The organism is Marmoricola sp. RAF53, from assembly GCF_052114005.1.
Classification (GTDB): Bacteria; Actinomycetota; Actinomycetes; order Propionibacteriales; family Nocardioidaceae; genus Marmoricola.
Window position 1 is genome coordinate 1 of the sequence record NZ_JBFRDX010000018.1, and the last position, 55037, is coordinate 55037.

Here is a 55037-nt window from a genome sequence, read left to right on the forward strand (position 1 = left end):
CCACCACCGCCTCAAAACCCACGCCGGCTGGCACTACGACATCCAGAGACCCGGGACCTACCGCTGGCGATCACCAGCCGGCTACACCTACCTCCGCGACCAGACCGGCACCCGACAACTCACCCCGAGACCCGTCGACCCACCCGGCTGACGAAACCTCAGCCCAGGACGCGCAGCTGGTAGAAGCCGTGCGTGCGGGCCACCACCTCACCGGCCTCGTCGGTGACCTCGGTGAGGAGCTCGAAGTTCGACTTGCCGTTCGCGGCCGTCTCGGCCTGCACGCGCGCCCGATCCTCCTCGGAGAGGGTCGTCCGCGCGGTGGCGGCGGTCATCGCCGGGCGGGTGAAGTCGATCTCGAGCCGCTTGACCAGGGGGACGGCGCCGGGGACGTCGAAGAAGCCGCCGATGATCCCGCCGAGCATCTCCGCGACCGAGAACAGCGAGCCGGCGTACGCGACGCCGAAGTGGTTCACGTTCGGTGCCGTCGGGATCCTCGCGGCGGCGCGACCGGGCTCGGCCTCCAGGACCTCGAGGCCCATCGCGCCCAGGATCGGGACGACGGCGTGGACGTGCGCGGTCTGCTCGCTCAGATCGGTCATGCCGGAAAGATAGCGGGCCTCAGCCCTCGATCCGGTTGCCGTCCTCGTCCCAGTGCGACGCCACCTTCTTGCTCGGCTGCACCCGCGGCGGCTCCCCCGGCATCTTCGGGTAGTCGGGCGGGTAGTTCAGCTCCACGGCGCCCTGCTCCTCCCACGCCGCCAGCAGCGGCTCCAGGGAGTTCGCCACGTCGTCGATCGCGGCCCACGGATCGCCGTCGGCCATCCGCTCCGGGACCGTGAACAGGTTGTACGCCTTGGGGTCGGTGACGCCGGCGAGCTCGTCCCAGGTCATGGGCGTCGAGACGGGCGCGCCCGGGATCGGCCGCAGCGAGTACGCCGACGCGATGGTGCGGTCGCGGGAGTTCTGGTTGAAGTCGACGAAGATCCGCTCGCCGCGCTCCTCCTTCCACCACGCGGTGGTCACGCCGTCGTCGCGCTTCTCCAGCTCTCGGCCGAACGCGATCGCGGCGTGCCGTACGTCGGCGAACTCCCAGCGCGGCTCGATCCGCACGTAGATGTGCACGCCGCGGTTCCCGGAGGTCTTGGGGAAGCCGACCATGCCGAGGTCTGCGAGCAGCTCGCGCGCCACCCCCGCCACCCGGACCGCATCGGTGAAGGTGGTCCCCGGTTGCGGGTCAAGGTCGATGCGGAGCTCGTCGGGCCGGTCGACGTCGCCGCGTCGTACCGGCCACGGGTGGAAGGTCAGCGTCCCCATCTGGGCGCACCACACGGGCACGGCGATCTCGGTCGGGCAGACCTCCCGGGCCGTCCGCCCCGACGGGAAGGTGACCTCGCAGTCCTCCAGGTAGTCGGGGGCGCCCATCGGGACCCGCTTCTGGTAGAACGCGTCGGCCTTCTCCCCCGGCCGCCCGGTGCCGAGCTTGATCCCCGGCTGGACGCCCTTGGGCCAGCGCTCCAGCGCCGTCGGCCGCTCGCGCAGCGCGCGCATCAGACCGTCGCCGACGGAGGCGAAGTACTCCGCGACCATCAGCTTGGTGACCTCGGGCGTCGTCTCGGTCGCCGGGTAGATGACCCGGTCCGGGCTGGAGACCCGGACGGCACGGTCACCGGCGACGACTTCGGCTGCGGGAGTGGCCATGCGTCGACCCTAGAGGAGCCCGCGGACGTCCCGGGTGCGTGACGCCGGCGTCACCGTTCCGTCACCACTCCGGAGCCGTTCCGCTGGTGTCGCTCAGTAGGCTGGCCCACATGGGTTACCAGGTCGAGAAGTCCGACGCCGAGTGGCGTGAGCAGCTCTCCCCCGCCGAGTTCCAGGTGCTCCGGCAGGCCGGCACGGAGCGCGCGTTCACCGGCGAGTACACCGACACCAAGACCGTCGGCGTTTACAAGTGCCGCGCCTGCCAGGCCGAGCTGTTCCGCTCCGACACCAAGTTCGACTCGCACTGCGGCTGGCCGTCGTTCTACGCCCCGCTCGCCGGCGACACCGTCGAGTACATCGAGGACCGCTCGATGGGCACCGTCCGCACCGAGGTCCGCTGCGCCAACTGCGGCTCCCACCTCGGCCACGTCTTCGAGGGCGAGGGCTACGGAACGCCGACCGACCAGCGCTTCTGCATCAACTCGATCAGCCTGACGCTGGAGCCGACCGAGGGCTGAGGGTCCGTCAGTCGCGTGTTGCGGTGCGGTCGTGGACCGCGACCCGGCAGTTGCGGACGAAGCCCCGGCGGTCCAGGAAGTCCCACTTGTAACCGGGGAAGGACCCGGAGTCACGCGTCTCCTCGAAGAGCCGCTGGCACGCCTCGTCCGCCGTGTCCCCCTCCCGGACCACGAGGCCGCTGCCGAGCTCGCGACCCAGGTTCTCGAGATCGGGACTGGTCCACAGCCACGCGGCTCCCCCCGCCACGGCGAAGCCACCGACGAGCAGCGTGCACAAGGCGAGGAACACCTGGTCGCGACGACGCACAACTCAGCCCTTCACCGGCGCGAGAGCAGAGCTGACCTCGACGAGGCCCGGCCCGAACCTCCGGTCGGCCCAGGCCTGGAGGGTGCCGTCGTCGTGGACGACGTACACCTCGACGGCGTCGAAGCCCGACGAGACGGACAGCATGCCGGGCACCCGGTCGAGCGCGTCGGCGATCCGGCGCAGCTCGGCGTCGGTGTGTTCGGCCCTGCTGACGCACATCGGGCCGCCCCAGATCGCGCGGAGCGTCCGCTCCGCGCCCGCCAGGTCGCGGGTTACCCGGACGTTGAGGATCATCCGGCGCGGGTCGTCCACGGCCGCCTCGGGGCCGGTGCCCGCGGGGTCGTCGAGCAGGGCCCGGTCGATCCAGGCGTCCGCGTAGCCCGGCAGGGTGCCGGCGCGCTCGAAGAACGCTGACTCGGTCTCCTCGGTCGTCGTGGCCGGATCGACCACCTTCCAGCCGCCCTCGGGGACCGGACAGGGTGAGGAGAGGTCGCGGGTGTCGTCCTGAGGCGGCGGACCGTCGTAGCTCGCGAACGGCACGACCTCGGTGACAGCGAACCGGGTCCCGTCGAAGCGGCCGGTCACCGCATAGCCGCCCCAACGGACACCGTTGGCCTGCGCGAAGGTGCCCCGGTGGTCGGCCCAGTCGAACCCGGTCAGAGCCACGCCTCCGCACGGCGGCGACGGGTACGACAACCCGATACCGCCGAGGCAGAGCTCCGGGTCCTTGCCGGCGCCGGCGAACACGGTCGCCGTTCCGATGGTCCGGACCAGGCCGTCCGCCGCCGGTACCGCGGTCGGCATCCCGCTCGGGGCCGCCGAGGACGACGCCGCGGACGACGCCGCGCTCGGTCCGGCGCGCAACGGCGAGGACTCGTCCCCGCAGCCGGCGACCAGCGCGCCGGCCAGGACGAAGACTGCCGCTACGGGCAGGAGGCGTCGGGTCCACATGGTGCTGCGACGCTAGCGACGCCGCACCGGTTCCGCAGCGGAAACCGCCCGGTCAGGGCAGCGCGTTGATGAGCACGCCGGGCTCGAGGCGGCGCCCGGTGTAGAACGGCACCTCCTCGCGCACGTGCCGCCGGGTCTCCGAGCCGCGCAGGTGCCGCATCAGGTCGACGATCCGGTAGAGCTCGGCGGCCTCGAAGGCCAGCATCCACTCGTAGTCGCCGAGGGCGAACGACGAGACCGTGTTGGCGCGCACGTCCGGGTAGTCGCGGGCCATCTTGCCGTGCTCGGCGAGCAGGCGGCGACGCTCGCCGTCCTCGAGCAGGTACCACTCGTAGGAGCGGACGAAGGGGTAGACGCAGACGTAGGGCTGCGCCTCCTCGTCGGCGAGGAAGGCCGGCACGTGGCTCTTGTTGAACTCGGCCGGGCGGTGCAGCGCCATCTGCGACCAGACGCCGTCGAGACGGCGGCCGAAGGCGGTCGAGCGGAACCGCTGGTACGCCGCCTGCAGGTCGTCGGCCTCTTCGGCGTGCCACCAGATCATCAGGTCGGCGTCGGCGCGCAGGCCGGCGACGTCGTACACGCCGCGGACGACCACGTCCTCGGCGTCGAGCTCCTTGAAGAGCGCCTCGACCTCGGCGACCTCGGCGGCGCGGTCGGCGCCGGCGTACAGGTCACGGAGCCTGAAGACCGACCACATGGTGTAGCGCACCATCTCGTTGATCTCGCGGGCCTTCTTCACGTTGGTCGCCATGGGCCCATTCTCGCAAAGCGCCGGTCAACCGCGTGTCGGCGGGTCCAGGTCCGCGAGCAGCGAGGAGACGGCCGTGTGCGCGGAGGCGATGCAGGCGGGGATCCCGAGCCCGTCGTACGCCGCCCCGCAGACCTCCAGACCGGGCACGCGGGCCACGTCGGCACGGACGGTCGCGATCCGGTCGAGGTGCCCGACGGCGTACTGCGGCAGCCCCCCGCCCCAGCGCTGCACGTGGCTGTCGATCGGACGGACCGCCAGCCCGATCGCGTCGGCGAGGTCGTCGAGCGCGATCTCGACGAGCTCCTCGTCGGTGCGCTGGAGCTGGTGCTCCTCGCGGTGCCGTCCGAGCGAGCAGCGCATCACCAGGACGTCGCCGGCGGCGCCGCCGGCGCCTGCTTGGCGGACCCACTCCCACTTCGAGAACGAGAAGGTGGCCGCCTTGACAGCCTTGCGCTCCACCGGCGGCACCAGGAACCCGGAGCCGGTCACCTCGGGGAAGTCGCGGGCGGCGAAGGCCATCGTCACCAGGGCGACCGAGGCGTACTCGATCCGGGCGAGCTCGAGCGCGGCGGTCGGCGCGACGTCGCTGAGCAGCCGGGCGGTCGCCCGCGCCGGCGTGGCCACCACGACGGCGTCGCAGTGCAGCAGCCGGGACTCCCGGGTCGGGCCGACCACCAGCGTCCAGCCGCCCTCGGGCCGCCGCACGAGGTCGCGCACGGTCGCGCCGGTCTCGATGCGGGCGCCGCTCGTGGCCGCGACCGCGTCGGGCAGCCGGCCGATCCCGCCGCGGATCCCGGCGAACACCGGCACGTCGCTCACCGGTCCGGAGATCGCCCGCGCCGCGGCCTTGCTCAGCGACCGGTCCCGGTCGAGCAGCGCGACGACCTGCGGCACCGCCGCCCGGGCGGAGATCTCGCGGGCGTGGCCGGCGTACACGCCGCCGAGGAGCGGCTCGACCAGGCGGTCGACCACCTCGCGACCGAAGCGTTCCTCGACCAGTCCGCCGATGCTGGTGTCGCGCCCCTCCAGCGAGGTCGCCGGCAGCACGGCGTCCATCGCGGCCCGGGCCAGCCCGGGCTTCGAGATCACCCCGGAGTCGGCGAGCGCGCGCAGGTCGGTCGGAATGCCCATCAGGGTGCGCGGCATCGGAGCCAGCGCGCCCCGGGTCCACAGCGATGCGCTGCTCGTCGCGGGGTGCACGATCGCGTCGCCGAGCCCGCTGGTCCGCGCCAGCGCGACCCCCTCGGGGCGCCGGTTGAGCATCGACTCGGCACCGACGTCGACCAGGACGCCGCCGACCTCGGCCCGGAGCAGCTTCCCGCCGATCTCGGCCGACGCCTCCAGCACCAGCACGTCGGCGTCCGGTCGCTCCTCCCGCAGCCGCGCCGCGGCCGCCAGGCCCGCGATGCCCCCGCCGATCACGACGACCGAGGGACCCGAGCCGGGCGCAGGAGGGGTGGGCACGGCCCCAGGTTACGGCGCGACGGATCCGAGCCGACGCCGGCTGCGTCCCACCGCCATGACGCCGACACCAGCACGGGCTCTCGCCGCCCTCCCCGCCGTTGCCCTCCTGCTGCTCCTCGCCGGCTGCGGCGGCGGCAGCTCCGACGACGCCGCCCCGGCGTCCGCCGACTCCGGTTCCACCGCGTCCAAGGCCGCCGAAGCCCCGGCGGCAGCGGGCGCGGGCTACGCCAGCGACACCGGTGACGCCGCCGGAAGCGGCTCCGCGTCCCGCACCTACGAGACCCGTGCGGTGATCTCGAAGGGCAGCATCCAGCTCCGCTCCACCGACGTGGACGCCACCCGCGACGACCTCGCCGTCCTGCTCGCCGGCTGGGGCGGGACGGTGGAGAACGAGCAGTCCTCGACCGACAAGCACGGGCACACCGACCACCAGAGCCTGCAGCTGCGGGTCCCGGTCAAGTACTTCGACACCGCCATGAAGAGCATCTCCGGGCTCGGCACGCTGGTCGACCGCAGCCGCACCTCCGAGGACGTGACGACCCAGGTGATCGACACCCGGGTCCGGATCCAGGCGCAGAAGGCGAGCATCGCCCGGGTGCAGGCGCTGCTCGCCGAGGCCACCTCGATCAACCAGGTGATCGCGATCGAGAGCCAGCTCACCCAGCGCCAGTCCGAGCTGGACTCCCTGGAGCAGCAGCAGGCCTACCTCGCCGACCAGACCGCGATGTCGACCATCGGCCTCACCATCGCCCGGACCGGTACGAAGGCCGCACCGGTCGAGGCCGAGGGCGGGTTCCTCGCCGGGCTGGAGGCCGGCTGGGAACGGCTCGGCGCGAGCACCACCGCGGTGCTCACCGCGGTCGGTGCGCTGCTCCCGTTCGCCGCCGTGGCCGCCCTCGTCGCGGCCCCGTTCTGGTGGACCCGGCGGCGTCGCGCCGCGGGTGCGTGATCAGCGGGCGCTGACCTCGTGCACGTGGTCGGTGAGCCGGGCCAGCTGGTCCGGGTCGGTCGACGGGATCACGCCGTGGCCCAGGTTGAAGATGTGCCCGCGGGCCTCCCGCCCGGCCGCCAGCACCTCGTCGGCGCGGGAGAGCATCACCTCGGTCGGTGCGAAGACCAGGGTCGGGTCGAGGTTGCCCTGGACGCCGCGCACCCGGTCGGGCCCGCCGATGCGGCGTACGCCCTCGGCCATCGGCACCCGCCAGTCCACGCCGACGACCTCCGCGCCGGCCTCGCCCATCAGGTCGAGGATCTCGCCGGTGCCGACGCCGAAGTGGATCCGCGGCACCCCGGTCTCGCCGATCGAGGACAGCACCGAGCGCGAGTACGGCAGCACGCTGCGCCCGTAGTCGGCCCGGGTGACCGCGCCGGCCCAGGAGTCGAAGAGCTGGACGGCACTCGCGCCCGCGGCCACCTGGACGTGCAGGTAGGCGGCGGAGATCCCGGCGATCTTGCGCATCAGCGCGTCCCAGACGTCCGGGGCGCCGAACATGAGGGCCTTGGTCTTCGCGTGCTCCTTCGACGGCCCGCCCTCGACCAGGTACGACGCCACCGTGAACGGCGCGCCGGCGAAGCCGATCAGCGGGGTCGCGCCGAGCTCGCCGACCAGCTGGGTGACCGCCTCGGTGATGTAGGGGACGTGGTCGGGCGTCAGGTCCGGGATCGCCTCGACGTCGGCCAGCGTGCGGACCGGGTTCGCGACCACGGGGCCGACACCGGCGACGATGTCGAGGTCGACGCCGATCGCCTTGAGCGGCAGCACGATGTCGGAGAAGAAGATGGCCGCGTCGACGCCGTACCGGCGCACCGGCTGCAGGGTGATCTCGGTGATCAGGTCGGCCCGCATGCAGGAGTCCAGCATGCTGATCCCCTCGCGGATCTTGAGGTACTCGGGCAGCGACCGACCGGCCTGGCGCATGAACCAGACGGGCGTGTGCGGCACCGGCTCACCGCGGGCGGCACGGAGGAAAGCGGAGTCGTGAGCGGCAGACATGGGACGATCTTCGCAGGTCAGGCGGCGAGTCGGGGCGGCGGGATCCGGAGATCCGCTCTAGCCTGAGGTCATGTCCGCACCTCGCGAACGCCACATCGAACCGACGCCGCAGCCGGCCGAGTTCGAGCGCGCCGTGCGCCAGCTGCGGGAGGCGAAGTTCCGTCCGGAGGTGTTCGCCGAGGAGATGCCGGCGCCGCAGCGGATCGCGCCGTACGCCTCGGCCCTGTCCGCGGACGTCACCGTCGACGGCGAGGACGTCGGCACGGGACGGATCGTGCTGCTCCACGACCCCGCCGGCAACGACACCTGGGACGGTACCTTCCGGTGCGTGGCCTACGCCCGCGCCGACATCGACCCCGAGCTGGTCACCGACCCGTTGCTCGCCGAGGTCGGCTGGACCTGGCTGACCGAGGCGCTCGACGCGCACGGCGCGGAGTACGGCGCCCCCTCGGGCACCGTCACCAGCGTGGCCTCGGAGAGCTTCGGCGGGATGGCCGAGGAGCCGGCCACCGCGCAGATCGAGATCCGGGCGTCCTGGACGCCGCACGGCGAGCTCACCCCGCACGTCGAGGCCTGGGGCGAGCTGCTCTGCACCGCCGCCGGCCTCCCGCCCGTCCCGGAGGGGGTCGCGACCATGCCGAGCCGGCGCGGTCAGCGCGGCGAGTGATGGCGGAGGAGACCACGGCCGAGTCCTCGGCGGGAGCGGCCGACGCCGCGTCCGCCCCCGAAGCACCTCCGGCACCCCTGCTGACCCTGCGTGACGGGCTGCCGCCGATCGTCGAGACCCCGGAGGCGCTCGCGGCGGTGATCGAGAAGGTCGCGGCCGGGACCGGCCCGATCGGGCTCGACGCGGAGCGTGCCTCCGGCTACCGGTACTCGGCCCGGGCCTACCTCATCCAGCTGCGCCGCGAGGGCGCCGGCACCGCGCTGATCGACCCGATCGCGTTCGACGACCTCACCGAGCTCAACGAGGCGTTCGGCGGCGCCGAGTGGATCCTGCACGCGGCCAGCCAGGACATCCCGTGCCTGCGCGAGGTCGGCCTGGTGCCGACGGCGCTCTTCGACACCGAGCTCGCGGCGCGGCTGCTCGGCTACCCCCGGGTCGGCCTGGCCACCCTGGTCGAGACGATCGTCGGCAAGTCGATGCGCAAGGAGCACTCGGCGGCCGACTGGTCCAAGCGCCCGCTGCCCACGCCGTGGCTCGAGTACGCCGCCCTCGACGTCGAGGTCCTGACCGAGCTCCGCGACGTCCTCGGCGCCGAGCTCGAGGCCAGCGGGAAGGCCGAGTGGGCCCGGCAGGAGTTCGAGCACCTGCTCAGCTTCGAGCCTCCGGCCCGGCAGGACCCGTGGCGGCGTACCTCCGGGATCCACAAGGCCAAGGGCCGACGTGCCCTCGCCGCGGTCCGCGAGCTCTGGCTGGTGCGCGACGAGCTGGCCGCCGAGCAGGACACGACGCCGGGCCGGCTGATCCCGGACGCGGCCGTCATCGCCGCCGCGAACGCGCTGCCGACCAACGGCAAGCTGCTGCTCGACACTCCCGGCTTCCACGGCCGCGGGGCCCGCCGGTTCCTGGACACCTGGCTGGACGCGTTGAAGCGGGCCCGGGCGCTCCCGGAGAACGAGCTGCCCCCGGTGGCGAACCGGTCCGACGGTCCCCCGCAGGTGCGTTCCTGGGCCGACCGCGACCCGGTCGCCGCCGCCCGGCTCGTCGCCGCGCGCAAGGCGGTCACCGCGCTGTCGGAGGAGCGGAACGTGCCTGTCGAGAACCTGCTCACCCCCGACTACCTGCGTCGTGAGCTGTGGACGCCGCCGCAGGTCCCGGACGCCGAGCTCGAGGCCGCCGTCGGCGCCGAGCTGCGCGCCTTCGGTGCCCGCGAGTGGCAGATCGACCTGATGGCGCCGATCATCGCCGAGGCGATCCGCAACCCCGCCGTGGACGAGGCGGACGAGGCGGCCGAGGAGCCGGCCGGCGCGTGAGCTCAGCCCGCTGACGGGCTGGCGCTCGGGCTGGTGCTCGGGCTGGGACTGGGCGTCGGAATGGGCGTGAACAACGGGACCGACGCGGCGTCGATGGCCTTCAGCCGCCCCTCCAGCGGATCGATCACCGGGTCGTAGAAGAGCCCGGCGAGGAGCGGCGCGGTGTGCGCCGCGACCGACGGCCAGGTCTCCACGGTCGGGAACTGCCGGATGGTGCGGACCGCGTTGACGAAGACCGAGGCGCTGACCGGCTCCTCAGCCGGCTGCAGGAAGGCGTCGGAGTTAGCGACGTCGACGTTCGTCGGGACGACGTACCCGGTGCTGGCCAGCACCGACATCGCGTCCGTGGAGACGGCGTAGGCGAGGAAGTCCGCGGTCGCCTCCTTGTGCTCGGAGGTCTTGCTCAGGCACAGGCCGCGGCTGTCGCCGCTGGTGGCCTTCGCCTTGATCCGCGGCATCGGGAGGACGTCGAAGTGCAGGTCCTGCTGGGTGCGCAGCTGCGGGGTCAGGTCGCGGTAGCCGAACATCACCGCGAGCTGGCCGGCCTTGAAGCGCTGCAGCGCCGACCGCCGGGCGATCTGCTGGGCGGTGAAGGTGGTCTGCGGGTCGCGGACGACCTCGAGCAGCTGCTCCATCGCCGAGGAGCTGGCCCCCGAGGAGAGCGTGAGGGTGGTGGGCTCGTCCTGGTCGTCGACCACCTCGCCGCCGCCGGACCAGACGAACGGCGCGACCTGGTTGAGGTCGGGCGAGACGTAGAGACCGCGGACCCGGCCGAGCGAGGCCTGCTGCGCGGCCGCCGCGAGGTCGTCGAGCTTCCAGCCGGACTCGGCGTCGACGGGGGCCTGGCCCTCCGGACGGAGCGTGGCCAGGTCGACCAGGTCGGTGTTCACGTAGGCGACGAGCGGGGAGACGTCGACCGGCATGCACTGGAGCGCGTTGTCGGAGCTGTACGCCTCCAGCGCGTTGCGCTGGAAGCCGTCCCCGAAGTCCACCTGACGCTCGCCGAGGAGCTCGTCGAGGCTCTGCACGGCGTCGTCCTCGACCAGGCGCGGCACTTCCTGCTGGTCCGCCAGGAAGGCGTCCGGCGCGTTGCCGGCCTGGATCTGCTGCGCGAGCGCCGCCTCCGCCGTGGCCCGGTTGTCGTAGGGCCGGACGTTGACGACGATGTCCTTGTGCCCGGCCGTGAAGTCGGCCGCGATCTTCGCGTAGGCGCTGATCACCGGCGGCGGGCCGTAGACCGCCAGCGTGATCAGGGCGGGGCCCTGCGGGGTCGGTGTCGCCGACGGCTCGGCCTTCGCGTCGTTGCCCGAGCACGCCGCGGTGAGCGCCAACGCCCCCACGGTCGCCCCGATCGCCAGCACCCGGCTCCGGCCGATCACAGCAGACTCCCTCCTGCCGTGGGGCGGCCCCGCGGCACGATCACCCTAGCGGGCACCCCCGCACGCCCCGACCGGCTCCCGCAGAGCGATCCGGCGAGCCTGCCGGGCGTCCTCGGAGGAGGTCCCTAGGCTCGGTTCATGCGTGCCTTCCCCCGCTCCGCGATGCTGCTGGCTGCCTGCTCCCTGGCCCTCGTGGCCGGCTGCGGTCCCGACGACGAACCGACCGGCGGAGCCGTCCAGGACCCCACCGCCACCGCGTCGACCGGGACGACCGTCGACCCGGGTGACCCCGGTGAGGACGGGACCGCCGAGCCCACCCCCGGCGACTCTCCGAGCACCCCGGGCGGCACCCCGGCGACCGCGGCACCGGCGAGCCTCGCCGACAGCCTGCTCGCCACCGGCCAGGTGCCCGGCCTGAACGCGTCCTGGAAGTGGCAGGACGGCGAGACCGGTCCCGCCGGCACCGACCCGTTCGGCGTCTGCGCGAAGGCCGACCTGGCGAGCATCGGCGCCACCGAGGTGGTCGACCGCAGCTTCTTCCCACCGGTCGACACCGACGACCACGCCGGCCAGCAGGTGGCCGAGTTCCCCGACACCGCCACCGCGGCCCGCGCCGCCAAGGTGCTGGCCAGCTGGCACGACCAGTGCCGCAGCCGCGTCACCGGGGCCACCGGCGTCAAGGTCGGTCCGGTGACGAGCGTGCCCACGAGCGCCGGCCGGGGCAGCTGGTACCTGGTCAGCTGGACGCCGAAGGGCGCCGAGGAGGGCCGGTACCACGCCTTCGGCACCGTGGTCGACGGGAAGCGGATCACCGTCCTGTCGATCGACAACGGCGGCCAGGACCACAACTACGCACCCGGCAAGGAACCGATGACCGGCATGGTCCGCGCCGCGGCCGCGAAGCTGGGCCGACCCGCGTAGTTTGGCCCGTATGACCGAACGGCACCACCACCGTCCGTCGATGCCCGGCGCCGGGCACTTCGAGGCCATCGAGGCGACCCGGGACGCCGATCCGGCCCTCGTCACCGAGGCCGCCGAGCGGGCCGCACTCGCCCTGGTCCGCGGCGCCCGCGACCAGGCCGACGCCGCGCTGGTCTCCCGGGTCGTGCACCTCGCCGACACGGAGGGCATCGAGACGCTGGCCCAGCTCTGGTCCGGCGCCGGCCCGCAGACGTTGGCCGGCACGCTCTGGCGGCTCTACCTGCTGCGGAGCTGGGTGCACGCCGACCCGGAGACCGCGGCCCGCGAGTTCGACCGCGGCCGCCGGCTCGCCCCGGTCGCCGAGGCGATCTCGGGGGTCGAGGAGCCGCCCGGGCCGGACGAGGTGCGCGCGCTGGTCGACGCGGTCCTGCAGGGCGTCGTCGTCGGGGACTTCGCCGACACGCTGTTCCGGGCCTCCGCGTTCGCCCGCGTCGCCGCCGCCGGACGTGCCCAGGAAGAGGAGTCCGGCGGGTCGTCGTACAGCTCGGACCTGGCGGCCTCGCGCCTGCTGAGCCTCGCCGACCAGCTCCACCAGGCCGCGAAGCTGGAGCTCGACGGCCGCCTTTCCTGAGGCGTTTCGGGCATATCCGCTGGGGTCGCGGCGTTACACTCTCCGTGCGCCGGGCCGTGGYAGCCCCGGGTCCCAAAATCAGCCGCTACGAGCGGCCACGCGCCGTGAGGCGCTCCCGGCCCGGCGCACCATCTCTCCCCGGCCCTCTTCTGGCCGCCGTCGGCTAGCGTCGCGCCATGGCGCTCCGACTCCCCCGCTTCCTGCCGCGCCGGCGACGTCCGCTCCCGCCGGGCTCGATGCCGTACGCGCCGAACCGCAACGGCCGTCCCGACCCCGGCGAGGTCTGCTGGGCGTGGGTCCCGTACGAGGACGACCCGTTGCAGGGCAAGGACCGGCCGATCCTGGTGCTCGCGACGAGCGGGAGCACGGTGACCGCGCTGGCGATGACGAGCAAGGACCACGACCGCGACGCCGCCCAGGAGGCGCGCGCCGGGCGCTCCTGGATGGACGTCGGTACCGGGGACTGGGACACCCGCCGGCGCCCGAGCGAGGTCCGGCTCAACCGCGTCCTGCATCTCGACGCGAGCGCCGTGCGGCGCGAGGGCGGGGTGCTGCCCCCGGAGCTGTTCGCCCGGGTGCTCGCGGCCGCGGCGCCGTACCTGCCCGGGGACGGCTGAACGGCGTCAGAGCTCTTTCAGAGCTTCTCCAGGACCGCACGCAGCCGCTTCTCGCTGACCGGCTCCCGGGTGCCGAGGTGCTGGGCCCACAACGAGACCCGGAACTCCTCCACCAGCCAGCGCAGCCGCTCCAGCTCCGCCCCCGGCGGACGTCCCTCCGGGAGCGCGTCGACGCGGTGCTGCCAGGCGTCCTGGAACGGCGCCACCCGGTACATCAGCTCCAGGTCCCGGGCAGGCGACTCGTCGAGCCGGCGCCGGCGCTCGGCGAGCGCCGCCAGGTAGCGCGGGTACTCCCGCAGCGCGGCCGCCCCGGCGTCGGCGACGAAGCCGGGCCCGACCAGGCGGCCGAGGTGCTGGCGCATGTCGTTCATCGAGGGCAGCACCGCCAGGTCCACGCTGCCGTGCAGCAGCCGGTCGGTCTCGCGGTGCGCGCCGAGCACCCGGACCAGCTGGTGGCGGACCTCCAGGGCACGCTCGGGCAGCAGCCGGCGGACCTCGGTGAGCAGGTCGGCGAACGCCGCCTCGTCCCGGACCGGGCGGGCCAGCTCTCCGACCGCCGCCACGACGCAGTCGGCGAGCAGCGCCTTCACGTTCGGGTACGGCGCCCCGGCCAGCACCAGCTTGGTGGCGTTGTCGAGGTCCTCACCGAGCCGGTTGACCGTGCCGCCGACGTCGACCTGCAGCACCAGCAGCCGGCGCACGCCGCGCAGGTGCTGGGCCTGCTGCTCCTCGACGCTCGCGAAGACCCGCAGCCCGACCGCGTCGCCCTCGTCGACCAGGCCCGGGTAGCCGAGGACGTCGTGCCCGGCGCGGAGCTGGCGGAAGGACTCCGGCACGCTGCCGAACGTCCAGGTCCGCTGCCCGGTGGCGGTGAGCCCGGAGTCCTCGGCCGCGTCCGCCACGGCCGCCTCGAACGACGGCCGCAGCGGCGCCTTGAGCGCCTCCAGGTCCTTGCCCTCGCCGAGCAGCGCGCCGTCCTCGTCGAGGATCCGGAAGGTCGGGCGCAGGTGGTCGGGCACCTTGTCCCAGTCCCAGGCCTCCGGCGGCACGTGCACGCCGGTCGTCGAGCGCAGGTAGCGGGCCAGCGCGACGGTCAGCGGCTCCTCCCCGGCCGGGACCGCGGCCAGGAACGCCTTGGCCACGTTGGGCGCCGGGACGAAGTTCACCCGCAGCGCCTTCGGCAGCGAGCGCAGCAGCGCCACCACCAGCTCCTCGCGGAGGCCGGGCACGTGCCAGCTGAACGCGCCCGCTCCGACGTGGTTCAGGGTGGCGAGCGGGACGTCGACCCGGACGCCGTCCGCGGCGGTGCCCGGCTCGAAGTGGTAGCTCAGCGGCAGCGTCAGCGAGCCCTCGTGCCACGCGTCCGGGAAGTCGCTCGCGCTGACCTCGGCGGCGTGCGCGTGCACCAGCATCGCCGGGTCGAAGGTGAGCAGGTCCGGCGTGCTGCGGCGAGCCTGCTTCCACCAGGCGTCGAAGTGCGCGCCGGAGACCACCTCGGCCGGGACCACCCGGTCGTAGAAGTCGAACAGGGTGTGCTCGTCGACGACGAGGTCGCGGCGGCGGGCACGGTGCTCGAGCTCGGCGGCCTCCTCCAGCAGCGCCCGGTTGGTGGCGAAGAACCGGTGCCGGGTGTGCCACTCCCCCTGGACGAGCGCGTGCCGGATGAACAGCTCGCGGGCGACCTCGGGATCGTGCTTGCCGTAGGACACCAGCCGGTCGGCGACCAGGGGGACGCCGTACAGGGTGACGCGCTCGTAGGCCATCACCGCGGCGCGCTCCTTCGACCAGTGCGGCTCGGAGTAGGTCCGCGAGACCAGGTGGGCGCCGGCCTGCTCGGCCCAGAGCGGGTCGATCGCCGCGCACTGCCGCCCCCACAGCTTGGAGGTCTCGACCAGCTCGGCGGCCATCACGAACTGCGGCTGGTTCTTGAACAGCCCCGAGCCGGGGAAGATCGAGAACCGGGCGCCGCGGGCGCCGAGGTAGTCGCGGCGGTCCGGGTCACGCAGCCCGATGTGCGAGAGCAGGCCGGACAGCAGCGCCTGGTGCACCCGGTCCTCGTCGGGGGTCACCTCGGCATCGCGGGAACGCGGCACCGTCATCCCCACCTGCCGGGCGACCTGGCGGAGCTGGGACTCGAAGTCCTGCCACTCGCGGACCCGGAGGTAGTTCAGGTGCTCGTTGCGGCACATCCGCCGGAACGCGCTCGAGCCGAGCTCCTGCTGCTGGGTGCGCAGGTGCCGCCAGAGGTTCAGCCAGGCCAGGAAGTCCGAGCGCTTGTCGGCGAACCGGGCGTGCATCTGGTCGGCGCGGGTCTGCTGGTCGGCCGGCCGCTCGCGCGGGTCCTGGATCGACAGCGCCGCGGTGATCACCAGCACCTCGCGCAGGCAGCCGAGCCGGTCGGCCTCGAGCAGCATCCGGCCCAGCTGGGGGTCGATCGGCAGCCGCGCCAGGGTCCGCCCGAGCCGGGTCAGCCGCGGCCGGGTGTCCGGGCGGCCGCCCTTGCCGGGCGCGATCGCGCCGAGCTCGGTGAGCAGCAGCATCCCGGCCCGGACGTTGCGGGCGTCCGGCGGTTCGACGAACGGGAACCTGGCCACGTCGCCGAGGCCGAGCGCGGTCATCTGGAGGATGACGCTGGCCAGGCTGGTGCGCAGGATCTCGGGCTCGGTGAACGCGGGCCGCGCCTCGAAGTCCTCCTCGGAGTACAGCCGGATCGCGATGCCCGCCTCGACGCGCCCGCAGCGGCCGGAGCGCTGGTTGGCGGAGGCCTGGCTGATCGGCTCGACCGGGAGCCGCTGCACCTTGGTCCGCACCGAGTAGCGCGAGATCCGGGCGACGCCGGTGTCGATCACGGCCACGATGCCGGGGACGGTCAGCGAGGTCTCGGCGACGTTGGTGGACAGCACCACCCGGCGCCGGCTGTGCCGCTCGAAGACCCGGTGCTGCTCGGCCGCGGAGAGCCGCGAGTAGAGCGGTACGACGTCGAAGCCTGTCGTGATCCCACCCCGCCCCTCCGCCTTGCGGGCCAGCACGTCGGTGGTGTCCCGGATCTCCCGCTCGCCAGGGAGGAAGACCAGGATGTCGCCGTCGATCTCGGCGTGCAGCTCCTCGACGGCCGCGACGATCGCCTCGGTCTGGTCGCGGACCACGACCTCGCCCTCGTCGTCTTCCTCGGGCACCTCGACCAGCGGCCGGTAGCGGACCTCGACCGGGTAGGTGCGGCCGGAGACCTCGACCACCGGCGCGTCGTCGAAGTGCCGGGAGAACCGGTCGACGTCGATCGTCGCCGAGGTGATGACGACCTTCAGGTCGGGCCGGCGCGGCAGCAGCTGCTTGAGGTAACCGAGGATGAAGTCGATGTTGAGGCTGCGCTCGTGCGCCTCGTCGATGATCAGCGTGTCGTAGCGCTGCAGCGCCTTGTCGTGCTGGAGCTCGGCGAGCAGGATGCCGTCGGTCATCACCTTGACCCGCCCGGCGGCCGACGTACGGTCGGTGAAGCGGACCTGGTAGCCGACGACGTCGCCGAGCTCGGTGCCGAGCTCCTCCGCGATCCGCTCGGCGACGCTGCGTGCGGCGATCCGGCGCGGCTGGGTGTGGCCGATCAGCTTGCCCCCGCGGCCACCTGCGCTACCACCTGGGCCCCGGCCGAGCTCCAGGCAGATCTTGGGCAGCTGGGTGGTCTTGCCGGACCCGGTCTCCCCCGCCACGATCACCACCTGGTGGTCGCGGATCGCCGCCGCGATCTCGTCGCGGCGTGCCGAGACCGGGAGCTCGGCGGGGAAGTGGAGGCGCACGACCCCCAAGCGTAGAGGCCCGGCGGGCGTCAGCCCGCCGGGGACGGGGTCGGCGTGGGTGTGGCCTGGCTCTGCTTCTGCAGCTCCTGCAGCTTCTGCTGCACGAAGTCGCGCAGCTGCTGGCGCTGCTCGTCGGTCATGCCGCCGAGGCCGAGCCCGTTGCCGAGCCCGTTGCCGTTGCCGTTTCCGTTTCCGCGCTGGCCGAAGCCCTGCCCGGGTCCGCCCATCATCGGGCCCCGGTTCGCCGGGCCCCCGTCGTCACCGCCGTCACCGCCGTGGAAGGTGGTGATCCGGACCCGGTCCGGACCGTCGTCGCCGTTGTTGGTCGCGGCCATCAGCGCGGCGCCGAGCGCACCGCCGATGAGCAGGGCGCCGACGGCGACCAGCACCATCGAGCGGAAGTTCCAGACGGTGTCGCGCAGCCGCGGGCCGTCGGGGACGGGTGCGGCAGCCGGACCGGACGCGGTCTCCGGCACGGGCACGGGCTCCGCCGGGAGCACGGTGGTGGGCTCGTCCGCGTCGGGGCTGCCGGGGACGTCGGTGTTCTCTGCCATGCGGCCAGTGTGCGGTCAGAACCTGTCATTGCGCTGTGGAAAGGCCGAGGAGTTCCGGCTGGATCCGGCGCTTCACAGGTTTCTCACAGCGAACCCATGGCGGATCCCCGACCGCCTGGGCGAGGCTGGGCGCCATGAGCACCGCGCGTGGACCCGAGCTGACCCGGATCGACGGCACCCCGCTGCGGGTGCTGGTCGTCGACGACGAGGCCAACATCGCCGAGCTGCTGCGGATGGCGCTGCGCTACGAGGGCTGGGACGTCGAGGTCGCGCTCACCGGGAGCAAGGCGGTCAGCACAGCCCGGTCCTTCTCCCCCGACGCCGTGGTCCTCGACATGATGCTGCCGGACTTCGACGGGATGGAGGTGCTGCGCCGGCTGCGCGCCGACGCGGCCGACGTACCGGTCCTGTTCCTGACCGCCCGCGACGCCGTCGAGGACCGGGTCGCCGGCCTCACCGCGGGCGGCGACGACTACGTCACCAAGCCGTTCTCGCTGGAAGAAGTCGTCGCCCGGCTGCGCGCGCTGATGCGGCGGGCCGGCGCCCAGCAGGCGAACGACCACTCGGTGCTCGCCGTCGGGGACCTGCTCCTCGACGAGGACAGCCGCGAGGTCTCCCGGGCCGGGGAGCAGATCAGCCTGACCGCGACCGAGTTCGAGCTGCTGCGCTACCTGATGCGCAACCCGCGCCGGGTGCTGTCGAAGGCGCAGATCCTCGACCGGGTCTGGAACTACGACTTCGGAGGCCAGGCCAACGTGGTCGAGCTGTACATCTCCTACCTGCGCAAGAAGGTCGACGCCGGCCGGGACCCGATGATCCACACGATGCGCGGGGCCGGTTACGTCCTGAAGCCGGTCGAGGCATGACCAGGCTGTTCCCCCGCACCCTGACCACCCGGCTGGTCGTCACCGTGGTGGCACTGGTCGCGCTGGTCGGCTTGATGGTCGCCACCAGCGCCACCCTGGCGATGCGCGGCTACCTCTACGACCGGCTCGACAGCCAGGTCCGGGACGGGCTGCGCGGACAGCGCGGGCCGGTCAGCTCCGGACCCGAGATCCCCGGCGTGCCGGACGACGACTCCGGGAGGGCCTTCCTGCGGCCCGGCCTGACCGTGGCCGAGCTGCCCGGCTCGGACACCACGGTCGGTGTCACGGTCAGCCGGAGCAGCGAGGTCGAGCGGCTCTCCGACGACACCGTCGCCGAGCTCCAGGCGGTCCCGAGCGACGGCCAGGCGCACACCGTGGAGGTGGAGGGCACCCAGTACCGGGTGATGACCCAGGCCGAGGACGGCCACGTCTTCGTGACCGGCCAGCCGACGACGGACATCGACCAGACCGTGCAGAGCATGGTCACCTGGTTCGCGCTGCTCACCCTGCTCGGCGTCGGCGTCGCCGGGATCGCCGGCACCTGGCTGGTACGCCGCCAGCTGCGTCCGCTCAACGCCGTCGCCGAGACCGCCCGCGAGGTCTCCACCCAGGACCTCGCCACCGGTGGGGCCACCATCAGCACCCGCGTCGACGCCGGGCTCACCGACCCCGAGACCGAGGTCGGCCAGGTCGGCGCCGCGCTGAACACGCTGCTCGACCACGTCGACAGTGCCCTGACCGCCCGGCACCGCAGCGAGCAGCAGGTCCGCCAGTTCGTCGCGGACGCCTCCCACGAGCTGCGCACCCCGCTCTCCACGATCCACGGGTACGCCGAGCTGTCCCGTCGTACGCCGGACGACCCGGCCGCCCTCGGCGCCGCGCTCAACAAGGTCGAGACCGAGGCGGGCCGGATGTCCGGCCTCGTCGAGGACCTGCTCCTCCTCGCCCGCCTCGACGCGGGCCGGCCGCTCGCCCGCGAGGACGTCGACGTCACCCGGCTGCTGCTCGAGGCGGTCGCCGACGCCCGCGTGCTGGCGCCCGACCACCACTGGCGGCTGGACCTGCTCGACGAGCCGGTCGTGCTCGTCGGCGACGACGCCCGGCTGCACCAGGTGGTCACCAACCTGCTCAACAACGCCCGCAGCCACACGCCCGCCGGGACCACGGTCACGGTGCGCGCGCGGACCGCCGGCGCGGGTCCCGGCGCGACCGTCCGGATCGAGGTGCACGACGACGGTCCGGGCCTCGGTCCCGACCTGGCCGCGGAGGCGTTCGACCGGTTCTCCCGCGGCGACTCCAGCCGCACCCGGGCCTCCGGCGGCGCCGGACTGGGCCTGTCCCTGGTCAGCGCGATCGCGGCCGCGCACGGGGGCTCCGCGACGGTGACCTCCGCCCCCGGAGACACCAGGTTCGTGGTGACCCTGCCCGCTTCCGGGCGCCCGGCCAGCGCCTCGTAGCCGGGCCTCACAGAAGGCTCACAGAGCGACCACACGGCCCCCGCAGGGCGGCTCTCCAGGCTCGGTGCATGGACACGACGAGCACACTCCAGCGCCCGACCGGCACACCCGCTCCGCCCGCACCCGTGCGGGCTCCGGAGGATCCCGGCTCGCCGCCGTGGACGCGGCCCGCGCTCGCGGTGCTCCTGGTGGCGACCGCGGCGCTCTACCTCTGGGGCCTCGGCGCGTCCGGCTGGGCGAACTCCTTCTACTCCGCCGCGGCGCAGGCCGGCTCGGAGTCGTGGAAGGCGTTCTTCTTCGGCAGCTCGGACGCCGCCAACGCGATCACCGTCGACAAGACCCCGCTCTCGCTGTGGCCGATGGCCCTGTCGGTGCGCCTGTTCGGGCTGTCGAGCTGGAGCATCCTGGTCCCGCAGGCGTTCGCCGGCGTGGCGACCGTGGCGCTGCTGCACCGGCTGGTGCGGCGCACCACCGGATCGGCGGTGGCCGGACTCCTGGCCGGCACGGTGATGGCGCTGACGCCGGTCGCGGTGCTGATGTTCCGGTTCAACAACCCGGACGCGATGCTGGTGCTGCTCCTGGTGGCCGCGTCCGGCGCGACGCTGCGCGCGGTCGAGGAGACGACGAGGACGACCTCCGGTCACCCGGTGCGCTGGCTGGCGCTGGCCGGGGCGCTCGTCGGTCTCGGCTTCCTGACCAAGATGCTGCAGGCGTTCCTGGTGCTGCCCGCGTTCGCGCTCGTCTACCTGGTCTTCGCCCGGACGAGCTTCGGCAGGCGGATCGGGCACCTGCTGGTCGCGTTCGGCTCGATGGTCCTCGCCGGCGGTTGGTGGATCGCGGTCGTGGAGGCCTGGCCCGCCGCCGGCCGCCCCTACATCGGCGGCTCGCAGAACAACTCCATCCTCGAGCTGACGCTCGGCTACAACGGCTTCGGCCGGCTCAACGGCAACGAGACCGGGTCGGTCGGCGGCAACGCGGCGGGCGCCGGCGGCGGCCAGTGGGGCGCCACCGGGATCGGCCGCCTCTTCGGCAGCGAGATCGGCGGCCAGGTCGCCTGGCTGATCCCGGCGGCGCTGATCCTCGGCGGCACGGCGCTCTGGGTGGCGCGCCGCAGTCCCCGGGTGTCCGCGGCACTCGCCCTGTGGGGGCTCACCTTGCTCTCCACCGGGCTCACCTTCAGCTTCATGGCGGGCATCTTCCACGCCTACTACACCGTCGCCCTGGCTCCGGCGATCGCGGCGCTCGTCGGAATCGGCGGCTGGGTGCTGTGGCGGGACCGCTCCTCGGTACCGGCGCGGGCCGCGCTGGTGATCGCGTCGGCGGCCACGACGCTGCTCGCGTTCGAGCTCCTCGGCCGGACGCCGGACTGGCACCCCTGGCTGCGCTGGCTGGTCCTGGTCGGCGGGGTCGCGGCCACGGCCCTGCTCGCCGGGGTGCACCGGCTGCGGGCCCGGGCGGCCGCCGCGGCGGCGACGCTGGCCGTGGTGGCCGGGCTGGCCGGGCCGGCGGCGTACGCGCTGCAGACGGCGTCGACCCCGCACACCGGCTCGATCCCGACCGCCGGTCCGACGGTGGCCGGCGGGCCGGGTGGACGGCCCGGTGGTGGGCCCGGAGGTGGGCCCGGTGGTGGGCCCGGCGCCATGCAGGGTCCGCCCCCCGGAATGCAGCAGGGCCCGCCCCAGGGCGGCGGCGCGGGTGGGCTGCTCAACGGCTCGACATCGACCGCCGAGATCAACGCGCTGCTCGCGCAGGACTCCGGTTCCTACGACTGGGCGGGGGCCGCGGTCGGCTCCAACTCGGCGTCCGGCTACCAGCTCGCGACCGGGCTGCCGGTGATGGCGATCGGCGGCTTCAACGGCTCGGACCCGAGCCCCACGCTGGCCGAGTTCCAGCAGTACGTCACCGACGGCCGGATCCATTGGTTCATCGCCGGTGGCGGACCCGGTGGCGGCCCCGGTGGCAACGCGAGCGGCACCAGCGCGGCGATCACGTCCTGGGTGGAGCAGAGCTTCACCGCCACCACGGTCGACGGCATCACCCTCTACGACCTGAGCGGAGCGAGCCGATGAGCACCTTGTCGGTCCCGGCCCAGCAGAACGCCGCGCTCCACGCCGCTCCCGTCCTCGACGTGGTGATCCCGGTGCACAACGAGGAGGTCGCCCTGGAGCGCTCGGTACGCCGCGTGCTCGAGCACCTCGCCACGCTGCCCTGGCCGTCCCGGGTGACGATCGCGGACAACGCCTCCACCGACCGGACCTCGGAGATCGCCCGGCGGCTCAGCCACGAGCACTCCCGGGTCCGGGCGGTGCACCTCGCCGAGAAGGGCCGCGGCCGGGCCCTGCACCGGGTCTGGGGCGCCTCGGACGCCGACGTGCTGGTCTACATGGACGTGGATCTGTCGACCGACCTGGACGCGCTGCTCCCCCTGGTCGCGCCGCTGATCAGCGGTCACTCCGACCTCGCGATCGGGTCCCGGCTGGCCCCGGCGGCGCGGGTCGAGCGCGGGATGCAGCGCGAGGTGATCTCGCGGGGCTACAACCTGATCCTGCGCGGCGCGCTCCGGGTCGGGTTCAGCGACGCGCAGTGCGGCTTCAAGGCGATCCGTCGCGAGGCCGCCGAGGAGCTGCTCCCCCTGGTCGAGGACCAGGGCTGGTTCTTCGACACCGAGCTGCTGACCGTCGCCGAGCGGGCCGGGCTGCGGATCTACGAGGTCCCGGTGGACTGGGTGGACGACCCGGACAGCCGGGTCGACCTCGTGCGGACGGCGTACCTGGACCTGTGCGGGGTGTGCCGGCTCGGGGCCAACCTGGCTCGGGGCCGGCTGCCGCTGCGCGAGGTCGGCGAGCGGCTGGGGCGGATCTCGGAGGAGACCGGCTCCGGCCGGATCGGGATGCAGGCGGCGATGTTCGTCGTGGTGGGCGTGCTCTCGACGCTCGCCTACGCGCTGCTCTACCTCGGGCTGCGCCAGGTGGTCGCGCCCGTGGAGGCGAACCTGCTCGCGCTGCTGACGACCGCGGTCGCGAACACCGCGGCGAACCGGCGGTTCAGCTTCGGCGTCCGCGGCCGCCGGGACGCGTGGCGGCACCAGGTCCAGGGGCTGCTGGTGTTCGCGGTCGGGCTGGCCTGCACCACCGCGGCGATCCTGCTGCTCCCCGACGGGGTGGCGCCGGCGGTGGAGATCGTCGTGCTGACGGTGACGAACCTGGTGGTCACGGTGCTCCGGTTCGTGGCGATGCGCTGGTGGATCTTCGCGCGCCGCGCCGGATGACGGAACCGGTGAAGGGACCGACGAGGGCGCTCAGAGGAGCACGAGCGCGGGGAGCGCGTGGGCCAGCCGGTTCAGGAGCTCCTCGCGGCTCAGCCCGTGCGGGTCCTTGACCCAGGCGACGATGACCGACTCGACCATCGCCGACCAGCCGTCGACGATCAGCCGGATCGCCGGGGAGTCGGAGAGCCCGAGGGCCTGCAGGCCCGCTTCCCCGGTCACCTCGAAGATCCTGTCGGTGAGCGCGCGCCGGCCCTCGTCGTAGATCGCGCGGAGCTCTTCGTTGCCGCCGGCCGCGGCCCGGACGAGGGAGACGTACCCGGTGTAGTTCTCGACGACGTAGTCGAGGTAGGCGCCGACCGAGGCGGCCAGCTGCTCCAGCGGGTCCTCGATGTCGCGGGGCGCGGTGATGGCGACGAGCTGCTCGACGGCACGGCGCACGACGGCGACGTGGAACTCCTGCTTGTTGCCGAAGTAGTGGTAGAGCAGGCCGCGCGAGATCCCGGCCTCCTCGGCCAGCAGCTCGATGGAGATCTCGTCGAGGGTCCTGGTCGACAGCAGCTGGGTGCCGAGCTCGAGGAGCTGCTCGCGCCGGCCCTCCGGCGACATCCGGATGCGTCCCGTGGTGCTGGTCATGTGGTCCATGTTACTGAACCCGCGTCAACAACGCTATTGACGTTTGTTCAACAAGGGTTAGAGTTCTCCCATGACCACGAAGAAAACCGGTCCGAAGGCCCCCGTGACCCCCAGTCTCCCCGAGCGCGTGCGCGTCCTCGTCATCGGTGCCGGCTTCGCCGGCCTGGGCGCGGCGATCAAGCTCGACGAGTCCGGCGAGACCGACTTCGTCGTCGTCGACAAGGGCCAGACCGTCGGCGGCACGTGGCGCGACAACACCTACCCCGGTGCCGCCTGCGACGTGCCCAGCCAGCTCTACTCGTTCTCGTTCGCGCCCAACCCGAACTGGTCCCGGTCCTTCTCCCCGCAGCCGGAGATCCAGGCCTACCTCGAGGACGTCGCCCGCCGCTCCGGCGTGCTCGACCGGTTCCGCTTCGGCGTCACCGTCGAGGACGCCGCCTGGGACGAGGCCGACCAGGTCTGGAACGTGTCCACCAGCGACGGCACCGTCACCGCGGACGTCGTGATCAGCTGCTCCGGCGGCCTGTCGGAGCCGAAGCTGCCCGAGATCGAGGGCATCGAGGACTTCGCCGGCGAGATCTTCCACTCCGCCCGCTGGGACCACGACGTCGACCTCACCGGCAAGCGCGTCGCCATCATCGGCACCGGCGCCTCCGCGATCCAGATCATCCCCTCGATCGCCGAGCAGGTCGGCCGGCTCGACGTCTACCAGCGCACCGCGCCCTGGGTGATGCCCCGCCACGACCGCGCCTACACCGGGCTGGAGCGGCTGGCGTTCCGGCACGTCCCGTTCTTCCAGAAGGCCTACCGCACGGGCATCTACTGGGGCCGCGAGACCTTCGTGCCGGCGTTCACCTGGCAGCCGAAGATCGCCACCCCGGCCAAGCTCGCCGCCCTCGGCAACATCAAGAAGGGCATCAGCGACCCGGACCTGCAGGCCAAGGTCACCCCCGACTTCCAGATCGGCTGCAAGCGGATCCTGATCTCCAACACCTACTACCCGGCGCTGGCCCGGGACAACGTCGAGGTGGTCACCGACGGCATCGCCGCGATCACCCCGCACGGCGTCGTGACCCGCGACGGCACCGAGCGCGAGATCGACTGCCTGATCGTGGCGACCGGTTTCCACACCACCGACCAGCCGATCGCGCACCACATCAAGGGCCGCGACGGCCGCACGCTCGGCGACGTGTGGGGCGAGCGCGGGGTCGCGTCGTACAAGGGCACGACGACCAGCGGGTTCCCGAACCTGTTCCAGATCGTCGGCGCCAACACCGGGCTGGGCCACTCCAGCATGGTCTTCATGATCGAGAGCCAGATCGCCTACATCCTCTCCGCGCTGGAGCAGATGAAGGCCGGCGGGATCACCGCGGTCGAGCCGACCGCGGAGGCGCAGGCCGCCTGGAACGCCGACCTGCAGCGCCGGATGAAGCGGACCGTCTGGAGCACCGGCGGGTGCTCGAGCTGGTACCTCGACGAGCACGGGAACAACACCACGCTGTGGCCGCGGACGACGTTCGCCTTCCGCGGGCTGCTGCGCACGTTCGACATCGACAAGTACGAGACCCGGACCGCTCCGGCGGTGGACAAGGAGCAGGTCGCATGAAGAGCCTCGACAACAAGGTCGTCGTGATCACCGGAGCCGGCGGCGGCATGGGCCGCGAGCTGGCCGTCCTCGCCGCCGGGCGCGGCGCGCGGCTGGCGATCTCCGACTGGAACGCGGACGCCCTCGCCGGCACCGTCGACCTGGTCAAGGAGCTCGGCGCCGAGGTCCGCAGCGACGTCATCGACGTCTCCGACCGGGCCGCCATGGGCACCTGGGCGACGGCGGTCGCCGAGCAGTTCGGCGCCGTGAACATGGTCGTCAACAACGCCGGCGTCACCGTCACCGGCGACTTCGAGGACATGGAGTACGCCGACTTCGACTGGATCGTCGGGGTCAACTTCCTCGGCGTCGTCAACGGCACCAAGGAGTTCCTGCCGCACCTGATCGCCTCCGGCGACGGGGCGGTCGTCAACATCTCCAGCCTGTTCGGCCTCGTCTCCATGCCCGGTCAGACCGCCTACAACGCCACCAAGTACGCCGTCCGCGGCTTCACCGAGGCGCTCCGCGAGGAGATGCTGATCAACAAGCACCCGGTCTCGGTCACCTGTATCCACCCGGGCGGAATCAAGACCGGCATCGCCCGCAACGGTCGCAAGACCGTCGGGCAGGACGCCTCGCGGATCGACGAGCTCTTCGAGAAGAAGCTGGCCCGGATGCCCGCGGACAAGGCCGCGCGGATCATCCTCGACGGCGCGATGAAGAAGAAGGCCCGCGTCCTCGTCGGCATCGACGCGCACCTGTTCCACCAGTTCGCGAAGTGGACCGGGTCGGGCTACCAGGACGTCGTCGCCGTCGTGGCGCCGCGGACGATGCCCAAGAAGAAGAAGTAGCCGGTGGCGGGGCCGCCCTAGAGTGGCCCCGTGACCGAACCTCGCACCGTCCGGGTGCTCACCCGGAAGTGGCCGGACAGCCCGCACTGGGAGTTCGACGCCGTCCGCCTCGGGGTGGACGCGCTCGGCCAGTGGGTCGGCGTACCCCGTGGGACCTGGCTGTCCAAGCCGGACAAGGGCTTCACCGCGTGGGCCGACCACGTGGTGCTGATCCCCCACGACGCCTGGTGGGTGGCCACCATCTACGGCACCGACCCGGACCGCCCGGTCGACTTCTACGTCGACATGACCACCCCGTCGGTCTGGTCCGAGGACGAGTCCGAGGTGCGCTGCGTCGACCTCGACCTCGACGTGATCCGGGAGACGGACGGCCGGGTCTGGATCGACGACGAGGACGAGTTCGCCCACCACCAGGTCCTGCTCGGCTACCCCGCCGACGTGATCGCCGCCGCGCGGGCGAGCTGCCAGGAGGTCTTCGCCACGATGACCGCCGGGGCCGCCCCCTTCGACGGCGGCGCCGGCCGGTGGATCCAGCGGCTGCGGGACCTGCGCTCCGTCTGACCCGTCGAAAACCCGGCTTGACCTTGACGCAACGTCAACCTTGCACGCTGTCCTTCACACACCAGTGAAGGAGAAGAACGTGACACAGGAAGCCGCCATCCGGGTCCGGGGGCTGGAGAAGTCCTTCGGCGACCTGCACGTGCTGCGGGGGGTGGACCTCGACGTCGAGCGGGGCAGCATCCTCGCGCTGCTCGGGTCGAACGGAGCAGGCAAGACCACCGTCGTCCGGATCCTGTCCACGCTGCTCGACGCCGACGACGGCGCGGCCCGGGTGAACGGGTACGACGTCCGCACCGAGGCCGCGCAGGTGCGGGAGTCGATCAGCCTGACCGGGCAGTTCGCCGCAGTGGACGAGATCCTGACCGGCCGCGAGAACCTCGTCCTGGTGGCGCGGCTGCGCCACCTCGACGACCCCGGCCGGATCGCTGAGGACCTGCTCGCCCGCTTCGACCTGACCGACGCCGGCGCCCGCCGGGCCGGCACCTACTCCGGCGGGATGCGCCGCCGCTTGGACATCGCGATGAGCCTGATCGGGAGTCCGCCGGTCATCGTCCTGGACGAGCCCACCACCGGTCTCGACCCCGAGGCCCGTCTCGAGGTCTGGCAGACAGTCCAGCAGCTCGCCTCCGGCGGCACCACCGTGCTGCTCACCACCCAGATGCTCGACGAGGCCGAGCACCTCGCCGACCGGATCGCGATCCTGCACGAGGGCCGGATCATCGTGAACGGCACCCTCGACGAGCTCAAGCGGCTGCTCCCGCCGGCCGAGATCCAGTACGTCGAGAAGCAACCCACCCTCGAGGAGATCTTCCTCGCCGTCGTCGCCGAGAAAACCGAGGTCCAGCCGTGAACCGCACCTTCGTCCCCGACACCACCGCGCTGCTCGGCCGCTCGCTTCGCCACATCGGCCGCAGCCCGGACACCATCATCACGACGGCGATCATGCCGGTCGGTTTCCTGCTGCTCTTCGTCTACGTCTTCGGTGGCGCGATCCGTACCGGCTCCGACCACTACGTGAACTACCTGCTTCCCGGCATCCTGGTGATGACGATCGCCTCGGGGATCTCCTACACGGCGTACCGGCTGTTCCTGGACCGGCAGAGCGGCATCTTCGAGCGCTTCCGGTCGATGCCGATCGCCCGGTCCGCGGTGCTCTGGGCGCACGTGCTGACCTCGCTCGTCGCCAACCTGATCTCGCTCGTCGTCGTCGTCGCGGTGGCGTTCCTGATGGGCTTCCGCACCTCCGCCGGTCCGGGCGCCTGGCTCGCTGTCGTCGGGATCCTGGCGCTGTTCACCCTGAGCCTGACCTGGCTGGCCGTCATCCCCGGCCTGACCGCGAAGACGGTCGACGGGGCGAGCGCCTTCGCCTACCCGCTGATCTTCCTGCCGTTCATCAGCTCCGCGTTCGTGCCGACCGACGACATGCCCGGCCCGGTCCGCGCGTTCGCCGAGAACCAGCCGGTCACCTCCATCGTGGACACCCTCCGCGACCTGCTCACCGGCCAGCCGGTCGGCAGCGGCGTGTGGACCGCGCTCGCCTGGTGCACCGGCCTGCTCGTGGTCGCGTGCGCCGCCGCGACCGCCGTCTACCGACGTACGACGTGAGCGCGGCGGGATACGGCAGGCTGGGCCCGTGCTGACCATCGGACAGCTGGCGAGCTACGCGGGGGTGACGATCCGGACGGTCCGGCACTACCACCAGGTCGGGCTGCTGCCGGAGCCCGGCCGGGACTTCTCCGGCTACCGCTCCTACGACGCCGAGGCCGTCGTCCGGCTCATCAGGATCCGGACGCTGGCCGAGGCCGGGGTGCCGCTCTCGCGGGTCCAGGAGCTCCTCGACGCCGACCCGGAGACCTTCGCCCGGGAGACCGCGGAGATCGACCGCGACCTGCGTCAGCAGATCCGCACCCTGCAGGAGCACCGCCGGCGGATCGCCCGGCTCGCCTCCGGGGACACCCTCGCGGTGCCGGCGGAGGTCGTCGCCTACCTCGACCAGGTCCGGGCCATCGGGGCGCCGGACGTCCTGGTCGACGCCGAGCGGGACGCCTGGATCCTGGTGGCGGCCCGGTACCCCGAGCAGATCCCGGCCTTCATGGCCGACAAGGTCGAGCAGCTGCGGGACCCGCGGGTGGTCCGCTTCTACCGGCTGATCAGCGACGCCCTGGACGCCGGCGAGGGCGCGCAGGAGGGGCTCGCCCGGGAGATGGCGGACGTGCTCGTCCAGCTCTTCGAGGAGGCCGCCGCCAGCGGCCAGCTCGACCAGCAGGACCTCGACATGGACGACTCGGCGTTCGTGCAGCTCCTGGACTCGATGGCCGAGGCGCACCCGACGGTCCAGCGACTGCGGGTGCTCCTGGCCGAGCGCGGCTGGATCGGCTGGACCCGGATCGAGCGGCGCCCGGACTGAGCTAGGAGCGTTCCAGGGCCCCGAGGCCCCTGATCGCCTCGTCGAAGGCCCGGCCGGCCGCGCGCCACGGCACCGACGGCTCGCCCTCCTCGCCCTCGCCGGCCAGCCCGAGCAGGTGCGGGGTCAGGTCGGCGCTGAAGCCCTCGCTGGCCTCGCGCGGGAGGAGCGAGGGCAGGTTGTCGATCGCGATGACCTCCAGCGGCGGACTGCCGAGCTCCGGGCCTTCGCCGTGCAGCCGCCGGACCGGCTGCTGCCACGTGGTGATCCTGTCGTTCACCGGGAGCATGTTCGTGGGTCCGGTGACGTCGCAGGTCACGTCCGCGAGCACCCGGAGCCGACGCTCGTGCGCCAGGTCCTCCGGCTCCACGAACGGAGTCGTCGGGGTGTGCGTCACCACGCAGTTCACCAGCAGGTCGTGGCCGAGGAGCGCCTGCTTGTGCAGGTCGCGCGTCTCCTCGCGATCCCACAGCGTCGTCGGCACCCCGGCGGTCGTCAACGCCCCCTGTGCTCCGCGCCCGGACCGGCCCCGCGCCCCGGTGACCAGCGCCAGCAGCCGGTCTCCTCCGGCCTTCCCGGCGCGCTCCAGCTCCGCGTCGAGCTCGTCCTTGGCCATCGGGGACAGCGGCGCGGTCAGCGCGTCGGCCAGGTGCAGCACGCCGAGGGCGGCGCCGACGTAGCCGGCCCAGTAGCCGAACGCGACCACCCGGTGGCCGGTCTCGCCGACGAGGTACTCGATGTCGAACAGCCGGCCGCCGCCGCGGACGAACCGCTCCAGCGTGCGCCCGGCGCCGTCCTGGTCCTTGAACGCGTGCGCGAAGTAGATGTGCCGGTGGCGCAGCGACTCCGGCTGCTCGGGGAGCTCTTTGATGCCCAGGACGTAGGCGTCGTCGGGTGCGTCCGGCCAGGTGCCCTCCCCCACCACGGCCGCCCCGGCAGCGGCGTACTCCTCGACCGGGAAGATCCGCTGGACCGACTCCTCGACGGACACCTGGAACCCGGCGTCCAGCAACAGCGGGACGTCGGCCGGTACGACGGGCGCACGCCGTTCGGTGCCGCGGGACTCGGACCTGATCCACACATGGACGGGCTGCATGCGGTCAGAATGCCACTGCCACCGCCGCAGAGGGCGTGCGCCGAGCCTCGTCGTGGTCAACCGGCCGCGTGCGGAGTAGCGTCCGAAGCCCAGGAACCCGTCTGCAGGGGGCAACGCATGGACCTCAGAGGCGCACTCGAGCGGAGCGTGCAGATACCCGGGAACGGCTACATCGAGACCCGGCAGTTCTACTTCAGTCCACGCGGTGAGTTCCTCGGCGCGTTCATCACCGTCGTCTGGACGGACGGGACCATCTCGCGCCTGGTCGCGAGCAACACCGACGGCGTGATCACGGTGGAAGGGTTTGCGAACTACCCGGACGACACCCTGCTGACCGTGGGCTTCAGCGCCGACGGTCGCGCCACGATCTCCTACGCCAAGGGCAACTCGCGGGACACCGTCGACTGGTACTACGAGGCCGACGGTTCGGCGAAGGTCCACCAGACCGCGTGGTTCACCTCGGAGACCGGCCAACGCAGCTTCTCCCAGACGTACTGGTCGGTCGCTCCGGACGGCGGACCGTTCGGTGACGTCTACGAGAACCTCGTCGTCCTGCTGGCGGACGGAGGCACCCAGCAGATCGAAACGACGCGCCTGAGCGACGGGACCGTCACCACCAGGATCCGGGTGGTCAGCGCCGACGGCGATCTCGTCAGCGATGAGGAGACCACGGTTCAGGTCGACGTCGAACCCCAGGAGCCGCCACCGACGGACAGCACACCGAAACGGCCGGCACCCAGGACGGGCACCGGCACCAGCGGCGGAGGCGGCTTCGAGCCGACGACGCGGACGCCGATCCCGACGGTCGTCAACGGAGGCGGCTGGATCGGCGGCGGCGGCGCCCCGAAGGTCGAGCACATCACCGATTGGTGGTACCGCGCACCCGACGGGCACGTCACCTTCCTGGGCTCGACGCTCAAGACCCTGGCCCAGGAGTAGGCCTCGCGGGTCTCTCGAGCGGCGGTGTGACCCACACGACCTTTGACTTCAAGTACTTGAAGTTCCTAGCGTTGCAGCCATGACCCGAGGGACGACGCAGCGCAGCTACACGATCAAGGAGGCAGCCGTCCTCACCGGGCTGCCGGCCAGCACGCTGCGCTACTACGAGAGCATCGGGGTGATCTCACCGATCAGCCGCGGCGCGAGCAGCAAGCACCGCGTGTACGACGAGGACGACCTCGACGAGCTGATGTGGGTCGCCTGCCTCGCAGCAACCGGGATGTCGGTCAGCGACATGCGGACCTACGTCGCGAACGGCAGGTTGGGTCCGGACGCCGCGGCGGACCAGATCGAGCTGCTCTCGAACCAGGCGGAGAGGCTGGCCGCGGAAGCCGAGCACCTGGTGCTGCGTCAGCGTTACGTCGCCCTCAAGGTCGACTACTGGCACGCGGTCCGAGCCGGCGACGCCGAGCGCGCCGAGCTCCTCTCCGGTGAAGCCCGCAAGCTCGCCGATGCCCTCAAGCGTCCGACCAGGTAAGGGGACACCCGTGCAGATCACCCGCAGCTCCGTCGACACCCTCAAGGGACCCGCGGACTGGTTCACCGGAGACGTCTACATCGACGCCGTCGCCGCCGCACCGGAACCGTCACGGGTCACCGCCAACCTGGTGCACTTCATGCCCGGTGCCCGGACCCACTGGCACCGGCACCCGTTGGGCCAAACCGTGTTCGTCACCGAAGGGGTGGGGCTCTGCCAGCGCCGCGGCGGCCCGGTCGAGGTGATCCGCCCGGGCGACCGGGTCCTGTTCGAGGCCGGCGAGGAGCACTGGCACGGCGCCGCTCCGAACCGGCTGATGGTGCACCTGGCCATCAACGAGGGCGACCACGACCACGCGGTCGTCGACTGGCTCGAGCCTGTGACCGACGCCGAGTACGCCGCACCGACCGCCCCCTGACACGCACCGAACCACCACCAGAAAGAGATTCCTCATGCAGGTCAACGCCTACGCCGCGCCGAAAGCCGGCGCGCCCCTCGCCCTCACCACCATCGAGCGGCGAGCAGTCGGAGCCAACGACGTCCTCATCACCATCGAGTACGCCGGCATCTGCCACTCCGACATCCACACCGTCAACGGCGACTGGGGACCCCAGCCCTTCCCCGTGGTGCCGGGCCACGAGATCGTCGGGACCGTCACCGAGGTCGGCGACGCAGTCACGAACCACCAGGTCGGCGACCGTGTCGGTGTCGGCTGCATGGTCAACGCCTGCCGTGAGTGCGCCAGCTGCCTCAACGGAGACGAGCAGTACTGCCTCAACGGCATGATCGGCACCTACGCCGCCACCGACCGCGACGGCACCACCACCCAGGGCGGCTACTCCACGCACGTCGTCGTCGACGCCGATTTCGTGCTCGCGATCCCCGACGGCCTGGACCCGGCTGCCGCGGCGCCGCTGCTGTGCGCGGGCATCACGACCTACACCCCGCTCAAGCACTGGAACGCCGGGCCGGACACCAAGGTCGCAGTCGTCGGCCTCGGCGGCCTGGGCCACATGGCGGTCAAGATCGCGCACGCGCTGGGCTCCGAGGTGACCGTGCTGTCGCAGTCGCTGAAGAAGCAGGAAGACGGGCTGCGTCTCGGAGCGGATCACTACTACGCGACCTCGGACCCTGCGACCTTCGAGGTGCTCGCGAGCAGCTTCGACCTCATCATCAACACCGTGAGCGCGGGCATCGACGTCAACGCCTACCTCGGGCTCCTCGCGGTCGACGGCACCCTGGTCAACGTCGGCGCACCCCCCGAGCCGCTGCCGGTCAACGCGATGTCCCTCATCGGGGCGCGCCGCTCCTTCGCGGGCTCGATGATCGGTGGCATCGCGCTGACCCAGGAGATGCTGAACTTCTGCGCCGAGCACGGCATCGCCTCGGAGATCGAGATCATCACCGCCGACCAGGTCAACGAGGCCTACGAGCGTGTCCTGGCCTCCGACGTCCGCTACCGGTTCGTCATCGACACCGCGAGCATCTGACGGCCGTGGACCTGGCGGCCTTTCTCGCTCACGTCGACTCCGGTGCGCTCATCGAAGGAGGATCGGAGGCGCACCGCTTCATGCACGCCGCCTCTCAAGAAGCCCTCCGTGCCACTGCCGAGATCAACAGCACCTATCACCCACCCGAGGAGCTGCGGGCGCTGCTCAGCAGTCTGACCGGGAAGCCGGTCGACGAGTCCGTCGCCGTCTTCCCGCCCTTCTACAGCGAGTTCGGCAAGAACCTGCACCTCGGCAAGGACGTCTTCATCAACATCGGCTGCCGCTTCCAGGACACCGGCGGTATCACCATCGGCGCCGGCACCCTCATCGGCCACGGCAGCACCATCACCACCCTCAACCACGCCGAAGACCCTGACAGGCGCGCAGACATGATCCCAGCGCCCGTCACCATCGGCCGCAATGTCTGGCTCGGAGCGAACGTCACCGTCGTCCCCGGCGTCACGATCGGCGACGGGGCGATCGTCGCCGCCGGCGCCGTCGTCACCAAGGACGTCCCAGCCGACACCGTCGTCGCCGGCGTCCCCGCCCGGATCATCCGCCCCACCGGATTCGGCTCGACGTCCGAGTAGAGCCGATGCGCGCCGAGCCTCCGCCAAGACTGTCGGTGGACGCTGACAGGATCGCCCTATGACGCAGCTAGCCGTGACCATCCGGCACCAGACTCTGCCCGGCAGGCGGGATGACGTGCGCAAGGTGTGGGAGGCGCACATGGCGCCGGCGATCTCCCGGAACCCGGGCCACCTGGCGTACTACTACTGCCTCGACAACCACGACGCCGATGCCGTCCTTGCATTCCAGATCTACGACAGCCTCGAGTCGTCGCAGGCGTTCCTCCTGACGGACGCCTACGCCGCGTACCTGCAGGAGGTGGGCCCGCTGCTGACCGGCCCGCCCGAGGTCACGGCGTTGACTCCCGTCTTCAGCAAGGAGCCGTGAAGTCAGTACGTCGCACTGGCGGCGTCCGTCGGGCAGATGAGCAAGTCCGCGTCGAACGGCTCCCCCGATGGGTGCACCCCCGACCACGCGACGCCAGCGCTTGAGCACGACCTTCCTTCGGTCTCCCATTCGGATGCAAACTCGGAACATCACGCGTACTATTCCGAGTTAAGGACTCTAAGTCGGAATAACTGTTACGTTATTCCGACTTAGGAGAGCCCGTGAGCAACTTTGAACCCAGCAAGCACTCCGGTCGCGGCAACCCCGCGAACCGGGGAGAGTTCTCGACCGGCCCGCTGGTCGCAGTCGAGGCTCATGAGCGGGTAGTTGAACCGTGGCGACAGACGTTCAAGGGCGGAACGCGCGAGGACCGCATGCTCCGTGAAGTGACCGTCTGGCTGCCCCCCATGATCGCCGACTCCAAACCGTCCATCCCTTCCGTCGTCGCCGCCGAGATGGACGACGCTCTGCGAGACATCGCAGCACTCGACGAAACCCACGGTGAGCACCTCGCGTCGCTCTCGACGCTCCTGCTGCGCGCAGAGTCGGTCGCCTCGTCAAAGATCGAGCACGTCGAAGCATCGCTGGATGACTACGCACGGGCCCTGCACGGCATCACCTCGAACGCATCAGCCAACTCGATGGTCGCCTCGACGCGAGCCTTGGACGACCTCATCAGATCAGTCCAGGGGGGCGAGCCGATCGCGCTCCCCAGCATTTACCGGGCACACGCGGTCCTCATGGCCGACGACCCCTACGAGCGAGCCTATGCAGGAAGGCTCCGCGACATGCAGAACTGGATCGAGGGCTCGGACCACTCGCCCCGAGACGCTTCGTACGTGCCGCCGCCTCCGAGCACGGTCGACGACTACATGGACGACTTGGCCCGGTTCTCCAACCGCTCCGACATCGGCGTACTCACCCAGGCAGCAATCGCGCACGCACAGTTCGAGTCCATCCACCCGTTCACCGACGGCAACGGCCGAATCGGCCGCGCGCTCATCAACACAATCCTGCGCAAGCGCGGCACGACCAGGCGGGTGGTCGTTCCGTTGGCCTCCGCCATCGTCGCGAGACGCCAGTCCTACTTCGATGCGCTCAGCGCATACCGCGAAGGCGACGCCGGCCCGATCATCGAATCCTTCTCGACTGCTTCCATGATCGCGGCCCAGGAATCACGCGTGACAGCGCAACGACTCGCCACCATGCCCGAGGAATGGCGTGAAGCGGCAGGCACCCCGAGACGGGACAGCGCCGCCTCCAAGATCCTCGACAGCCTCCTGGACGCCCCCGTCTTCTCGGCCGAAGAGATCGAAGTACGCATCGGAGGCGCGACGTCCAGCGTCTACGCGGCCATCAGCAAACTTCACGAGACCGCGGTGATCCGCCCGTTGACCAACAGGAAACGCAACCAGGTCTGGGTCGCAGCCTCGCTCGCTGACGAGCTCGACGACCTCGGGATCCGGATCGCGGCCCGGGCGCGCCGCAAGTAGACGACGAGGTCGACGACCTGCGCAGCCGGTCCGGTCTCTGCGCCCGTACGCAGTCCGGTCCCTTCTTGCTTCTGACCGCAGCCGGCCGGTTTCAGTCTTGCTCGACCGAAGGGCGTTCGGCGGGGGTCGAAGTCTGCGTCGACGACGCGCCGGTCTCCTCGGGGTGATCGGTGCGTTCGTCGGACTCACGCAGGATCGCGGCGGCCTGCGCTTCCGGGTCGTCGCTTCCGGCGGATGCCTCCTCCGGCAGCAGGTCGGATCGGCTGGTGACTCGGTCGTCCTCGGAGTTGCTCATGCCGGTCCAGTACCCAGGATGGGCGAATCAAGTGTGTGACTGCTGCGGCAGAGGGCGTCCGTGCCGAGGGCACACACGGCACAGCGAGGCGGCAACTGCGGACGCGGTGCCTACTCCCGCTCGAGAGTCATGACCATCCTGCCGACTCGCAGCCCCAGGAAGCGCATGTCGATGGTGTTCGTCAGGGTGGTCGTGCCGGAAAGCCGGCTCTCGTCCTCGCAACGAAGCGGGACCCGGATCGGTCCCAGAACGGGCGCGATGATCGTGTACGGCGTGAACCGGAAGCCGGTCTCGGTGACCGTCTGCCCGGCGCCTCCCGGCATGTCATCGGCATCGATCTCCCAGCGACCGGGGCCGACGAGCCGGGCAGTCATCGTGCGTCGCCACACCTTCCCGTTCGGGAAGGTCATCGTGTCGTGGACGACAAGACCCGTCGACTCGGCCAGGTGCACGTCCGAGATCTCGGTCCGGAAGCGGAGGGTCGAGGCCACGGGCAGCCAGCGGAGCCACCACGGACGCCAGACGGTCGCCGGACCCGACCACGGGCGCGCGAAGACCGCACGCAGGTCGAGGACATCGCCGGCTGCCGCCGGCTCATCGGTGGACACGGGTCTCAATCTAGGTCAGACATGCCTTGGGCCTCGAGAACGGGCGACATGACCCTGGACGGCGTCGTCGAGAACCCCACCGGCGAGGACGGCCCCGGCGGGGCTGGTCCAACGCCAAGTCGGCCGCCGACCAGGACGCCTGGGCCAAGTTTGAGCTCGAGGAGGCACGCGAGACCGACGCCCTGCCGCTCGAGGTCGACGACCTGAACCTGCCTGTGCTCGTCCGCGCGGCGGTGCGACCATGCGGGAGTGAGTGACTTCGAAGCCGAGTGGCAGGCCTGGCACGACACCCGCGAGGAGCGGCTGCGGGGCCCGGACAGCTGGATGGCGATCACAGCGATCCACTGGCTCAGCACCACCCCGGAAGGCTTCGACGACGTCCCCGGCGCGTGGAGCGGGGATGAGCGCGGCGCCACGGTCACGCTGGGTCCCGGGGAGCTGCTCACCGTGGGGACCGAGGTCCTCACCGAGGGTGAGCACCTCCTCGGGCCTCTGGACGAGAACGGCCTGACGGTGACCTTCGAGGACGCGTCCGCCGAGGTGGCCGACCGCGGCGGCCGCACCATCGTGCGGCCGATGCATCCCGGGTCGCCGAACCTGCTCGCGTACGACGGCACCCCCTGTTTCCCGCCGAGCCCTTCCTGGGTGCTCCCGGGTCGCTTCGAGCCGTACTCGACGCCCCGAGGTGAGGCCGTCGGCGAGGTCGCCTTCCCGTACGACGGCACGGAGCACCGGCTCGTCGCCTGGGACGGAGACGACGGCACGCTGTGGATCCTGTTCCGGGACGCCACCACAGGCGTCACGACGCACGAGGCGAACCGCCAGCTGGTGACCACGGTCCCGACGCCTGAGGGCGCTGTCCTCATCGATTTCAACCGCGCGATCAACATGCCCTGCGCCTACACCGACTTCGCGACCTGCCCGCTGCCCCCGACGGCGAACACCTTGCCCTTCGCCGTCGAGGCGGGCGAGATGATTCCGGCCGTGACACCGCCTCGCCCGACCCTCGCGTGAGGACTCAGGCGCCTCACCGGGCGAACTCGAGCCGGCGCGGTCAGGCCGACAGCGACACGCTCTCGGCCCGTCGGGTTTGATCGCGCCCGCACCTTCGTCAGAATCCGACCATGACGACCAACCGCCTGGAGGCGTTCAGCGACGGCGTGCTCGCGATCATCATCACGATCATGGTGCTCGAGCTGAAGGTGCCCGAGGAGCACGACCTGCACGCGCTGTGGGACACGACCGGCACCGGCCTGCTGACGTACGTGCTGAGCTTCGTCTACATCGGCATCTACTGGAACAACCACCACCACATGTTCCAGCTGGTCACCAGGGTCACCGGCGGCGTCCTGTGGGCGAACCTGCACCTGCTCTTCTGGCTCTCCCTCTACCCGTTCACCACGGCGTGGATGGACGAGAGCGATTTCGCGCGCACCCCGGTCGTCGTGTACGGCGTCAACCTGCTCTGCGCCGCGGTCGCCTACTTCGTCCTCCAGCGGCTCATCTTCCAGGCCGAGGGCCCGGACTCCGAGCTGCAGCGGGCCGTGGGCAGTGACTGGAAGGGCAAGATCTCACCGCTGCTCTACCTGCTCGGGATCGCGCTCGCCGCCTTCGTCGAACCTTTCCTGGGCATGCTTCCGTTCGTGGCGGTGGCGCTGATCTGGCTGGTCCCCGACCGACGGGTGGAGCGGGCCTTCGAGGAGCACGAGGCGGCATAGGTGCGCTGCCGGCCTCGGAGCTGGTGGTGCCTGCCTCCTTCGGCACGGAACCAGCGCGCCCGCCAGCTGTCGTATCGGCCCCCTGCTGTTCGTAGCGTAGGTAGTGGCGGACATCAGGGTCCGCCCGACGAAGAGGAGCCGGGATGCCTCACTACCTCATCTACTTCAACCAGCAGTGGGTCGGCGACCACGACGAGGCGTGGTTCGAGGGCCGCGTCGAACCGTCCAGGGCCGTCGTCCGAGACATGCAGGACCAGGGCGTCCTGATCTACGCCGGCGGACTGGTCGAGGAGCTCGACGAGGCGGTAGCTGCCGACGCCACGAGCGGCGAGCTGGTGTTCACCGACGGGCCCTTCGTCGAGAGCAAGGAGTGGCTCGGCGGCCTGACCATCGTGGACGTGCCCGACGACGAGTCCGCTCGCATGTGGGCGGGGAGGGTGGCCGAGGGGTGCGGCTGGCCGCAGGAGGTCCGTCGCTTCAAGGCCGGCTCGTTGCAGGCGCTCGTGCTCGGCGGGTGAGGTACTGGGCCGGCACCAAGTGGCATGGTCACGCGACCCGATGACATCGCCGGCCAGGGTCCGTGGCGCGGCGAATGATGCTGCTGGCCCCTCCCGTCCTACCCGCGTGAGGAGGTGGCGGTGACTTGGGTTGAAGCCCGGTATTCCTCGAGCCGAGCGATCACATCCGCTGCGGCGCGCTTGTCCACCGGTTCGCCGTCGAGGGTGCCGAGCCATCTCAGAAGGCCGCGACCGGCGACGAACTCGATGCCGTCCACGCGTGCTTGGTCGGGGACCTGATGATGGGCTGCTCCCCAGAGGACGACCACGGGGATGACTCGAAGCGGGTTGATCTTCGCACGGTGACGGGCCGCCCGGTCGCCTCGGAGCAGTGACTGGGTCAGGCCCTCTGCTCTCGTCCGAGCGCGGCGCGCCGCTTGCGCCATGTCGATGGTGTCGTTCGCCTGATTGCGCCACTTGGAATCGATTGCGACCATACCGCCGCGTCGAGTGACGACAAGGTGGTCGAGATCGCCCGCCTGGAGGCTGATGCTGTCTACCCAGCCCCAGATCAGACGCTTGCGCTTTGCGCGCTGCAGCTCGGAGCGGGTGTTCTCCTCACCCCAGGCGCCCCGAAGATGCCAGATCGCCTCGCGGTCGTGCGCCAGAAACGCTGAGTACAGGATGTGCCACGTGGCATAGACGATCGACGTTTGCACAACGCCGAGAAGCCACCAGCTAAATCCGTTTGGAGTGACGAACACGGTGAACAACACCGCCTCCAGGACCAGGCTGATGCCTACGAATGCAGTCGCCCCGACCATCAGCCGCCTGTTGTGACGCGCCCACGCAGCGAAGCGACGCCTCCACACTCGTCGGGAGTACGGCTGGAACTTGGCCATGCGTCGCCCTCACTCTTCTGCTTTACGGGACGTTTCGAGGAGTCAACCGCACGATCGATGAGCTCGGGGGCTTTCGCCGCGTCCAGGCGGCGGACCAATGAACCTGCACGTCACGCCACCCGGAGCCGTGAGTATTGCGATTCCGCATTCAGCGCCGGACGATCGTGCCAGCATGCGAGCTATGCGCAATCGATTCACTGGCGCGCTGGTCGCGCTGACCCTCTCCGTGCCGCTCAGCGTGGCTGTCCTCAGTGGGCCGGCAGATGCTGCAGGAACCGGTACGTACTTCTCGTCATGCAAGAGATTGAACGCCAAGTACCCGCACGGTGTTGCCAAGAGCCGGGCCGCTGCCCAGAAGCAGGTGCGGGCGGGTTACCTGAGCCCGAAGTACGGCTCGTACGCGCAGAAGGTGTACTGGCGCAACTACAAGCGTCTGGATCGGGACCGGGACGGCACTGCCTGCGAGCGCTGAACTGAGCAGCCGTTGGAGCCACCGCCGTGTGTGAACTGGGCGCACCGAGCCAGAGCACCTAGCTCATGTGCTCGGACACCGCGGCGGTGATCATGGCTGCGGCGATCGACGGCCGCTGCATCCTGAACAGCGATGCGGTCTGACGGTTCGACACGTTGAGCCGGATGCCGTCGTTGTACTGCTCAAGATTCACAAGCCGGTCGTGGCGGAACTCCAACGTCTTGGCTTGACCGGTGAACACGCTGCGCTGGCTCGTCACGTAGAGAAGTCCGGAGTCCTGGACGATCAACTCCGATCCGACGACAACAGACCGGCCGCGCACGCCGCCGACCCGATATCGAACGCCGCCACCGAGCGGAATACTCACGCTCTGGGTGCCAGCTCGGAACTGCCGGACGGCCTGTTCTTTCATCAGGGACGCAGAGAATGACCCGTAGGCGACCTCGTCCTTCTTGAGCATGATCCCGGCGTTCGAGACTCGTGGGAATCTTCCGTCGTTGATCCCTGCGATGACAAGTTCCTCAAACAGGGCGTAATCCTCGGTCTCCATCTTCTGAACAGGAGTACCGAGGACCTCGCCCAGCCGGTGCAGGTGGCTCTCCTCGTCCTGGGTCATCACATCGTCGTCAATGACGCTGCGCACGGCTGCTGCCATCGTGGCCCAGAGCTTCTTTTCGAGCTGCCCGCCGCGGTAAAGGTCCTGTGCGCGCGCCACCGCCGCGGGAAGCGCTCCCATCGCGTCAGGTTCTCCGGTTGCGGCGCGCAAGGCGAGACTCTCGAACTTGTCGCGTCCGACTTCTTTGGCTTTTCGTTCGTCTCGTTTCCGGGCGAAGTAGCCCTGCTTGGCCGGTTCGTCGGCACCCACCGGTTGCGCGGAGGCTGAGACAGGGTCCCGCGCGGTCGTACCGGCCTCAGTGACCTCTGCGCGCTCCACAGGCGGCGGAAAGCTCAGCGGATCCGTCCCCTGGACGCGGTCCTTTGTCACGTGCTCGGTCCACTGCGTGCCGTCCCAATAGCGCAGATCGAATCGTCCGCTCGGGTCCGGGTGCCAGTTCGCCTGAGGATTCGTCACGGCTTCCTCCGAGTAGGGGTGGTGATGTCGTCTCCAACATTCCTACTCCTTCCGTACGCCGTTGCGGCGGAATGCAGGACACGCGTGACGCGATCCAGCGAGGGTTCGTCGTCGACTACGACCTGATCGGGATCGTGATGGAGCAACGTGGGCCGGCAAACGCCCTGGCCATCCGCGAGCATCCTCGACGAGGCTAGCGACTGACGGTTCCGTCCCAGGCCGCGGAGCACCCTGAACGCTGCGGAAGGACGTGCTCGCCGGTGGGCACGGACTCTCGCGGCGGAGTAACTGCGCCGCCAAATCCACTCAGCGGCCAGCCGAAGAGGACTCCGTCCGCTGCCCTCGTTTCGGCCAAATCGGGCACTACTCGTCAGTACTCGAAGGATGCGGATAGACCAGTGCGGCGGGTTCCGCGGTTGTGATGGCGGCGATACCAGCGGTTCTGGTACTCATGCGTCCACATATCTCCTCCCAGGCGTGACTTCTCGATCGGCCGCATCGGCCGCGGAGGACACGAGATCGCACTGCCACGGTGCGGAAAGCAGGACGCATGCACCTGAGCAAGTCGCGCAGCGGGACCATCGCGGTCGCCCTCCTGGCGGTGGGCGCGGGGCTGGCCGCAACGGTCGCCTCCGTCCCGTCGGCCGACGCCGGCACGGCCACGACCGCCGGTGTCCCGATGGTCGCCGCCCAGGGCCTGGTCCGCTACGGCCCGCCCACGATCGTGCCTGCGCTCAACGATCTTCCCGCCGACGTGCGCGCGGCCGCACAAGACGCCGCCGCCCTGGTGGAGGCGAACAAGGACTCGCTCCTCGGATCGTTCGTCGACACCACCGGGAAGGTCGTCGCCGTCGCAGCGAATGCCGCTGGCCGTACCCTCGCCGTGGCCAACCTCGACGCTGTCCCGGTCGACGGCGACGCACCCCCGGCCGCCAACCTGGACGAATCCAGCGCCGCCCCTCCGGAGACCGCAACGCCGTCGGAAGTCGCTGCCGCAGACACGGTCGTCGAACCGGCCGCGGTCAGCGTCGAGACGGCCAACGACTACGGCGACCAGCTCCGCGCGACCTCCAAGAGCCTCGCCGACGCGATCTGGATGTGGGGCGCCGACCCCGAGACCCAGGGCATCTTCGTCACCGTCCGCACCGAGCTCAGCCTCGCGGACCGGGCCGCGATCGAGGCTTTCGCGAGCCAGCACTCCGTACCGGTCCGGGTCGAGCTCACCCCCGGGCAGCCGCTCCCGGAAACGACCGAGTCGCGCCTCACCGACCCGAGCCCGTACGCCGGCGGAGCCCGTTACGGCATCTACAACGGCTCGACCTCGAGCGCGACCGGCGGCGCCGGGTGCTCCTTCGGGTTCGGCTACAAGATCGGTACGACCCACTACATGCTGACCGCCGGGCACTGCTTCCCGCGCTTGTCCTCGCAGCTCTACGGCTGGACTGTGACCGGCGGAGACGCGCCCAACTTCGTCAAGAGCCAGTACGCCGGCAAGTCCTCCGGCACCACGACCGGGACGACCTGGCTCAACGGGACCGGAACGATGCTCACGGCGGCCGACAACCAGTACCACGGCGACTTGGCGCTGCTCAACGTCACCACCGCCGGCCGCAGCGCCGGCAGCCAGATCTGGTGGGACGGCGTCACCTCCAGCAACAAGATCCCGGTCAAGACGCGCACCGCGCCGACCGTCGGCGACACCATCTGCATCAACGGCTACAAGTCCGGCGCGGACTGCGGGACCGTGGTGCAGAAGACGAACATCTCCTACGAGTACCCGGAGGGAACCCTGCGCAACGGCGACTACTCCTACTCCACCAACCCTGCCGACTGCGCGATCCCCGGCGACTCCGGCGGCTCGGTCGTCGTCGACCACCCGGGCGCCGAGACCGCTGCCGAGGCGACCGGCATCGTCTCGGGCCGGTCCGTGGGCACTGTCTGCTACAACTTCTTCACCGGGATCGAGGAAGCGATCCAGGCGTGGGGCGGGAATCTGGTCTTCGGATGAGGAAGGCGGACCGGGTGCGAATCCCCGCGGTGGTGGCTCTCGGGCTCAGTGTCCTGCTGCTGTCGGCCGGTTGCGGAAGTAGCGACGTCGAACTCACCGGCCACTGGGTGCCGAAGGAGGTGCCGGGTCTCGACCTCGGTGCGAGCTTCGACCCGTCCGTGGCGCCCATCGCTTTCACCGACAACGGCACGTGGGCCGGCAAGGACGGCTGCTACCCGGTCAAGGGCACCTACCAGGTCAGTGTCGAGAAGTTCTCCAGCAGCTCAACCGTCTCCGGTGCCCAGGTCGCGTGCGCGAACGGGGAAGTTCCCTACGCAGACCTGCTCGGCAAAGCAACACGGGTCAAGGACTCCGAGAAGGACCTTCGCTTCGAGACGGACGACGGGACACTGGTCCTGGAGCTGACACCCGCGAAGTAGGCAGCTCACCAGCGCTGCCCCAACCCGGGACGGCGGAGCGCTGCGTTCCGAGGCCGATGCGGTGAGTGGGTCCCGGAAACCCGAAGCTCAGCCATCACCGTGGGCGTGCAGGTTCGTGCCCGACGCGGCGGATCGACTTCGCCCGCCCCCGCTCCCCTATCCCGCCAGCAAACCCGTCCCCGGGTCCCGGTCCGTCACGCAGTAGACCCCGCCAGCCGGATCGGTCATCCGGGTCCAGCGGCCCCCGACGAAGTCGATCTTTGCCCCGAGCCCGAGATGGCGGGCGACCTCCGCCTCGCGGTCGGTCGTGGCGAGGTCGAGGTGTGCGGTCACCGGTCCACTCCCCTCGTCGCGGCGCTGGAGCAGTATCCGCAAGGGCATCCCGTCGGCGCGTACGAGCTGCCTCATGTACGGCGCGCTGGTCGGTGCGAGCTCCCACCCGGTCAGGTCTGCCCAGAAGGCGCACTCGGCGTCGTACGCGTCCGGCGGCACGTCGAGGCAGAGCTGGTCGACCAGGGACGTGTGCCCGCCGGGATGGACGACCGGGGCCGGCCGCGGTCCCCCGGCGTCGACGTTCGCGCAGAAGGTGAAGCCGCCCGGGGAGGTGCGCACCTCGAAGGCGCCCTCGGCCTCGTGCAGGTCCAGGTGGACGCCCGGGACGGCCGCGCCGGTGCGCTGCACCCGGAGGAACGGCTCGCCGCCGGAGTCCGGGAGCAGGGTGGCGAACTCGCCGTCGGCGCCGCGGGCCGCGGACAGCGTCGAGCCGGTGACGGCGGACCAGAATGCCGTCCCGGCGTCGAAGGACGCGGCCGGGAGGTCGAGGAACGCGGTGATCCAGGTGGGACGCACCGGGCCATCCTTGTGGAAGGCTCTCCCCGTGGCCATCGAATTCGCCGGGTCCCCGGAGCCGACGCTCGGCGTCGAGTGGGAGTTCGCGCTCGTCGACAAGTCCAGCCGCGACCTGGTGAACGCCGCCTCCGAGCTCTTCGACCTCGTCGAGCAGCGGCACGGCCACGAGCCCCGGCTGCACAAGGAGCTGCTGCGCAACTCCGTCGAGCTCACCACCGGGATCTGCCGGACGACGGACGAGGCGATCGGCGAGCTGGTCGAGATGATCGGCAAGGTCCGCCCGCTGGCCGACGAGCTCGGCGTCGACCTGTACAGCGCCGGCACGCACCCGTTCGCCGCCTGGTCCAACCAGCAGCTCACCCCCGGCCCGCGCTACGAGGAGCTGATCGCGCGCACCCAGTGGTGGGGCCGGCAGATGCTGATCTGGGGCGTGCACGTGCACGTCGGGGTGAAGCAGGAGCACGTGGTCCCGATCGTGAGCGCGCTGCTCACCTGGTACCCGCACCTGCAGGCGCTCTCGGCCTCCTCCCCGATCTGGGCCGGCACCGACACCGGCTACGCGAGCAACCGGGCGATGATGTTCCAGCAGCTGCCGACGGCCGGGCTGCCCTTCCAGTTCCACACCTGGGCCGACTTCGAGTCCTACGCCCACGACCTGATCACCACCGGCGTGATCGAGCAGATCGACGAGATCCGCTGGGACGTCCGCCCGGCGCCCCGCACAGGCACCGTCGAGATCCGGATCTGCGACGGCGTCTCGACGGTCTGGGAGATGCGCGCCCTGGTCGCCCTGACGCACTGCCTGGTGGTGCACCTGACCGACCGGCTCGACYGCGGCGAGACGCTGCCGTCGATGCCGCCGTGGCACGTGCAGGAGAACAAGTGGCGCGCGGCCCGCTACGGGCTGGACGCCTGGATCATCCTCGACGGCGACTCCAACGAGCGGCTGCTGCGCGAGGACCTCGAGGACCTGCTGGACGACCTGATGCCGGTCGCGCGCCGGCTGGGCTGCGCCGAGGCGCTCGCCCTGGTCCGGGAGATCCCGCGTCGCGGGGCGTCGTACCAGCGGCAGCGGCGGGTCGCCGAGCGCACGTACGGCGACCTGGTGGCGGTGGTGGACTCGGTGGTCCGCGAGCTGACCCTCGAGGATGTCGGCGCGACGGGTTAGCGTCGGAGACGGAATCGCACAGGTTCTGAATCCGACGCAGCGGGGTCGAGACCGACATGGAGGATCCACGATGAGCACGCTCGAGAACCGCCCGAACACCGCCCTGCTCGTGATCGACGTCCAGACCGGCGTCGTGGACGGCAACCACGCCCGCGACGCCGTCGTCGCCAACGTGGCCCGGCTGGTCGACAAGGCCCGCGCCGCCCGGGTCCCGGTCGTCTGGGTGCAGCACAACAGCGAGTACCTGCAGCGCGGCAGCGACTCCTGGCAGCTGGTCGACGGGCTGGACCGGGCCGAGGCCGAGCCGCTGGTCGAGAAGCAGTACGCCGACTCCTTCGAGGACACCGACCTGGAGGACGTGCTCGCCGGACTCACCGTCGGCAGCCTGGTCGTCGCCGGTGCGCAGACCGACGAGTGCATCCGGTCCACGCTGCACGGCGCCGTCGCCCGCGGGTACGACGCCACCCTGGTCAGCGACGCGCACACCACCGAGGACCAGAGCGAGTGGGGTGCCCCGACCCCGGACCTGGTGGTCGCGCACACCAACCTGTACTGGTCGAACCACCGCGCCCCGGGCCGGACGGCCGGGACCGTGACCACCGACGAGGTCGACTTCGGCTGAGAGACGTCAGCTCTCCGGGCTCAGCACTCCGGGCTCAGCTCTCCGGGCTCAGCTCTCCGGGAAGGGCGGGATCTCGTCGGTCGCGGCCAGCGGGTCCATCCCGCCGACCGCGAGCAGGTCCGCGATCAGCGACCGGACGCTGGCGAGCACCACCTCGGCGGAGAGCACCGAGGTGCGCTCCAGCTGCGAGGACGCCCGGCCGAGGTGGATCAGCGGGTCGAGCGCGACACTCGCCATCCGGTCGGCCTTGAGCTCGGCGGCCATCGTGTCGGCCACGGCGGCGAGGTCGCGGAGGAAGACGGCGTACCCGTGCGGGATCGGCTCGCCGCGGTAGCAGGCCACCGCCACCCGGCGTGCCAGCACCCGGGTGTTGCGCAGGGCGAAGTCGAGCGGCTCGACGAGCTCGACCATCCGGCGCACCGCCGGCCGGTGCCGCCAGCGGAACGGGGAGGAGGCCAGCACCGAGAGTCCCTCGTCGGCCGCTCCGCGGAGCTCGGCGACGAGCGCGTCGGTGCTGCGCGCGTCCGCCAACGTCCGCAGCGCCCGCTCGACGTCGCCGTCCTCGATCGACATCGCCGAGGCGCGCAGCAGCACGGAGATCTTCCCGACCACGACGGCTGCCTGCTCGCGCGGGCGGCGCAGCGGCGCGCGCGGGACGACGGTGGCCGCGACCAGCGCGACCCCGCCCCCGATCAGGGCGTCGGTCCAGCGGAGGAAGGCGTCACCGGGCGCCGGGACGAGGGCGCTCACCACGATCGACTGCACGGCGGCCTGGGTCACGAAGATCGCGCCCGCGTCCAGGAGGAGGGCGGAGACCATCGCCAGGCTCACGATCAGGGCGATCTGCCAACCGCCCGACCCGAGCAGGTTGGTGAACAGGTCACCGAGGAAGACGCCGACGGCGACGCCGAGGGTCACCTCCGCGACCCGGCGCAGCCGCTGTCCGTAGGTCGTGCCGAGACTGACGACCGCGGTGACCGGCGCGAAGAACGGCGTCGGGTGCCCGAACAGGTCCCCCGCCACGAACCAGGCGACGCCGGCGGCGACGGCGCACTGGCCGATCTGCCAGGACTTGGTGCGGAGCCGGGCGACCCTGGCGCGCAGCGAGGTCCGGCCGCGGGTCAGCGCCAGGTCGAGGTAGGGGTTCCTCGAGGAGGCGTCAGTGCTTTCCGCCACGCCCGTGCAGCATCGTCATCAGCTTGCCCAGCTGCTGCTCGGCCTTCTCGGTCCGCTCGAAGGTGGTCAGCGCCAGCAGCGGCTTCATCCGCTGCTTGGTGATCGCGTGCGCGTAGGTGAACTCCTTGAGGCCCTCCGGACCGTGGATCCGGCCGAAGCCGGAGTCCCCGATCCCGCCGAACGGCAGCGACGGCACCCCGGCGAAGGTGATCACCCCGTTGATCGAGGTCATCCCGACCCGCAACCGCTCGGCGATCTGCATGCCGCGGGACTTCGAGAAGACGGCCGAGCCGAGGGCGTAGCGCGAGCCGTTCGTCAGCGCGACGGCCTCGTCCATGTTCTTGACCTTCGCGACCGTCATGGTCGGCCCGAAGGTCTCCTCGGTCCAGGCCGAGGAGTCGGCCGGCACGTCGACCAGGATCGTCGGCTGCACGAACCGCTCACCCACGGCGTCGGCGCCGCCGACCACCGCGCGGCCGCCCTTGGCCAGCGCGTCGTCGATGTGGCGCCGGATGACGTCGACCTGGGACGGCATCGTGATCGGCCCGATCTTGGCGTCGCCGTCCCCGGCGTGCAGCTCGCGGGCCTTCGCGACGATCTTGTCCAGGAACTCGTCGTACACCCGCTCGTGCACGTAGACCCGCTCGACGCCGGCGCAGGTCTGGCCGGCGTTGCCGCACGCACCCCAGACGGCGCCGTCGGCGGCGGCCTCCAGGTCGGCGTCCTCGTCGACGATGAGCGCGTCCTTGCCGCCGGCCTCGATGATCACCGGGGTCAGCGACTCGGCGCAGGCCGCCATCACCTTCTTGCCGGTGGCGGTGGAGCCGGTGAAGGCGAGCTTGTCGACGCCGGAGCGGCAGAGCGCCGCACCCGTCTCCCCCAGACCGGTGACGACCTGCAGGACCGGCTTGCCGACCGCCTCGACGAAGGTCTTCGCGAGCCAGAGGCCGATGCCCGGGGTGTACTCGCTGGGCTTGAACACGACCGCGTTGCCGGCCGCGAGCGCGTAGGCGATCGAGCCCATCGGCGTGAAGACCGGGTAGTTCCACGGGCCGATCACGCCGACCACGCCCAGCGGGCGGAACTCGACGGTGGCCTTCTGGTTCGCCATCACCAGGCCGCTGGGCACCTTGTGCCGCTTCAGCACCTTGCGGGCGTGGCCGGAGGCCCAGGCGAGGTGGTCGATGGCCAGCGCGGCCTCGAGCATCGCGTCGCCGCGCGGCTTGCCGGTCTCCGCGCTCATCACGTCGGCGAGCTCGTCGAGCCGACGCGTCATCAGCGACTTCCACGCCCCGAGCTGCTCGGCGCGCTCCTTGTAGGAGAGCGCGGACCACCAGGCGGCGGCCTCGCGGGCACGCGCGACGGCGGCGGCGACGTCCGCAGCGCCGTGGACCGGGTGGCTCGCGACGACCGCCCCGGTGCGCGGGTCCAGCGAGTCGAAGGTCGGGGCTCCCGAGGTGGTCGCGGTGGGATCGGTGATCGTCATGGCTCCAGAACCTACTCCCCGGTCCCGCGGCGCGTCAGCCCTCCCCGGCGCGGTCCCTTCCCAATTGGCGAGGCACGCGCGAGGATCCCCGGAAAGGTCGCGCTGCAAGGTCGCGCCCCGCCGTGATCGCGTGCCGAGGAGGACCGCCCCGTGCCATCCCCGATCGACCCCACCTCGCTGGCGTTCCTGCTCGCCGAGAACCGCAACCAGCCGATGCACGTGGCCGGCCTCCAGCTGTTCGACCCGCCGGCGGACGCCGGCCCGGACTTCGCCCGCTCGCTCTACGAGTCGGCGCTCGGCATCGAGGAGGTCGGGCCGCTCTTCCGCAAGCACCCGCACCACTCGCTCGGCACCCTCGGGCAGTGGGTCTGGACCGACGACAAGCAGCTCGACATCGAGCACCACGTCCGGCACAGCGCGCTGCCGCGCCCCGGCCGGGTCCGTGAGCTCCTCGAGCTGGTCTCCCGGCTGCACGGCCAGATGCTGGCCCGGGAGCGGCCGCTGTGGGAGGCGCACCTGATCGAGGGCCTCGACGACGGCCGGATCGCGATGTACACCAAGCTCCACCACGCGCTGGTCGACGGCATCTCGGCGATGAAGCTGATGCAGAGCGTGCTCACCACCGACCCCGACAGGCGCGGGATGCCGCTCCCGTTCGACGCCCGGGCCACCGGCAAGGCACGCAAGCAGCGCGAGACCGCCGAGCAGGGGCTCACCGAGGTGCCCGTGGACGCGCTGCGGACCGCGTTCGGCCTGACCGCCGACGCGGCGGGCCTGCCGGCCGCGCTGATCCGCAGCCTCAGCAAGGGGGTCCGCAACGAGGCGTCCTCGCTGTCCTTCTACGCCCCGCGATCGATGTTCAACGTCGCGATCACCGGGTCCCGACGGTTCGCGGCCGACGACTGGCCGCTGGAGCGCCTGCGCGCCGTCTCCAAGGCCAGCCGGACGACCCTCAACGACGTCGTCCTGGCGATGTGCGGCGGCGCGGTCCGCAGCTACCTGCTGGAGCTGAACAGCCTCCCCGACGCGTCCCTGGTCTCGATGGTTCCGGTCGGCCTGAAGTCCCGGACGGCCTCCTCGGAGTCCGGCGGGGGCGGCAACGCGGTCGGCTCGGTGATGGTCAAGCTCGGCACCGACCTCGACGACCCGGCCGACCGGCTGGCGGCCATCCACGACTCGATGCGGGCGGGCAAGGAGGCCCTGGAGTCGATGACGCCGAACCAGATCCTCGCGATGAGCGCGGTCGGGATGGCGCCGTCGATCGTGATCCCGATGCTCCGCCTCAACGGCATCGTCCGGCCGCCGTTCAACCTGATCATCTCGAACGTGCCGGGGCCGCGGAGCACGCAGTACCTGAACGGCGCCCGGCTCACCGGCACCTACCCGGTCTCGGTCCCGATGCAGGGCATGGCGCTCAACATCACCTGCAACAGCTACGCCGACCTGATGGGGTTCGGGCTCACCGGCTGCCGTCGTACGGTGCCGCACCTGCAGCGCCTGCTCATGCACCTCGACGACGAGCTGGTCGCGCTCGAGAAGGCCACCGGAGTGGCCTGAGGGGTCAGGCGGCGGAAGCCACCACGTCGCCACCGCGGGCCGGTGCCACCGGCACCCGCTCGATGGCGGCCTCGGCGAGGATCCGCTGCTCCTCGACGGCGACGGTGTCGCTGACCTCGCGCAGCACCGCCGACAGCGGCACGTCGAGGGCGTCGCAGAGCGAGGCGAGCAGCTCGGAGGAGGCTTCCTTCTGGCCGCGCTCGACCTCGGAGATGTAGCCGAGGGAGATCCGCGCCTCCGAGGAGAGCTCGCGCAGCGTCAAGCCGCGCCGCATCCGCTCGTTGCGCAACACGTCACCGAGCTGCCGTCGGAACAGCACCATCGCGATCCCCTCCTCAGTCCTGTGGGCCCAACGCTACCTGCCCCGTGGTTCTTCCCGCCTCCGTCTCGCCAAAAGTCGACCCGGGCGAACTGGACCAGTCGGACACCGGCGGCAGACGCGCCCGGGGCCGGCTCAGTCGCCGCCCGGCGTGTCCAGACCCTGCTCGATGGCGTACCGGACCAGCTGGACCCGGTTGTGGAGCTGGAGCTTGCGGAGCGTGTTCTGCACGTGGTTCTGCACGGTCCGGTGCGAGATCACCAACCGCTCGGCGATGTCCTTGTACGACAACCCCTTGGCGACCAGCCGGAGCACCTCGGTCTCCCGCTCGGTCAGCCGCGGCGCACCGCTGTCGCCGGCCGGCTCGTCGATCAGCCGGCGGTACTCCCCCAGCACCAGCCCGGCCAGGCCGGGCGTGAAGACGGTGTCCCCCAGGGCCACCCGGTCCACGGCGCCGATCAGCTCCGCCCGGGACGCGGACTTCACCAGGTACCCGATCGCCCCCGCCTTGACCGCGTCCAGGACGTCGGCCTGCTCCCCGCTCGCGGAGAGGATCAGCACCTTCACGGCCGCGTTCTGCCGGACGAGCTCGGCGGTGACCGCGACGCCGTTCGGCTCCGGGATCTGCAGGTCGAGCACCACCACGTCGGGCTGGGTGGCCGGGAACCGGGCGAGCGCCTCGGTCCCGGTGCCGGCGCTGGCGACCACGGCGAAGCCGGCCTCGGTCAGGTCCCGCTCGACGCCCTCGCGCCACATCGGGTGGTCGTCGACCACCATCACCCGGATGCCCGCACGGGCTCCTGCTGCGTCCGCTTGACTCACGCGGGCGACCCTACCGATCCCCGTCGGCGCCGTCGTGGCCCGGTGCGTGGCGGTACCTCCCGCGGCGGTGCTCCAACGCGTCGTGGTCCTCGGCCACGACGACCTCCTCGATCGTGGCGACGACCAGCCGGGACCAGCCGACGTCCTCGCTGCGGTCCAGCCGGACGTGCGCGCGGGTGCGGCCGACGAGCGCCGGCCCGTGGGAGGTCTGCTCCCAGGTGCCGAGCCGGAACGCGCCGCCCGGCGCCGGGGCCAGGCCCCCGAAGGCGTCCGCGAGATCCCGGTCGGCGCCGTGCAGCAGCTGGACCACCGCGGTGCCGCCGGCCTCCAGGGCGTCGTACAGGTCGGACTCGGGGTCGAGCAGCCCGAGCACCGCGGCCGGGTCGCCGTTGGCGACCATCAGCGAGGAGACGGTGAGGCCCGCCCGCTGCGCCCCGGCGCCGGCGGTCCAGAGCGAGACCGCGCCGCCCAGGCGCCCCCGGAAGCGGCGTACGGCGTCCGGCGGGTCGGCGAACGGATTCTCGGAATGAATCGTCATGACGCGCTCCTCGGGACCCGGAACTCCCACTCGGTGCCGGACGGCGAGGTCACCAGGTCGGCGGTGCCGCCGAGCTCGGCGACCCGGCCCCGGATCGAGGACGCCACCCCGAGCCGGCCCTCGGCCGCCGCCTGCTCCAGCCGGCCGGCGTCGATGCCGGGTCCACGGTCGCGTACCGACACCACGAGCTCGGGGCCCAGGTCCTCCAGGAGCACCCAGGCGGGGGCGTCCCGGCCGACGTGGTGCCGGACGTTGCTCAGGCACTCGGCGACGACGGCCGCGACCTCGACCCCGACGCCGGCCGCCACGGGCACGGCTCCGGCGGGCACGGCCACGCTCACGTGCGCGCTCCCCAGCGCCGCCAGCGCAGCCCCGAGGTCGTACGGCGCCCCGTCGGCCGGCGCGCTCACCTCTCGCTGCACATAGGCCCGCAGGGCGACCTCCTGCTCCCCCGCGAGCCGGCCGAGCTCGGCCGCCTCGCCGCCGATCTCGGCCCCGCGCTTCTGCACCAGGGCGAGCACCTGGAGGACGCCGTCGTGGACCACCCGGCCCAGTCGCTGACGCTCGGCCGCGGCGGCCGCGGCCCGCTCGGCCCGGTCACGCTCGGCGGCCGTGCGCTGCAGCAGGTCGGAGAGGAAGCCGACGATCAGGCCGCCGATGAGCAGCAGCAGGATGTTCGAGTAGTTGGTCTGGGTGAGGTGGTCGCGGATCAGCACGTCCGCGGTGACCACGGCGGCCGCGGCGGCCAGACCCCCGACGATCCGCCACTCGATCGCCCAGGCGAGCACCACGCCCATCACCCAGAAGCCCGGCAGCGTCGCGTGCAGCCCCTCGCCCTTGACCAGCGGGGTGGCCAGGATCGCCGCCACCGCCACCGCCAGGTCGGCGAGCAGCAGCGGAGCCCGCCGCAACGCCGGACGGCCGTAGGCCCACACGGCGAAGAACGTCCAGAACGCCAGTCCGACCAGGATCACCGCACCCAGCACCGGGCGCGGGTAGGCCGAGGCCCGGTAGAAGTACAGCAGGAACGAGTTGACCAGGACGATCACGCGCAGCACCGCGAGCGCGCGGTACAGCGTGTTCGCGACGGCCGTGCCGGCCGGGTCGCGCTGGCTCACGCGGTCAGGAGGCCTTCGTGGCCGGGGTGTCACCGTCGCCGTCGCCACCGGCACCCGCGACCTCCTCGGCGGCCTTCTCGGCCGCCTTCTCGGCCGCCTTCTGGGCCGCTGCCTTCTCGGCGCGGGCGGCCGCCTCGGCCTTCTTCGACTCCTCCTTGGCCCGGGTGGCGTACATGTCGACGTACTCCTGGCCGGAGAGGCGCATCAGCTCGTACATGATCTCGTCGGTGACCGAGCGCAGGATGTAGCGGTCGTTCTCCAGGCCCTCGTAGCGCTCGAAGTCCAGCGGCTTGCCGAACCGCACCACCGGGCGCGTGAAGGACCCGAACTTCTTGCCCGGCGGCGCCACCACGTCCGTGCCGACGACCGCGACCGGGATCACCGGGACGCCGGTCTCCAGCGCCAGCCGGGCGACGCCGGTCTTGCCGCGGTACAGCCGGCCGTCGTGCGAACGGGTGCCCTCCGGGTAGATGCCGAACAGGTCGCCGTCGGCCAGGATCCGCTTCGCGGTGACCAGCGCGCCCTCGGCGGCCGACGCACCCGAGCGGTCGATCGGCACCTGACCGGCGCCGGAGAAGAACAGCTTCTGGAACCAGCCCTTGATGCCGGGGCTGGTGAAGTACTCCGCCTTGGCCACGAAGGTGACCCGGCGCGGCACCGTGAGCGGCATGAACAGCCAGTCGGCGTACGAGAGGTGGTTGCTGGCCAGGATCGCGGGACCGTCGGTCGGGACGTTCTCCACTCCCTCGACCTGCGGGCGGAACACCACCCGCAGCAGCGGACCGAGCGCGATCCACTTCAGGAACCAGTAGAACACTCCGCACCCCTCCTGAGACCGGCACACCCGGCACGCCGGCACCGACGACGCTCAAACCCTAGCCCCTCCTGGGGGTGCGTGAAACGATGGACCACGGGGCGCACCACCCGGCGTTCCCCGCGACCTTCGAGACCCCCACGGAGAACCCAGGTGACGACCGCCCCGCACGCCGAGACCTTCCACAGCGACGGGACGCCGGACGCCTCCGGCCGCCGGGTGGGCGTGCTGCTCAGCCACGGCTTCACAGGGTCGCCGGCCTCGATCGTGCCGTGGGGCAGGTACCTCGCCGAGCAGGGGTACGCCGTCGCGGTCCCGCGGCTGCCCGGCCACGGCACCACCTGGCAGGACATGACCACCACCCGGTACGACGACTACTACGCCGAGATCGAGCGCGAGTTCGACGCGCTCCGGGCCCGCACCGACGTCGTCGTGGTCGGCGGCCTCTCGATGGGCGGCTGCCTCGTGCTCCAGCTCGCCGAGCGGCGCGCGGACCAGGTCGCCGGCGTGGTGCTGGTCAACCCCGCGGTCAACAGCACCAACAAGCAGCTCCTGCTCCTGCCGGTGATGAAGCACCTGGTCAAGGCGTTCCCGGGGATCGGCAGCGACATCAAGAAGGAGGGCGTCGTCGAGTCGGCGTACGACAAGACGCCGCTCAAGCCGCTCGCCTCGATGGTGGCCGCGTGGAAGCAGGTCCGCGCCGGGCTCGGCGAGGTCACCGCGCCGGTGCTGCTGTTCCGCTCCGCGGAGGACCACGTCGTCGACCCGTCCTCGGCCCGGATCATCCTGGACGGGATCGCCTCGGCCGACGTCACCGAGCGCGTGCTCGCCGAGAGCTACCACGTCGCCACCCTCGACAACGACGCCCCGCAGATCTTCGCCGAGTC

General features: G+C 71.5%; 58 protein-coding genes (1 of these 58 running past the window's edge). 34 read left to right on the forward strand and 24 right to left on the reverse strand.

All coding sequences use genetic code 11. The features are described from left to right. Positions 1-158: 158 nt before the first annotated feature. Positions 159-599 carry a PaaI family thioesterase gene (locus AB4Y76_RS15420; protein ID WP_441926809.1) on the reverse strand — a complete coding sequence of 147 codons (441 nt, stop codon included), beginning with the start codon at positions 597-599 and terminating at the stop codon, positions 159-161. Positions 600-618: 19 nt separating this feature from the next. Beyond that, on the reverse strand, positions 619-1698 hold the full coding sequence (locus tag AB4Y76_RS15425; protein ID WP_441926811.1) for a DNA polymerase domain-containing protein: 1080 nt from the start codon (positions 1696-1698) through the stop codon (positions 619-621). 110 nt (positions 1699-1808) lie between these two features. Here AB4Y76_RS15425 and msrB point away from each other — a divergent pair, with 110 nt between their 5' ends. Then, positions 1809-2216 carry a peptide-methionine (R)-S-oxide reductase MsrB gene (gene msrB / locus AB4Y76_RS15430; protein ID WP_441926813.1) on the forward strand — a complete coding sequence of 136 codons (408 nt, stop codon included), beginning with the start codon at positions 1809-1811 and terminating at the stop codon, positions 2214-2216. 7 nt (positions 2217-2223) lie between these two features. Here the strand turns inward: msrB and AB4Y76_RS15435 are convergent, their stop codons facing one another. From AB4Y76_RS15435 to hemG, 4 genes are read right to left on the reverse strand one after another with little or no spacing between them, the layout of a single operon-like run. Next, positions 2224-2523: a hypothetical protein gene (locus AB4Y76_RS15435; RefSeq protein WP_441926815.1), complete on the reverse strand. Its 300-nt coding sequence runs from the start codon at positions 2521-2523 to the stop codon at positions 2224-2226. Between the two features lie 3 nt (positions 2524-2526). Further along, entirely contained in the window at positions 2527-3474 is a 948-nt protein-coding gene (locus tag AB4Y76_RS15440; RefSeq protein WP_441926817.1) for a hypothetical protein, read from the reverse strand. A 52-nt stretch (positions 3475-3526) separates the two neighbouring features. Next, on the reverse strand, positions 3527-4225 hold the full coding sequence (hemQ, locus tag AB4Y76_RS15445; protein ID WP_441926819.1) for a hydrogen peroxide-dependent heme synthase: 699 nt from the start codon (positions 4223-4225) through the stop codon (positions 3527-3529). 24 nt (positions 4226-4249) lie between these two features. Beyond that, positions 4250-5689, reverse strand: a complete 1440-nt coding sequence (gene hemG / locus AB4Y76_RS15450; protein ID WP_441926821.1) for a protoporphyrinogen oxidase — start codon at positions 5687-5689, stop codon at positions 4250-4252. Between the two features lie 55 nt (positions 5690-5744). On the opposite strand from hemG, the gene AB4Y76_RS15455 reads away from it, so the two are divergent. Beyond that, positions 5745-6638 (forward strand): DUF4349 domain-containing protein, encoded by an 894-nt coding sequence (locus AB4Y76_RS15455; protein WP_441926823.1) that lies wholly within the window; start codon positions 5745-5747, stop codon positions 6636-6638. On the opposite strand, the gene hemE is transcribed toward AB4Y76_RS15455, so the two are convergent. Further along, positions 6639-7682 carry a uroporphyrinogen decarboxylase gene (gene hemE, locus AB4Y76_RS15460; RefSeq protein WP_441926825.1) on the reverse strand — a complete coding sequence of 348 codons (1044 nt, stop codon included), beginning with the start codon at positions 7680-7682 and terminating at the stop codon, positions 6639-6641. Positions 7683-7752: 70 nt separating this feature from the next. On the opposite strand from hemE, the gene AB4Y76_RS15465 reads away from it, so the two are divergent. Together AB4Y76_RS15465 and AB4Y76_RS15470 are read left to right on the forward strand one after the other, a co-directional pair. After that, positions 7753-8349 carry a DUF3000 domain-containing protein gene (locus tag AB4Y76_RS15465; protein WP_441926826.1) on the forward strand — a complete coding sequence of 199 codons (597 nt, stop codon included), beginning with the start codon at positions 7753-7755 and terminating at the stop codon, positions 8347-8349. Further along, positions 8349-9659 carry an HRDC domain-containing protein gene (locus tag AB4Y76_RS15470; RefSeq protein WP_441926828.1) on the forward strand — a complete coding sequence of 437 codons (1311 nt, stop codon included), beginning with the start codon at positions 8349-8351 and terminating at the stop codon, positions 9657-9659. The genes AB4Y76_RS15465 and AB4Y76_RS15470 overlap by 1 nt, the downstream gene beginning before the upstream one ends. A 2-nt stretch (positions 9660-9661) precedes the next feature. On the opposite strand, the gene AB4Y76_RS15475 is transcribed toward AB4Y76_RS15470, so the two are convergent. After that, entirely contained in the window at positions 9662-11038 is a 1377-nt protein-coding gene (locus AB4Y76_RS15475; RefSeq protein ID WP_441926830.1) for an extracellular solute-binding protein, read from the reverse strand. A 138-nt stretch (positions 11039-11176) separates the two neighbouring features. On the opposite strand from AB4Y76_RS15475, the gene AB4Y76_RS15480 reads away from it, so the two are divergent. The 3 genes from AB4Y76_RS15480 to AB4Y76_RS15490 all read left to right on the forward strand — a co-directional run bounded on the left by AB4Y76_RS15480 (position 11177) and on the right by AB4Y76_RS15490 (position 13207). Beyond that, positions 11177-11959 carry a hypothetical protein gene (locus AB4Y76_RS15480; RefSeq protein ID WP_441926832.1) on the forward strand — a complete coding sequence of 261 codons (783 nt, stop codon included), beginning with the start codon at positions 11177-11179 and terminating at the stop codon, positions 11957-11959. Between the two features lie 10 nt (positions 11960-11969). After that, positions 11970-12590 (forward strand): hypothetical protein, encoded by a 621-nt coding sequence (locus AB4Y76_RS15485; protein WP_441926834.1) that lies wholly within the window; start codon positions 11970-11972, stop codon positions 12588-12590. Positions 12591-12766: 176 nt separating this feature from the next. Next, entirely contained in the window at positions 12767-13207 is a 441-nt protein-coding gene (locus tag AB4Y76_RS15490) for a type II toxin-antitoxin system PemK/MazF family toxin (RefSeq protein WP_441926836.1), read from the forward strand. A gap of 17 nt (positions 13208-13224) precedes the next feature. Here AB4Y76_RS15490 and hrpA read toward each other — a convergent pair whose 3' ends face one another. Then, complete coding sequence (gene hrpA, locus AB4Y76_RS15495) at positions 13225-16998, reverse strand: ATP-dependent RNA helicase HrpA (protein WP_441926838.1); 3774 nt, start codon at positions 16996-16998, stop codon at positions 13225-13227. 29 nt (positions 16999-17027) lie between these two features. Further along, positions 17028-17552, reverse strand: a complete 525-nt coding sequence (locus AB4Y76_RS15500; protein WP_441926840.1) for a hypothetical protein — start codon at positions 17550-17552, stop codon at positions 17028-17030. Positions 17553-17686: 134 nt separating this feature from the next. Between AB4Y76_RS15500 and AB4Y76_RS15505 the strand changes: the two genes are divergently transcribed. The 4 genes from AB4Y76_RS15505 to AB4Y76_RS15520 all read left to right on the forward strand — a co-directional run bounded on the left by AB4Y76_RS15505 (position 17687) and on the right by AB4Y76_RS15520 (position 23143). Continuing rightward, positions 17687-18418, forward strand: coding sequence for a response regulator transcription factor (locus tag AB4Y76_RS15505; RefSeq protein WP_441926841.1), 732 nt, complete (start codon positions 17687-17689; stop codon positions 18416-18418). Next, entirely contained in the window at positions 18415-19875 is a 1461-nt protein-coding gene (locus tag AB4Y76_RS15510) for a sensor histidine kinase (RefSeq protein WP_441926843.1), read from the forward strand. Before AB4Y76_RS15505 ends, AB4Y76_RS15510 begins: the two co-directional genes overlap by 4 nt. Positions 19876-19943: 68 nt before the next feature. Beyond that, positions 19944-21944: an ArnT family glycosyltransferase gene (locus AB4Y76_RS15515; RefSeq protein ID WP_441926845.1), complete on the forward strand. Its 2001-nt coding sequence runs from the start codon at positions 19944-19946 to the stop codon at positions 21942-21944. Next, complete coding sequence (locus tag AB4Y76_RS15520; protein WP_441926847.1) at positions 21941-23143, forward strand: glycosyltransferase; 1203 nt, start codon at positions 21941-21943, stop codon at positions 23141-23143. The genes AB4Y76_RS15515 and AB4Y76_RS15520 overlap by 4 nt, the downstream gene beginning before the upstream one ends. A gap of 30 nt (positions 23144-23173) precedes the next feature. Here the strand turns inward: AB4Y76_RS15520 and AB4Y76_RS15525 are convergent, their stop codons facing one another. Next, positions 23174-23776, reverse strand: coding sequence for a TetR/AcrR family transcriptional regulator (locus AB4Y76_RS15525; protein ID WP_441926849.1), 603 nt, complete (start codon positions 23774-23776; stop codon positions 23174-23176). 70 nt (positions 23777-23846) lie between these two features. Between AB4Y76_RS15525 and AB4Y76_RS15530 the strand changes: the two genes are divergently transcribed. The 6 genes from AB4Y76_RS15530 (at position 23847) to AB4Y76_RS15555 (ending at position 29180) form a co-directional block, all read left to right on the forward strand. Next, positions 23847-25382, forward strand: a complete 1536-nt coding sequence (locus AB4Y76_RS15530; protein WP_441926851.1) for a flavin-containing monooxygenase — start codon at positions 23847-23849, stop codon at positions 25380-25382. Next, positions 25379-26212 (forward strand): SDR family NAD(P)-dependent oxidoreductase, encoded by an 834-nt coding sequence (locus AB4Y76_RS15535; RefSeq protein WP_441926853.1) that lies wholly within the window; start codon positions 25379-25381, stop codon positions 26210-26212. The genes AB4Y76_RS15530 and AB4Y76_RS15535 overlap by 4 nt, the downstream gene beginning before the upstream one ends. A 30-nt stretch (positions 26213-26242) precedes the next feature. Then, positions 26243-26773 (forward strand): DUF402 domain-containing protein, encoded by a 531-nt coding sequence (locus AB4Y76_RS15540; protein WP_441926855.1) that lies wholly within the window; start codon positions 26243-26245, stop codon positions 26771-26773. Between the two features lie 79 nt (positions 26774-26852). Then, entirely contained in the window at positions 26853-27623 is a 771-nt protein-coding gene (locus AB4Y76_RS15545) for an ABC transporter ATP-binding protein (protein ID WP_441926857.1), read from the forward strand. Beyond that, complete coding sequence (locus tag AB4Y76_RS15550; RefSeq protein WP_441926859.1) at positions 27620-28378, forward strand: ABC transporter permease; 759 nt, start codon at positions 27620-27622, stop codon at positions 28376-28378. The genes AB4Y76_RS15545 and AB4Y76_RS15550 overlap by 4 nt, the downstream gene beginning before the upstream one ends. A gap of 28 nt (positions 28379-28406) precedes the next feature. Next, positions 28407-29180, forward strand: a complete 774-nt coding sequence (locus AB4Y76_RS15555) for a MerR family transcriptional regulator (protein ID WP_441926861.1) — start codon at positions 28407-28409, stop codon at positions 29178-29180. Position 29181: 1 nt separating this feature from the next. Here the strand turns inward: AB4Y76_RS15555 and AB4Y76_RS15560 are convergent, their stop codons facing one another. After that, a complete protein-coding gene (locus AB4Y76_RS15560) occupies positions 29182-30273 on the reverse strand; it encodes a hypothetical protein (protein ID WP_441926863.1) in 1092 nt (363 codons plus the stop codon). A 117-nt stretch (positions 30274-30390) separates the two neighbouring features. On the opposite strand from AB4Y76_RS15560, the gene AB4Y76_RS15565 reads away from it, so the two are divergent. From AB4Y76_RS15565 to AB4Y76_RS15595, 7 genes are all read left to right on the forward strand, one after another. Next, entirely contained in the window at positions 30391-31212 is an 822-nt protein-coding gene (locus AB4Y76_RS15565; RefSeq protein ID WP_441926865.1) for a hypothetical protein, read from the forward strand. 79 nt (positions 31213-31291) lie between these two features. Next, the gene (locus tag AB4Y76_RS15570; protein ID WP_441926867.1) at positions 31292-31750 is read left to right on the forward strand and encodes a MerR family transcriptional regulator; all 459 of its coding nucleotides are present in this window, start codon (positions 31292-31294) and stop codon (positions 31748-31750) included. A gap of 10 nt (positions 31751-31760) precedes the next feature. Then, positions 31761-32168: a (R)-mandelonitrile lyase gene (locus AB4Y76_RS15575; RefSeq protein WP_441926869.1), complete on the forward strand. Its 408-nt coding sequence runs from the start codon at positions 31761-31763 to the stop codon at positions 32166-32168. A 34-nt stretch (positions 32169-32202) separates the two neighbouring features. After that, positions 32203-33240: an NAD(P)-dependent alcohol dehydrogenase gene (locus tag AB4Y76_RS15580; RefSeq protein ID WP_441926871.1), complete on the forward strand. Its 1038-nt coding sequence runs from the start codon at positions 32203-32205 to the stop codon at positions 33238-33240. Positions 33241-33245: 5 nt separating this feature from the next. Next, positions 33246-33830, forward strand: coding sequence for a sugar O-acetyltransferase (locus tag AB4Y76_RS15585; protein ID WP_441926873.1), 585 nt, complete (start codon positions 33246-33248; stop codon positions 33828-33830). Positions 33831-33888: 58 nt separating this feature from the next. Continuing rightward, the gene (locus tag AB4Y76_RS15590) at positions 33889-34197 is read left to right on the forward strand and encodes a putative quinol monooxygenase (protein WP_441926875.1); all 309 of its coding nucleotides are present in this window, start codon (positions 33889-33891) and stop codon (positions 34195-34197) included. A 221-nt stretch (positions 34198-34418) separates the two neighbouring features. After that, positions 34419-35690, forward strand: a complete 1272-nt coding sequence (locus AB4Y76_RS15595; protein WP_441926876.1) for a Fic family protein — start codon at positions 34419-34421, stop codon at positions 35688-35690. Positions 35691-35781: 91 nt separating this feature from the next. Here AB4Y76_RS15595 and AB4Y76_RS15600 read toward each other — a convergent pair whose 3' ends face one another. Both AB4Y76_RS15600 and AB4Y76_RS15605 read right to left on the reverse strand, forming a co-directional pair. Further along, complete coding sequence (locus AB4Y76_RS15600) at positions 35782-35985, reverse strand: hypothetical protein (protein WP_441926878.1); 204 nt, start codon at positions 35983-35985, stop codon at positions 35782-35784. Between the two features lie 110 nt (positions 35986-36095). After that, a complete protein-coding gene (locus AB4Y76_RS15605; protein ID WP_441926880.1) occupies positions 36096-36593 on the reverse strand; it encodes a hypothetical protein in 498 nt (165 codons plus the stop codon). Between the two features lie 249 nt (positions 36594-36842). Here AB4Y76_RS15605 and AB4Y76_RS15610 point away from each other — a divergent pair, with 249 nt between their 5' ends. From AB4Y76_RS15610 to AB4Y76_RS15620, 3 genes are all read left to right on the forward strand, one after another. Continuing rightward, entirely contained in the window at positions 36843-37607 is a 765-nt protein-coding gene (locus AB4Y76_RS15610) for a DUF1684 domain-containing protein (protein ID WP_441926882.1), read from the forward strand. Positions 37608-37717: 110 nt separating this feature from the next. Further along, complete coding sequence (locus AB4Y76_RS15615) at positions 37718-38311, forward strand: TMEM175 family protein (RefSeq protein ID WP_441926884.1); 594 nt, start codon at positions 37718-37720, stop codon at positions 38309-38311. 143 nt (positions 38312-38454) lie between these two features. Then, positions 38455-38829, forward strand: a complete 375-nt coding sequence (locus AB4Y76_RS15620) for a YciI family protein (RefSeq protein ID WP_441926885.1) — start codon at positions 38455-38457, stop codon at positions 38827-38829. Between the two features lie 98 nt (positions 38830-38927). On the opposite strand, the gene AB4Y76_RS15625 is transcribed toward AB4Y76_RS15620, so the two are convergent. Beyond that, the gene (locus AB4Y76_RS15625) at positions 38928-39710 is read right to left on the reverse strand and encodes a hypothetical protein (RefSeq protein WP_441926961.1); all 783 of its coding nucleotides are present in this window, start codon (positions 39708-39710) and stop codon (positions 38928-38930) included. Between the two features lie 97 nt (positions 39711-39807). On the opposite strand from AB4Y76_RS15625, the gene AB4Y76_RS15630 reads away from it, so the two are divergent. Beyond that, positions 39808-40182 carry an excalibur calcium-binding domain-containing protein gene (locus AB4Y76_RS15630; protein ID WP_441926887.1) on the forward strand — a complete coding sequence of 125 codons (375 nt, stop codon included), beginning with the start codon at positions 39808-39810 and terminating at the stop codon, positions 40180-40182. Between the two features lie 58 nt (positions 40183-40240). Here the strand turns inward: AB4Y76_RS15630 and AB4Y76_RS15635 are convergent, their stop codons facing one another. Then, complete coding sequence (locus tag AB4Y76_RS15635) at positions 40241-41254, reverse strand: DUF2510 domain-containing protein (protein WP_441926889.1); 1014 nt, start codon at positions 41252-41254, stop codon at positions 40241-40243. Positions 41255-41804: 550 nt separating this feature from the next. Here AB4Y76_RS15635 and AB4Y76_RS15640 point away from each other — a divergent pair. Beyond that, positions 41805-43262: a hypothetical protein gene (locus tag AB4Y76_RS15640; RefSeq protein WP_441926891.1), complete on the forward strand. Its 1458-nt coding sequence runs from the start codon at positions 41805-41807 to the stop codon at positions 43260-43262. Between the two features lie 14 nt (positions 43263-43276). Then, positions 43277-43681 carry an META domain-containing protein gene (locus AB4Y76_RS15645; protein WP_441926893.1) on the forward strand — a complete coding sequence of 135 codons (405 nt, stop codon included), beginning with the start codon at positions 43277-43279 and terminating at the stop codon, positions 43679-43681. Positions 43682-43837: 156 nt separating this feature from the next. Here the strand turns inward: AB4Y76_RS15645 and AB4Y76_RS15650 are convergent, their stop codons facing one another. Beyond that, complete coding sequence (locus AB4Y76_RS15650; protein WP_441926895.1) at positions 43838-44530, reverse strand: VOC family protein; 693 nt, start codon at positions 44528-44530, stop codon at positions 43838-43840. Positions 44531-44558: 28 nt separating this feature from the next. On the opposite strand from AB4Y76_RS15650, the gene AB4Y76_RS15655 reads away from it, so the two are divergent. Continuing rightward, a complete protein-coding gene (locus AB4Y76_RS15655) occupies positions 44559-45698 on the forward strand; it encodes a glutamate--cysteine ligase (protein WP_441926897.1) in 1140 nt (379 codons plus the stop codon). 70 nt (positions 45699-45768) lie between these two features. Continuing rightward, positions 45769-46320 carry a cysteine hydrolase family protein gene (locus AB4Y76_RS15660; RefSeq protein WP_441926898.1) on the forward strand — a complete coding sequence of 184 codons (552 nt, stop codon included), beginning with the start codon at positions 45769-45771 and terminating at the stop codon, positions 46318-46320. Between the two features lie 48 nt (positions 46321-46368). Here the strand turns inward: AB4Y76_RS15660 and AB4Y76_RS15665 are convergent, their stop codons facing one another. Next, positions 46369-47496 (reverse strand): FUSC family protein, encoded by a 1128-nt coding sequence (locus AB4Y76_RS15665; protein WP_441926900.1) that lies wholly within the window; start codon positions 47494-47496, stop codon positions 46369-46371. Continuing rightward, positions 47480-48982, reverse strand: coding sequence for an aldehyde dehydrogenase family protein (locus tag AB4Y76_RS15670; protein WP_441926902.1), 1503 nt, complete (start codon positions 48980-48982; stop codon positions 47480-47482). Before AB4Y76_RS15670 ends, AB4Y76_RS15665 begins: the two co-directional genes overlap by 17 nt. Positions 48983-49132: 150 nt before the next feature. Between AB4Y76_RS15670 and AB4Y76_RS15675 the strand changes: the two genes are divergently transcribed. Further along, positions 49133-50539, forward strand: coding sequence for a WS/DGAT/MGAT family O-acyltransferase (locus AB4Y76_RS15675; RefSeq protein ID WP_441926904.1), 1407 nt, complete (start codon positions 49133-49135; stop codon positions 50537-50539). A 4-nt stretch (positions 50540-50543) separates the two neighbouring features. On the opposite strand, the gene AB4Y76_RS15680 is transcribed toward AB4Y76_RS15675, so the two are convergent. The 5 genes from AB4Y76_RS15680 to AB4Y76_RS15700 form a co-directional block, all read right to left on the reverse strand. After that, complete coding sequence (locus AB4Y76_RS15680; RefSeq protein ID WP_441926906.1) at positions 50544-50861, reverse strand: helix-turn-helix domain-containing protein; 318 nt, start codon at positions 50859-50861, stop codon at positions 50544-50546. 132 nt (positions 50862-50993) lie between these two features. After that, positions 50994-51635 carry a response regulator gene (locus AB4Y76_RS15685; protein ID WP_441926957.1) on the reverse strand — a complete coding sequence of 214 codons (642 nt, stop codon included), beginning with the start codon at positions 51633-51635 and terminating at the stop codon, positions 50994-50996. 55 nt (positions 51636-51690) lie between these two features. Beyond that, positions 51691-52218, reverse strand: coding sequence for a flavin reductase family protein (locus AB4Y76_RS15690; protein WP_441926908.1), 528 nt, complete (start codon positions 52216-52218; stop codon positions 51691-51693). Then, positions 52215-53336 carry a MacS family sensor histidine kinase gene (gene macS, locus AB4Y76_RS15695; protein WP_441926910.1) on the reverse strand — a complete coding sequence of 374 codons (1122 nt, stop codon included), beginning with the start codon at positions 53334-53336 and terminating at the stop codon, positions 52215-52217. Before macS ends, AB4Y76_RS15690 begins: the two co-directional genes overlap by 4 nt. Before the next feature lie 4 nt (positions 53337-53340). Then, on the reverse strand, positions 53341-54153 hold the full coding sequence (locus AB4Y76_RS15700) for a lysophospholipid acyltransferase family protein (RefSeq protein ID WP_441926912.1): 813 nt from the start codon (positions 54151-54153) through the stop codon (positions 53341-53343). A 150-nt stretch (positions 54154-54303) separates the two neighbouring features. Between AB4Y76_RS15700 and AB4Y76_RS15705 the strand changes: the two genes are divergently transcribed. Beyond that, a protein-coding gene (locus AB4Y76_RS15705) for an alpha/beta hydrolase (protein WP_441926914.1) crosses the window boundary here: on the forward strand, positions 54304-55037 show its 5' portion. It continues 46 nt past the right edge of the window; 734 of the gene's 780 nt are visible here — the first part of the coding sequence; the start codon lies at positions 54304-54306; its stop codon lies off the right edge, out of view.

What these genes read in the sequence shown, in the direction of transcription:
- AB4Y76_RS15510 (WP_441926843.1), top strand. Translation starts at nt 18,415, where the DNA reads ATGACCAGGCTGTTCCCCCGCACCCTGACCACCCGGCTGGTCGTCACC.
- hemQ (WP_441926819.1), bottom strand. Translation starts at nt 4,225, where the DNA reads ATGGCGACCAACGTGAAGAAGGCCCGCGAGATCAACGAGATGGTGCGC.
- AB4Y76_RS15640 (WP_441926891.1), top strand. Translation starts at nt 41,805, where the DNA reads ATGCACCTGAGCAAGTCGCGCAGCGGGACCATCGCGGTCGCCCTCCTG.
- AB4Y76_RS15530 (WP_441926851.1), top strand. Translation starts at nt 23,847, where the DNA reads ATGACCACGAAGAAAACCGGTCCGAAGGCCCCCGTGACCCCCAGTCTC.
- AB4Y76_RS15505 (WP_441926841.1), top strand. Translation starts at nt 17,687, where the DNA reads ATGAGCACCGCGCGTGGACCCGAGCTGACCCGGATCGACGGCACCCCG.
- AB4Y76_RS15685 (WP_441926957.1), bottom strand. Translation starts at nt 51,635, where the DNA reads ATGGTGGTCGACGACCACCCGATGTGGCGCGAGGGCGTCGAGCGGGAC.
- msrB (WP_441926813.1), top strand. Translation starts at nt 1,809, where the DNA reads ATGGGTTACCAGGTCGAGAAGTCCGACGCCGAGTGGCGTGAGCAGCTC.
- AB4Y76_RS15625 (WP_441926961.1), bottom strand. Translation starts at nt 39,710, where the DNA reads ATGGCCAAGTTCCAGCCGTACTCCCGACGAGTGTGGAGGCGTCGCTTC.
- AB4Y76_RS15590 (WP_441926875.1), top strand. Translation starts at nt 33,889, where the DNA reads ATGACGCAGCTAGCCGTGACCATCCGGCACCAGACTCTGCCCGGCAGG.
- AB4Y76_RS15485 (WP_441926834.1), top strand. Translation starts at nt 11,970, where the DNA reads ATGACCGAACGGCACCACCACCGTCCGTCGATGCCCGGCGCCGGGCAC.
- AB4Y76_RS15570 (WP_441926867.1), top strand. Translation starts at nt 31,292, where the DNA reads ATGACCCGAGGGACGACGCAGCGCAGCTACACGATCAAGGAGGCAGCC.
- AB4Y76_RS15455 (WP_441926823.1), top strand. Translation starts at nt 5,745, where the DNA reads ATGACGCCGACACCAGCACGGGCTCTCGCCGCCCTCCCCGCCGTTGCC.
- AB4Y76_RS15535 (WP_441926853.1), top strand. Translation starts at nt 25,379, where the DNA reads ATGAAGAGCCTCGACAACAAGGTCGTCGTGATCACCGGAGCCGGCGGC.
- hemE (WP_441926825.1), bottom strand. Translation starts at nt 7,682, where the DNA reads ATGTCTGCCGCTCACGACTCCGCTTTCCTCCGTGCCGCCCGCGGTGAG.
- AB4Y76_RS15520 (WP_441926847.1), top strand. Translation starts at nt 21,941, where the DNA reads ATGAGCACCTTGTCGGTCCCGGCCCAGCAGAACGCCGCGCTCCACGCC.
- AB4Y76_RS15560 (WP_441926863.1), bottom strand. Translation starts at nt 30,273, where the DNA reads ATGCAGCCCGTCCATGTGTGGATCAGGTCCGAGTCCCGCGGCACCGAA.
- AB4Y76_RS15620 (WP_441926885.1), top strand. Translation starts at nt 38,455, where the DNA reads ATGCCTCACTACCTCATCTACTTCAACCAGCAGTGGGTCGGCGACCAC.
- AB4Y76_RS15420 (WP_441926809.1), bottom strand. Translation starts at nt 599, where the DNA reads ATGACCGATCTGAGCGAGCAGACCGCGCACGTCCACGCCGTCGTCCCG.
- AB4Y76_RS15580 (WP_441926871.1), top strand. Translation starts at nt 32,203, where the DNA reads ATGCAGGTCAACGCCTACGCCGCGCCGAAAGCCGGCGCGCCCCTCGCC.
- AB4Y76_RS15500 (WP_441926840.1), bottom strand. Translation starts at nt 17,552, where the DNA reads ATGGCAGAGAACACCGACGTCCCCGGCAGCCCCGACGCGGACGAGCCC.
- AB4Y76_RS15425 (WP_441926811.1), bottom strand. Translation starts at nt 1,698, where the DNA reads ATGGCCACTCCCGCAGCCGAAGTCGTCGCCGGTGACCGTGCCGTCCGG.
- AB4Y76_RS15515 (WP_441926845.1), top strand. Translation starts at nt 19,944, where the DNA reads ATGGACACGACGAGCACACTCCAGCGCCCGACCGGCACACCCGCTCCG.
- AB4Y76_RS15680 (WP_441926906.1), bottom strand. Translation starts at nt 50,861, where the DNA reads ATGGTGCTGTTCCGACGGCAGCTCGGTGACGTGTTGCGCAACGAGCGG.
- AB4Y76_RS15660 (WP_441926898.1), top strand. Translation starts at nt 45,769, where the DNA reads ATGAGCACGCTCGAGAACCGCCCGAACACCGCCCTGCTCGTGATCGAC.
- AB4Y76_RS15525 (WP_441926849.1), bottom strand. Translation starts at nt 23,776, where the DNA reads ATGACCAGCACCACGGGACGCATCCGGATGTCGCCGGAGGGCCGGCGC.
- AB4Y76_RS15630 (WP_441926887.1), top strand. Translation starts at nt 39,808, where the DNA reads ATGAACCTGCACGTCACGCCACCCGGAGCCGTGAGTATTGCGATTCCG.
- AB4Y76_RS15615 (WP_441926884.1), top strand. Translation starts at nt 37,718, where the DNA reads ATGACGACCAACCGCCTGGAGGCGTTCAGCGACGGCGTGCTCGCGATC.
- AB4Y76_RS15465 (WP_441926826.1), top strand. Translation starts at nt 7,753, where the DNA reads ATGTCCGCACCTCGCGAACGCCACATCGAACCGACGCCGCAGCCGGCC.
- AB4Y76_RS15480 (WP_441926832.1), top strand. Translation starts at nt 11,177, where the DNA reads ATGCGTGCCTTCCCCCGCTCCGCGATGCTGCTGGCTGCCTGCTCCCTG.
- AB4Y76_RS15470 (WP_441926828.1), top strand. Translation starts at nt 8,349, where the DNA reads ATGGCGGAGGAGACCACGGCCGAGTCCTCGGCGGGAGCGGCCGACGCC.
- AB4Y76_RS15600 (WP_441926878.1), bottom strand. Translation starts at nt 35,985, where the DNA reads ATGAGCAACTCCGAGGACGACCGAGTCACCAGCCGATCCGACCTGCTG.
- AB4Y76_RS15690 (WP_441926908.1), bottom strand. Translation starts at nt 52,218, where the DNA reads ATGACGATTCATTCCGAGAATCCGTTCGCCGACCCGCCGGACGCCGTA.
- AB4Y76_RS15565 (WP_441926865.1), top strand. Translation starts at nt 30,391, where the DNA reads ATGGACCTCAGAGGCGCACTCGAGCGGAGCGTGCAGATACCCGGGAAC.
- AB4Y76_RS15670 (WP_441926902.1), bottom strand. Translation starts at nt 48,982, where the DNA reads ATGACGATCACCGATCCCACCGCGACCACCTCGGGAGCCCCGACCTTC.
- AB4Y76_RS15440 (WP_441926817.1), bottom strand. Translation starts at nt 3,474, where the DNA reads ATGTGGACCCGACGCCTCCTGCCCGTAGCGGCAGTCTTCGTCCTGGCC.
- AB4Y76_RS15490 (WP_441926836.1), top strand. Translation starts at nt 12,767, where the DNA reads ATGGCGCTCCGACTCCCCCGCTTCCTGCCGCGCCGGCGACGTCCGCTC.